The following is a 57,671-nucleotide window of genomic DNA, read 5'->3' as shown; positions in this document are numbered from 1 at the left end:
GCCGCAGGCAGGTCAGCGCGTTGGCGATGTTGAGCAGCGGCGCCTCCCCACCGACCGGGACGGTGTCCCCGGCCGGCTGCGAGGAGCTCATCCGCTCGCCGACGCGGCCAGCGCGCCGGTTCCGGCGGGCCGCACGAGCTCCACCGCCTCCACCAGCAGGTCGACGCCCTCGGTGTCGAGCACCCGGCACCGCACGAGATCGCCCGGTCGCAGCGACTCCGGGTCCGGGCCGTCCTCGGCGGCGGCGACCACGTAGGACTCGCCGTCGGCGTCCGGGCCCTGGTGGGCGGCACGGCCGGCGCAGTCCTCGTCGTCGGCGCTGCGTTCGACCAGCACGACGACGTCGGTGCCGATCCGGTCCTCGGCCCGCTGCTCCATCAGCTCGTCGGCCAGCGCGGAGATCCGGGCGACCCGGGCACCGACCTCGGCCTGGTCGAGCTTGCCGTCGTAGCCCTCGGCCTCGGTGCCGTCCTCGTCGGAGTAACCGAACACGCCGACCGCGTCGAGCCGGGCACCGGTCAGGAACGCCTCCAGCTCGGCCAGGTCCTCCTCGGTCTCGCCGGGGAACCCGACGATGACGTTGGACCGGATCCCGGCCTCCGGCGCGAGCGCGCGGATCCGCGCGCACAGGTCCAGGAAGTCGGTGCGCGAACCGAACCGGCGCATCCGGCGCAGCACGGTCGCGCTGGCGTGCTGGAAGGACAGGTCGAAGTACGGGGCGACGCCGGGCGTCGTCGCGATCGCGGTCAGCAGGTCCGGCCGCATCTCGGCGGGCTGCAGGTAGGACACCCGGATCCGCTCGACGCCCTCGATCGACGCCATCCGGGGCAGCAGGTCGACCAGCGCCCGGGTGCCCCCGGGCAGGTCCTTGCCGTAGGAGGTGGAGTTCTCGCTGACCAGCACCAGCTCGCGCACCCCGTCACCGGCCAGCCAGGCCGCCTCGCCCAGGACGTCGGCCGGCGGGCGGGACACGAAGCTGCCCCGGAAGCTCGGGATGGCGCAGAACGCGCACCGCCGGTCGCAGCCCGAGGCCAGCTTCAGCGAGGCGACCGGGCCGCCGCTGAGCCGGGTCCGTGCGACCCCGGCGAGGTCGGGGACCCAGTCGTGGCCGGGCACCGACACGTCGGCGGTGGCGGCGGGCCGCTCCACCGGCGAGATCGGCAGCAGCAGCCGGCGGTCGGCCGGGGTGTGCGGGGCCGGTGCGTGCCCGCCGAGGACGTCGCCGAGCCGCTCGGCCAGTTCGGGGTAGGCGTCGAAGCCGAGCACGGCGTCGGCCTCGGGCAGGTCGTTCGCGAGCTCCGCGCCGTAGCGCTCGGCCAGGCACCCGACGGCGACGACCTTCGCCCCGGCCGGGCGCGCCACGTCCGCGGCGGCCAGCACGGTGTCGATCGAGTCCTTCTTCGCCTGCTCGACGAAACCGCAGGTGTTGACGACGATGACGTCGGGCGCGCCGTCCTCGGCGTCCACCAGCTCCCAGCCGGACCCGGCCAGACGGCCCGCCAGCTCCTCGGAGTCGACCTCGTTGCGCGCGCAGCCCAGGGTCAGCAGGGCGGCGCGCCGGGGCGCGTTCACGGAAGGAGCCACGGGTTCCAGGGTAGACGGCGGGTCATCGGGTCCCGGGGCCGGACGGCCACCCCGGCGGCTACGCTGCCCCGTCGTGGCCGATCCCACCTCCCCCGACGCGGTGCCCGTCCGGCGTGCCCGCACCCCCGACGTCCGTGCCATCCGCGAACTGGTCGACGAGTACGCGGGCCGGGTGCTGCTCGCGAAGGAGACGGTCACCCTCTACGAGGCCGTCCCCGAGTTCCTGGTCGCCGAGCTGGACGGCCGCGTCGTCGGCTGCGGAGCCCTGCACGTGCTGTGGGAGGACCTCGGCGAGATCCGCACGGTCGCGGTGTCGCCGTCGGTGCTGGGCCGCGGCGTCGGGCACCGGATCGTCGACGCGCTCGTCGACGGGGCCCGTGAGCTGGGGCTGAGCCGGCTGTTCGTGCTCACCTTCGAGAAACAGTTCTTCGCCCGGCACGGTTTCGCCGAGATCGACGGGACGCCGGTGTCGGCCGAGGTGTTCGCCGCGATGCTGCGCTCCTACGACGCCGGTGTGGCCGAGTTCCTCGACCTGGCGCACGTCAAGCCGAACACGCTCGGCAACGTCCGGATGCTGCTGACACTCTAGGAACCGTGGCGGATCCGGTCGGTGCGTGGCGGTGGCGGACCTCGGCCGCCCTGCGCCCGCTGGTCGCCGAGATCTGGGCGTGGCGGTCCGGGGCCGGCCCGCCGGGGACCCATCAGGGCGTGTCGAGCGGGCACCTCACGGTGATCCTCTGCATCGACGGCGCCGTGGAGCTGCTGCGCAAACCCGACCCCCGGTTCGGGTCCGGCCGCTTCACCGCGTCGGTGGCCGGGCTGCACGCGGTACCCGCGGTCATCGCGACCGGGGAGGCGCAGGCCGGGTTCCAGCTGGCCCTGACCTGGCGGGGCGCCCGGGTGCTGCTCGGACTCCCCGCCGCGGAGCTGGCCGCCGACGTCGTCGATCTACCGGCCCTGCTGCCCGGGGTCGGGCCGCTGCTCGACCGGCTGCACGCCGCCCGGACCTGGCCGCAGCGCTGTGCCCTGCTCGACGCCGAGCTGTGCCGGATGGCGGCGGCGCGCCGGGGTGGTCCCGCACCGGCGCCGGAGATCGGCCGGGCCTGGGACCTGCTGGTCGCCTCCGGGGGCATGCTGCGGGTCGCCGACCTGGCCGCGGACGTCGGCTGGTCCGCGCGCCACCTCGGGGAACGACTGCGCAGGGAGACCGGCCTCGGCACCAAGACCGCGGCCCGGGTGATCCGCTTCGAGCGGGCCTGCGCCCTGCTCCGGACGCCCGTCGCTCCCCCGCTCGGGCAGGTGGCAGCGACCTGTGGCTACGCCGACCAGCAGCACCTGGCCCGGGACTTCCGCGACCTCGCCGGGACCACCGCGCTCGCCTGGCGGGCCGAACACCCCTGACCCGGCGGCTCCCACGGCGCAGCTCTCGATCCGCTCACGCGGTGCGCCACTGCTCGCCCGATCCCGCGCGCATCCTGACAAGCGGTGAGCGTCCGGCAGCACGGCGGGGCGGCAGGGGCGGCGGGGCGGCGGGGCGATACTTGCGGCGTGGTCCGACTCGCGCTGCACATGCCGGAGATCCCGCCCAACACCGGGAACGCCATCCGGCTGGCGGCGAACACCGGTGCGGAGCTGCACCTGATCCGGCCGCTGGGCTTCTCCCTCGACGAGCGCGCGGTCCGCCGGGCCGGGCTCGACTACCGGGACCTCGCCGACGTCGTCGTCCACGACGACACCGCCGCGTTCGCCGCCTGGACCGGAGCGGCCCGGGCCCGGGTGTTCGCGTTCGTCCCGGACGCCCCGACCCGCCACACCGACGTGGGCTACCGCGACTCCGACGTGCTGCTGTTCGGCAGCGAGTCGCTCGGCCTGCCCGCGGAGGTGGCCGGGGCACCGTGGGTGACCGGGCTCGTCGGGCTGCCGATGCGGCCGTCGAACCGCTCGCTCAACCTGGCCAACGCGGCCGCGGTCGCCGTCTACGAGGCTTGGCGCCAGCTGGGCTTCACCGGTGCGGCGCCCGCTCAGTCCTCGTCGTCGCCGCCGCCGACCTCGCCGCCGTCGGCCGTGCCGCCGCCGCGGATCAGGTAGAGCGCGTTCTCCAGCTCGTCCGGCTTCACCAGCACGTCGCGGGCCTTGGAGCCCTCCGACGGCCCGACGATGCGCCGGGTCTCGAGCAGGTCCATCAGGCGTCCGGCCTTGGCGAACCCGACGCGCAGCTTGCGCTGCAGCATCGACGTCGACCCGAACTGCGAGGTGACGATCAGCTCCGCGGCCTGCAGCAGGACGTCGAGGTCGTCGCCGATGTCGGCGTCGATCTCCTTGGCCTCGCCGGCCTTCTGCGCCGTGACACCCTCGGTGTAGCTGGGCTCGGCCTGCTCCTTGGTGAACGAGACGATCTTGGCGATCTCGTCGTCGTCGATGAAGGCGCCCTGCATGCGGACCGGCTTGCCGGCACCCATCGGCAGGTAGAGCGCGTCGCCCATGCCGATCAGCTTCTCCGCGCCGGGCTGGTCGAGGATGACCCGCGAGTCGGTGAGCGACGACGTCGCGAACGCCAGCCGGGACGGGACGTTCGTCTTGATCAGGCCGGTGACGACGTCGACCGAGGGCCGCTGGGTCGCCAGGATCAGGTGGATCCCGGCCGCACGGGCCTTCTGGGTGATCCGGACGATCGCGTCCTCGACGTCGCGCGGCGCCGTCATCATGAGGTCGGCGAGCTCGTCGACGATGCACATGATGTACGGGTAGGGCCGGTAGACGCGCTCGGACCCGGGCGGCGCGGTGATCTCGCCGGAGCGGACCTTGCGGTTGAAGTCGTCGATGTGGCGGACCCGGTTGGCCTGCATGTCCTGGTAGCGCTGCTCCATCTCCTCCACCAGCCAGGCCAGCGCCGCGGCGGCCTTCTTCGGCTGGGTGATGATGGGCGTGATCAGGTGCGGGATGCCCTCGTACGGGGTCAGCTCGACCATCTTCGGGTCGATGAGGATCATCCGGACCTCGTCCGGGGTGGCCCGGGTCAGCAGCGAGACGAGCATCGAGTTGACGAAGCTCGACTTACCGGAACCGGTGGAGCCCGCGACCAGCAGGTGCGGCATCTTCGCCAGGTTCGCGACGAGGTAGTGGCCCTCGATGTCCTTGCCCAGCCCGATCCCCATCGGGTGCTGCTCGTTCCGCGCCGACCCGGAACGCAGGACGTCGCCGAGGCGGACCATCTCGCGGTCGGTGTTCGGGACCTCGATGCCGACGGCGGACTTGCCGGGGATCGGCGCCAGCAGCCGGACGTTGTCGTTCGCGACCGCGTAGGCCAGGTTGCGCTGCAGCTGGGTGATCTTCTCGACCTTCACCGCCGGGCCCAGCTCGATCTCGTAGCGGGTGACCGTCGGGCCGCGGGTGAAGCCGGTGACCTGGGCGTCGATGTTGAACTGGTCGAGCACGCCGGTGATCGCCTCGATCATGGCGTCGTTCGCGGAGCTGCGGGTCTTCGGCGGCGGGCCGGACTCCAGCGCGTCCGCCGGGGGCAGCACGTACTCGGTCTCGCCGACCGGTTCGCGGATCGCCATCGACAGCTGCTCGCCCTCGGTGGGCGGGGTGTCCTCGGCGGGCGGGGTCTCGACGACCGGCTTGCGCGGCGCCTTCTTCGCGGCCGCGGCCGCCGGGACCTCCTGCGGTGCGCCGGGCACCTCCGGGTCGACCGGTGCCGGGGCGTGCTCGCCCTCGTCGGCCCGGAAGGCGTCCGCCTCCGAGGCCTGCTGGCGGCGGCGCGCCGGGCGGCGGCGCTTCGGGGTCTCCCCCTCGCCGGCCGCCTCCTTCTCGGCGACGGCGTCGGCGACCGTGCGCGGGGCGGCGGTGCCGTCGGCGGACTCGTCCTCGGGCGGGAGCTGCCCGGTGAGCCGGCGGAACCGGTCCGGCAGCTCGCGGACCGGGATCCCGGTGACCAGCAACAACGAGTACAGCATGAGCAGGACGAGCACCGGGACCGCCGTCCAGACCGTGAGCCCGGCCTGCAGCGGGGTGCCCGCGACGTAGCCGATCGCACCGCCGGCGCGGCGCCAGTCGTCCGGCTCGGAGGGGCCGCCCCGGGCCAGGTGCACGAGCCCGAGCACGGCGAGCGCGAGCAGCAGCGACCCGGCGACGATCCGCGGCCGGGCCTCGGTGTGGGCCGGGGTGGTCACCAGCACGACGCCGATGCCCAGCAGGACGAGCGGGAGCAGCACGCCGGCCACACCCGTCACGGCCTGCACGACGAAGGTGAACCAGTACCCGACGGAGCCGCCGGCCTGCCACCACAACCCCGCCGCGGCGATCACCGCGAGCACGAGCATGCCGAATCCGAGCCCGTCCCGGCGGTGCGCGGGATCGATGTCCCGGGTACGCCCGACCGCCCGGCCGGACGCGCGGAAGGTGCGCGCGACACCGCGGCCGACCGCGTCGATCCCGCGGTCGATCAGGTCGGGCCCCTGGCGCTTCGGCGGGGTGCGCCGCGCCGCCGGGCGCTTGCGGGAGGCCGCCGCACGCGAACCGGACCGCCCCGAGCCACGACCCGCGGCCGCTCTCGTGGTCGTCCGGCCCGTACCCGTGCGTCCTGCCATGTCACACACGGTAGCCCGTGACCATGATCGAACCCGGGACCGACGCTCCCCCGGCCCTACCCGTCCCGTCCGCGCCTGCCTGGGATCGCGCCCGTCCCTGTCGCACTCATGGAGCTTCGGCCCGGCACTACCGGTCCGATGCTCCATGAGTGGAGCCGGGCGGGCGTCTGGTCACCGCCATGGACGGAATCGGCGGCGGCGGTCACCGCACGGGGTGCGGCAGCGGGCGTGCACGTCGGTCTCGTGCTGCGCGCACCGCCCGCACCTCGTCCTGGGAGCGGTCGACAGAGCCGCGGGCAGAACGACACCACCGCACAACGTCCGGATGCCCTGTCCCGCCGAGATCCGGACGTCGTCCCCGAGGTCGTTCTCCAGGACGAGATGGTCGAGGACCTCGTTGCTGCAGGTGAGCCACAGAACCCTGGCTACCGGAGAGAGGGGGACCGAGCCGCGGGACGTCATGCGTGGCCACCACCCGCTCCGTCGAACCAGACCCGGTTGCGGCCATCGTCGGCGCCGGTCGGGTCCCCGGCGTGCTCCGAGCCGTGCACGAGATCGACGGGCCCACACGCGATCGTCTCCGGTGTACGAGCGTGGAGTCCGTCGGACACAGCACGAATGGTGATCATCAACCCGGGTCTCCTCTGTACCTGGCGGGTGGCCGGCGCGACCCGCGGTGGGAACGATCGGACCGGAGCCCGGAGACGGACGTGAGGTGGCAACAGGCCACACGCGGTGTTGCCACCCGGGTACACCGATGCGCGTGCCGGATCGATCGGCGACCACGTGATTCCGTGGCAACAGAAAGATGCCGACTAGTGTCCTGAGTTGTTAAATCGCTGTCGGTTGTTAGGCTGCGGCATGGCGACTCGGGGACCGAAGCCGGCGCGGATCATCCTGACCGACGACGAGCGGTCCCAGCTTGAGTCGTGGGCGCGGCGACGAACCAGCGCGGCCGGGTTGGCCACCCGGAGCAAGATCGTGCTAGCTGCCGCCGAGGGTAGGTCGAACACCGAGGTCGCGGCCTGGTTGGGGGTGTCGCGACCGACGGTGACGACGTGGCGGTCCCGTTTTGCCGAGCACCGCCTCGACGGGTTGGTCGACGAGCCGCGGCCGGGGCGTCCGCGCACGGTCACCGACGAGCAGGTCGAGCGCCTGGTCGTGCTGACCTTGGAGACGACACCGGCGGATGCGACTCACTGGTCGACCCGCTCGATGGCAGCCCACCTAGGCATGTCGCAGACGACGGTGTCGCGGGTGTGGCGGGCGTTCGGACTGGCGCCGCACAAGACCGACTCCTGGAAGCTGTCGAAAGATCCGTTGTTCGTGGACAAGGTCCGCGACGTCGTCGGTCTCTACCTCGACCCGCCCGAACGCGCGCTGGTGCTGTGTGTGGACGAGAAGACCCAGATCCAGGCTCTCGATCGCACCCAGCCCGTCTTTCCGATGCTGCCCGGCAGCCCGGCGCGGGCCAGCCACGACTACGTCCGCAACGGCACCTCGAGCCTCTACGCCGCCCTCGACATCACCACCGGCAAGGTCATCGGCTCCCTGCACGCCCGCCATCGGGCGGTCGAGTTCGGCAAGTTCCTGCGCACCCTCGACCGCGAAGTCCCCGCCGAGCTCGACGTGCACCTGGTGCTGGACAACGCCTCCACCCACAAGACCCCGGCGATCCGCCGCTGGCTGGCCGCTCACCCGCGGTTCGTCCTGCACTTCACCCCGACCAGTTCGTCATGGCTCAATCTCGTCGAGCGCTGGTTCGCCGAGCTGACCACGAAGAAGCTGCGGCGTTCCACCCACCGCTCGGTCCGCGCGCTCAACGCCGACGTCCGAGCCTGGATCAAGACCTGGAACGACGATCCCAAGCCCTACGTCTGGACCAAAACCGCCGACGAGATCCTCGACAGCGTCGCTCACTACTGCAAACGAATCACTGAGCCTTTCCCAGTAGGTGCTGGTTGATCATGTGGTTCGGTCGTGCTCGACGTGGAGGAGAACGAGCGCGGCGGCGGTGATCGCGCCGATCCGCCAGGGGCAGAAGCTGACCCGACGCAGCGCCTTGAAGGTGGTCTTGAGCAGGGAGTTCCCGCGTTCGGCCACAGCCCTGACGGCGGAGTGCAGCGTGTTGACGGTGCGCTTGTCCACCGACAGCCCACCGCCGGTGGGGGTCTTGAACGGGCAGGTCAGGCGGGTGTTCTCACCGTCGTAGCCGAGGTCGGCGAGCACGACGTGGGTGTCGTCGGTCCAGTCCTCGATCGCGTCGAGCAGGCCGGGGTGGCCGCGGGCGCAGGTGGTGTCGTGCTCGCGGCCCGGGCGCACCGGGGATGTCCACAACGGCCACCCGTCAGGCGCGGTGAGGACCTGAACGTTCCCGCCGTGGACGTGGTGCTTGCCCGACCACCACAGATCCACTCCCGGGGTCGGTCCGGGAGTGCGGGAGCGGTCAGTGTGGATCACGGTGCCGTCGAGGTGAACGTGGGTGTGCCCGGCGGTGCGGGCCGCGAGCAGCGCGCCGGGCAGTCCAGGCGCGGCGGCGGCCAGAACGTCGATGCCTTCGTGCAGGTAGCGGTAGGTACTCGACAGGCTCAGCTGGTTGTCGGCGGCGAGCTGGGCGACCCGGGTCGCGTCGAGGAACCAGCGCAGCACCAGCACCGCGTGGCGGTCACAGTCCAGCGCCCGACGCCCGCGGCGGGTCCCGCGCCGGAGGCGTTCCTCGGCCAACAGCCGCGACAACATGGACGCGGTGGGCTCCCCGATCGGGAGCACGGCGGTGTAGGTGACAGGATCGGGCACGCGGGACCTCGGTGGTGAGTCGATCTTTGAGCGGACCGACCTCTTCTACCGGGGTCCCGCACCCTCGTTGAGCACCTCCACGCCCCCGGCGTGTCGCCGCCAGCCGCTCCCCACTACTGGGAAAGGCTCACTGACTCAGGACACTGAGCCCTTTTCAACCTGCCGTTCCGGCAGCTCAGGGGCCTGGTTGTGTGGGTGCAGACGCCGAGCTGGCGAGCCGGTGACCTGTGCAGCTGTGGTCAGAGCAGTTGCGCTGCAACCTTCGCGATCTCCTGACGCAGAAGCTCGCTGGTCAGGTTGAAAAAGGCTCACTAGCTACCATGCGCTATTCACGGGCAACGACGATCGTGGAGACCTGAATGCGTGAGCACCCGGAAGGAGGACTCGCGCATGCCATTCGCGCCTATCGCCGCGAGGCCGGGATCTCCCAGGCCGAGCTGGCCAATCGCGCCGGCTTCTCCCGCGAGTACGTCTCACGGGCGGAGCGTCCCTCCGCTGGACTGGCGTCGCACGAGCTCGTGTCCGCCATCGACGCCGGTTTGGGCGCTGGTGGCAGGCTCACGGCGCTCCGCGCTCGATTGTTCGCCGGGCGGGTCGAACGCCGCCGTGAGGCCGGTGCCACACCGGCAGCGACACCGCAGGCCCCGGCCACGAGCGACCACACGCACCCCGTGGCGGACACCGACGGTGCCGTACTCGATCCCGCCGAACCCGCAGCAGAGCTGGCCCGGATCCAGCAGACGGGCGATCAGGCCGGGCCTTCGCGGATCCTGTCCTCGACCGTCGCCCTGATGATCCGGATCGAGGAGGCGCTGGACTCGTCCCGGGGTGCGGATCGATCGCTCCTGCTCCGGTCCGGGGCGCAGGTCGCGGAATTCGCCGGCTTCGTGTGCCGCGATGCCGGACAGGACGTCGAGTGCGCGTCCTGGCACGCCCGCGCCCTCGAGTACGCATTGCGTGCGGATGACTCCGCCATCCAGGCGTACGTCCTGCTGCGCAAGGCACAAGCCGTCTACGACCGGCGCGCGACCCACCTGATGTCCGATCTGGTGGCGGCGGCCGAGCGTGCCGGCACCGGTGCCGGACCGGGCCTGCGAGCCGAGATCCTCCAGCAGCGCGCCCGATGCGAAGCGATGCTGGGAGCCCGGTCCGGCGACGTCCGTCGCATGCTGGATCGAGCGGCCGCCGTCGCCGCCGAGCAGCCGGACCGCAACGATCCCGCGCTCCAGCACGACGAGGCGCTGTTCGGGATCCAGATCGCCATCTGTCTGTGCGAGGCCGGCCGCCCACGGGACGCGTTCCACCAGTACCGGAGCGTCGACACCCGATCACTGTCCCAGCGCGACCAGGCGTACGTCTCGATCCTGACCGCGCGGGCGCTCGCCCTGTCAGGAGAACCGGACGAGGCGGCGGTCATGGCCCAGCAGTCGGTCCCGATCGCCGCCGCGGCCGGTTCCCGCCGGAGTCTCGGCGAGGCGCGACGCCTCGCTCGCACACTCGAACCGTGGCGGTCGCGGCACGCGGTCCAGGATCTCGGGCACGTTCTGCGCTCCGCGTCGGAGCTACTCCACCGCTGACCAGCCGACGACCCGCCGGATCACCAGCTCCTGCCACTCGCGGGTCCTCGGGTCCGCGTACCGGGGGTCGTCGGGCACGGCGATCCCGTGCTGTGCCCCGTCGAGCTCCACGAGTTCGTGCCGGCACGACAGCACCGCGACGGCGCGCCGGGACGACTCGATCGGGATGAACGTGTCGGCCGTCCCGTGCACGATCAGCGTCGGGACCGACACCGAAGCCAGGTCTGCCCGGGAGTCCCACCAGAACACCTCGTTCAACAGCGCCGGTCCGAGCCGGAACGTCGGCGAGTGTGCGAGGTAGCCCTGTTCGACCAGGGTCTGTGCCGCATCGGGGAGGAGCCGGTCGGCGGCCCATTCGGCCTTCTGGTCGACGAACCTGTTCTTGTAGTCGAGCAGCGGGTTGAGCAGGACGAGCTGCGTCACGCGATCCGGGCGGCGAGCGGTGACCGAGGCGCAGACACCACCGGAGAAGCTGGCTCCCAGCACTCCCACCCGAGCCACATCGAGCCGGTCGGCCAGAGCGTCGACCGCGGCCAGAACGTCGTTGCCGACTCCAGCGAGCGTGACGTCCTGTGGGGCGCCGCTGCTCTCCCCGTGCCCGCGGAGATCGATCCGCAGGGAGGCGATGCCCCCGTCGGCGAGGCCGGCGGCGAGCCGATCGAAGAAGCCCCCCTCGTGGCGATCGACCCCACCGCCGTGGACGAGCACGAGCCCACGCCCGGCGCCCGCCGGGACCAGGAGATCTGCCGCGAGGACGGTCCCGTCCGCAGAGCTGATCGTGGTGTACATCGGCTCCCGCCCTCCCGTACCTGTTCCTGCCCCGCCCCGCCCCGCGACTCCACTCATGGAGCATCGGCACCGCCGGAACGGGCCGAAGCTCCATGAGTGGAACCGGGGGACGGGTGCGCGAGATCAGACCGCGATGACCGTGGGGACGATCATGGGGCGGCGACGGTAGGTGTCGGCGACCCACCGGCCGACGACCCGGCGCACCCCCTGCGCGATCCGGTGCGGATCGGTGACGCCCTCGTTCTCCAGCCGGGACAGCTCGTCCTCGACCAGCGACTGGGCGGCGTCGAGCGCCTTCGGGTCGTCGGAGAACCCGCGGCCGGACAGGGTCGGGCGGGACAGGGCACGCCCGGACTTCTGGTCGACCGGGACGGTGATCTGGATGAACCCGCCCTCGCCGAGCGCGATCCGGTCGCCGAGGGTGGTCTCCCCGACGTCGCCGACGGCCAGGCCGTCGACGTAGACCTGCCCGACCTCGACCCGTCCGGTGATCGCGGCCAGGCCGTCGACGAGATCGACCACGACCCCGTTCTCGGCGATGACCACGTTGTTCTCCGGCACCCCGGTACGACGGGCGAGCGCGGCGTTCGCCCGCAGGTGCCGCCATTCGCCGTGCACCGGCATGACGTTCGACGGCCGCACCGCGTTGTAGAGGAACAGCAGTTCACCGGCCGGTGCGTGCCCGGAGACGTGCACCTTCGCGTTCCCCTGGTGCACCACGGTCGCGCCGAGCCGGGTCAGGCCGTTGATCACCGCGAAGACCGCGGTCTCGTTGCCCGGGATCAGCGAGCTGGCCAGGATGATCGTGTCGTCCGGGCGGATGGTGATGCTGCGGTGGTCGCCGCGGGCCATCCGGGACAGCGCCGCGAGCGGCTCGCCCTGGGACCCGGTGGAGACGAGCACCAGCTTCTCGTCGGGCAGCCGCATCGCCTCGTCGATGTCGACGAGCAGGCCGTCCGGGATGTTCAGCAACGAGTGGTCGTCGGCCAGGCCCATGTTGCGGACCATCGACCGGCCGGTCAGGCAGACCTTGCGGCCGTGCGCGTGCGCGGCGTCGAGCACCTGCTGGACGCGGTGCACGTGGCTGGCGAAGCAGGCCAGGATGATCCGGGACGGCGCCCGGCGCACCAGGTCGGAGATGACCGGGCCGATGTCGGCCTCCGGCGTCACGAAGCCGGGGACCTCGGCGTTCGTGGAGTCGACGAGGAACAGGTCCACGCCCTCCTCCCCCAGCCGGGAGAACCCGCCGAGGTCGGTGAGCCGGCCGTCCAGCGGCAGCTGGTCGAGCTTGATGTCACCGGTGTGCAGGAGCAGGCCGGCCGGGGTGCGGATCGCGACCGCGACCGCGTCCGGGATGGAGTGGTTGACCGCGAAGTACTCGCAGTCCCAGCCGCCGTGGGAGACCCGGTCCCCCTCCTTCACCTCCTGCAGGTGCGGGGTGAGGCGGTGCTCCTTGCACTTGGCCGCGACCAGGGCGAGCGTGAACCGCGACCCGACGACGGGGATGTCCGGCCGCATCCGCAGCAGCCACGGCACGGCACCGATGTGGTCCTCGTGGCCGTGGGTCAGGACGAGCGCGTCGATGTCGTCGAGCCGGCTCTCGATCGCCCGGAAGTCGGGCAGGATCAGGTCCACGCCCGGCGAGTCGTCGGAGGGGAACAGCACGCCGCAGTCGACGACGAGCAGCCGGCCCTCGTACTCGAACACGGTCATGTTCCGGCCGACCTCGCCGATGCCGCCGAGGGCGAACACCCGCAGGCCGCCGCGGGCGAGCGCCGGGGGCGCCGCGTCGGGGAGCTCGGGACGGTCGATCTGCTCGGGCGGGGCGCTCAGGGACCGTCCGGGGCGGTTCCGGCGGTCGTTGCGCTGGGGACTCACAGGGGTTCGTGCCTCACAAGGTTCGTGTGTCAGATGGTTCTGCTGTCGAGGTGCGTGCGGCGCCGGGGCCGGGGCGCGCTACGTACGGTTGTAGGCGATCTCGGCGCCGAAGTCGGTGGCGGTGCGGCCGCCGAGCGCGCCGTGGCCGGCCTCGTAGGCGCCGGTCCCGGGGCGGGACTGCGGGTCCAGGGCCACCCCGGCGACGGCGAGGTCCCCGGCGATCGCGGCGATCTGCTCCTCGGTGGCCGGGGGCAGCGGCAGCCGGGTGTCGCCGACGTCGATGCCGCGCAGCCGCAACGCCGTCTTCGCGAACACGGCCCCGCCGACCCGGCCCATCGCCCGGATCACCGGCAGCATCGCGTAGTGCAGCGCACGGGCACGCTGGTGCTCGCCGGCGTGGTAGGCATCGATCATCGCGCGCAGCCGGTCGGCCACCACGTGCCCGATCACGGAGACGAAGCCGACCCCGCCGACCGAGAGCCACGGCAGGTTCACCGGGTCGTCGCCGGAGTAGTAGGCGAGCGTCGTCGTCGCCAGGACCTCGGTGCCGACGCGCAGGTCGTTGCGGGCGTCCTTCACCGCGACGATCCGCGGGTGCTGGGCCAGCCGCTGGAACGTCTCGACGTCGATGCCGATCACGCTGCGCGGCGGGATGTCGTAGAGCATCACCGGCAGGTCCGTGGCGTCGGCCACCGCCGTGAAGTGCGCGATCAGGCCCTCCTGGGGCGGGCGCGAGTAGTACGGCGTCACCGTCAGCAGGCCGTGCGCGCCGGCCTGCTCCGCGCTGCGGGCCAGCTCGATCGAGTGCGCCGTGTCGTAGGTCCCGGCCCCGGCGACGACCGTCGCCCGGTCGCCGACCGCACCGACCACCGCCCGGATCAGCTCGCGCTTCTCGACGTCGGAGGTCGTCGGCCCCTCACCGGTGGTCCCGTTGACGACGAGGCCGTCGTTGCCCAGGTCCACCAGATGGTTCGCGAGCACCTCGGCCTTCGCCAGGTCCAGCTCCCCGTCGGGGTCGAACGGGGTCACCATCGCGGTGAGGACCTCGCCGAACGGGCGACGGGGCGGGTGCTGTCCCGCCGGAGTGCTCTGGGAACCGGAGTCCATGGGTGTCGACGGTACCGCCTGCACCCTGCGGACGACCGGTGTGTCGCCCCGGTGTCGCGACCTCCTCGGGGCGGCCGGCGGCAGAGCGACGGTGCCGCGAGGGTCCGGTGCCGGTCCGCCGGCCGGGCTCAGTGACCCGACGGTGCGGCGCGGTAGGCCTCGACGTCGACCGGCAAGCCGGTGACCTCGACCCGGGCCGCGTCCCGCCCGAAGGCGTGCAGCACCAGCTCCGACGGCTCGCCGATCACCGTGACCATCCCGAACCCGGTGGCCACGACCTGCTGGGCACCTTCCGGCCGCTGCAGCACCACGCCGACCGGGCTCTTGCGGAACAGCAGCTTCGACTGCGCCGAGAGTAGGTGCCACAGCTGCCCGTCGCGCTCCGGCTCGTTCGGACGCGGCTCCCATCCGGGCTCACCGCGGCGCAGGTCCTCGTGGTGCACGAAGTACTCGGCGCCGTTGGCGATCTCGTCGACCTTGCCGAGCTTGAACGGGGACCACCCGGGCGGGCCGTTGCGCAGGTCGTCGATCATGTTCGGCCACGCCTCGGTGGCGTAGGACTCCATCGCCTTGTCCGTCACCCCGGACAGCGCCGGGACGAGCAGGCCGGCCGCGTTCCAGGGCTGCCGCTCCCGCACCAGCAGGTGGGTGAGGAGATCCCGCGCGTTCCACCCCTCGCACAGCGTCGGGCGGTCCGGGCCGGAGCGCTCGAACTCGGCACAGATGGCGGCACGTTCGACGGTCGCGAGGGTCACCGTGCCCAACGTAGTGACATCCGCCGCCGCGCGCTCGCCGCCCCGCCGTGCGCCGCGGTCAGCCCTCGGTGACCAGCGGGCTGGAGGCGATCTCGGTCCCGTCGTCCAGCTTCTGGATCTCGAAGTCGGCGAACACGTTGGGGACCTCGCGCTGCAGCTGGCGCAGGCACTCGACGGCCAGCTCCCGGATCTCGACGTCGGCGTGCTCGGACGCGCGCATCGCGACGAAGTGCCGCCAGGCGCGGTAGTTGCCGGTGACGACGATCCGGGTCTCGGTCGCGTTCGGCAGCACCGAGCGCGCGGCCTGCCGGGCCTGCTTGCGTGCCAGGGTGGCGCTCCCGCCGGCCCCCTCGGCGGCGAACCGCTTCTCCAGCCCCTCCAGCAGCTTCGAGTAGGACGCGAGCGCGTCCGCCGAGGCCTGCAGGAACAGCTCGTGCAGCTCCGGGTCCTCGGCGATGACGTCCGGCTCCACCATCGCCGCGTCCCGCTCGGGGACGTAGCGCTGGGACAGCTGGGAGTAGGAGAAGTGCCGGTGCCGGATGAGCTCGTGGGTGAGCGAGCGCGAGATGCCCGTCAGGTAGAAGCTGACGCTGCCGTGCTCGAGCACCGAGAGGTGGCCGACCTCGAGGATGTGCCGGACGTAGCCCGCGTTGGTCGCCGTCTTCGGGTTCGGCTTGCTCCAGGACTGGTAGCAGGCCCGCCCGGCGAACTCGGCGAGCGCCTGGCCGCCGTCCGCGTCGGTCGACCACGGGACCCCGGCCGGCGGGGTGAACTCGGTCTTCGCCACGAGCTGCACGGTCAGCGGGACGGTCTGCGGCGTGGTCTCCGACATGCCCACGAGGGTAGGACGAGCGCTACGCGACAGCATCGGTGACACCACATCCTTGAAATGACGTCAGAGGTGACGGCACTATGGCGTCATGGACCTGACGCCGTATGTCGCGCAGCTGCGCGACGACCTCGCCGCCGCCGCGGCCGCGGGGGACGAGCAGACCCGCCGCACCGCGGCGTTGCTCGGCTCCGCCATCGAGCCCGCCGCCCGCCTGGCGATCATGAACGCCCTGTCCGACCTCGCCTCCGAGGCGACCGCGGCGCTGGGCGACCGGTCGGTGGAGGTGCGCCTGCACGGCCGCGAGGTGCGGGTGTCGGTCTCCGGCTCCACCGGGGAACCGGTGGACGGGGCCGCGCCGTCGGCGCCGTCCACGCCGTCCGAACCGGGCCCGGGCGCCGGATCGCCGTTCGGCGGGTTCGGCACCGGCGGGTCCGCGGGATCGGGCGGGTCACCCTTCGGGGCGGACGCCGGTGACATCAGCCGGGTCACCCTGCGGATCGTGGAGCAGATCAAGGCGCAGGCCGAGCGGGCCGCGCAGTCCCAGGGGATCTCGCTGAACACCTGGGTGTCCCAGGCGGTGCAGGGCGCCCTGGCCGGCGCCGAGCAGCACGGCCGGGGCCCACGCGGCGGCCGCGACGACGACGGCCGGAACCTCCGGGGATGGGTGCAGGGATGAACGACGAGCGCGACGCGGCGACCGGCCCGATCGACGAGGGATCCGGCCCGCACGACACGGGCACCGGCGCCCCGGGAGCCGGGCAGGGAACCCCCTCCCCCGGCTCGCCGGAGTCCGGCGACGCCGCCCCTGGTCCCGATGCAGCCCCGAGCGGTACCGCACCCACCGGATCCGGGGACGGCCCACCCGGGGGCACCGGTCCGACCGCGTCCGGTGCCGGCCCGGGCGACACCCCCGACCGGAGCGGCGCCGGGGAACCCGGCGCCACCCGCGGGGAACGCTGGGACGCCGCCGGCCCGGTCGAGCTGGAGATCACCATCGGTGGTGGCCGGGTACACGTCGATCTCGTCGAGGACGCGACGGCCGTCCGGGTCGAGGTCGGCGCCGACCGGGGCTCGTCCCCGTGGTCGGGCGGGCTCGGCGGCCTGCTGGACTGGATCGGGACGTCGATGGGCGGCAGCCCGGCGCCCGGCGCGGGCTGGTCCGGCCGCGGTTTCGACCCCATCGTCGGAGCGCCCTGGGAGCGGGCCGGTGACCCGTCCGCCGACGCCGTCGACGCGGTGCGGATCGAGTGGTCGGAGTCCACCCGGCGGCTGAGCGTCCGCGGGCCGGAGGACCCGGCGCTCGGCGCGGTCGCCCTGCTGGTGACCGTCTCGGTGCCGGCCGGCTCGCGGCCCGCGATCCGCACCGGGGCGGCCGGCGTGCGGGTGAGCGGGCGCGCGGCCTGGGCCGCCGTCCGGACCGGGTCCGGCGCGGCGCGGCTGGCCGAGGTCACCGGCGACACCGACGTGACCACCGGTTCCGGCAGCGTCGAGATCGGTTCGTGCGGCGGGCGGGCCCAGCTGCGCACCGGCTCGGGCGGGGTCGAGGTGGGTGCGCTCGGCGGCCCGTCGCGGATCCGCACCGGCAGCGGTGACGTCCGGATCGGCGAGCTGACCGGCGACCTGGAGGTCCGCAGCGGGTCCGGGGACATCGTGCTGGCCGACGCCGTGCGCGGTGACGTCCGGGTGAGCACCGGGTCCGGCGCCGTCCGGGTGGGCGTGCACTCCGGGGTCGCGGCGGAGCTGGACCTGTCGACCGGCTCCGGGCGTGCCCGCAGCGAGCTGGACCTGCGGCACGACGCCGTCCCCGCGGGACCGGCCGTGCGCCTGTCCGGCCGGACGAACAGCGGTGACGTACTGGTGACCCGCGCGGCCACGGCCGGGGTCTGAGCGTCCGTCCGGGATGGCCGGTTCCGGCCGTCCCGGCGGACCACGGGTTCCCCCGCGCCGGTGGGCGACGCGCCGCTCCCGCGGCGTGTCCGGTCCCGCCGGTTCGACCGTTCTGCGCCGGGCGGGCTAGCCTCCCGGGCCGATCGGTCGAACCGGGAGGGTCCGATGAACAGTGCCGAACCGAGTACCGCCGCCCGATCGAGCCGGATGACCCGGCTGCTGGGTGCCGTCGAACGGATCGGCAACCGGCTGCCGGATCCGGTGATCCTGTTCGTGGTGCTGGCGATCCTGCTGGCCGGGCTGTCCGCGGTGCTCGCCGCCGCGGGACTGAGCGCCCAGGTCCCGGGGCAGGACGCGCCGACGCCGGTCCGCAGCCTGCTCACCGGCGAGGGCCTGCGGTTCGCGCTCACCGAGGCGGTCACGAACTTCGTCGAGTTCCCGCCGCTCGGGACGATCATCGCCGTCCTGCTGGGCATCGCCGTCGCGGACCGGTCCGGGCTGCTGCCCACGCTGCTGCGGGTCACGGTGCTGCGGGCACCGCGCCGGCTGGTCACCCCGGCCCTGATGTTCACCGGGGTCTGCGGCTCGATCGCCTCCGACGCGGCCTTCATCGTGCTGATCCCGCTGGGCGCGATGGTGTTCCGGACGCTGGGCCGCAGCCCGGCCGTCGGTGCGGTCGCCGCGTTCGTCTCGGTCGGTGCCGGGTACGACGCCAGCATCTTCGTCACCGCCACCGACGTGCTGCTGGCCGGGATCACGAACTCGGCCGCGGCGATCGTGGACCCGTCGATCGAGCTCACCGCCCTGTCGAACTACTGGTTCAACGTCGTGAGCGCGGTGCTCATCGCGCTCGCCGCGGCGGTCGTCGTCGACCGGGTGGTCGAGCCCGCCGCCCTGCGGGCCGAACCGGCCCCGGACACCGGCGCCGACCCCGGCGACACCACCGGGGACGGCGCCGGGGTGACCGACCAGGAGGCCGCCGAGGCGGCCGAGGCCGAGATCACCCGGGACCAGGTGCGCGGCCTGCGCGACGCGGGCCTCACGTTGCTCGCCCTGCTCGCGCTCTACGCGGCGGTGTGGCTCCCGCCCGGCTCCCCGCTGCGCGACCCGGAGACCGGGGATCTCGTGCCCTCGCCGTTCCTCGACGGGATCGCCATGGTGCTGCTGCTGACGTTCCTCGCCGTCGGCACGGTGTACGGCCTGCGCGTCGGCACGGTCCGGCGGCCCGCGGACGTGCCGCGCCTGATGCGGGAGGGGATCGTCGAGATCGTCCCCATCCTGGTGCTGTTCTTCGTCATCGCCCAGTTCCTGGCCTGGTTCACCTGGAGCGGCATCGGGCAGTGGATCGCGGTGTCCGGGGCCGCGGTGCTGCAGTCGCTCGGCGCACCGGCGCCGGTGCTGCTGTTCCTGACCGTGCTGATGGTGTTCGTGCTCGGTCTGGTCATCACCTCCGGGTCCGCGCAGTGGTCGTTGCTCGCCCCGGTGCTGGTGCCGATGCTGCTACTGGTCGGGATCGACGCCGACCAGACGATGGCCGCCTTCCGGATCGGCGACTCCGTGGCGAACTCGCTGACCCCGATGAGCCCCTACTTCGCGGTCGCCCTCGGCTTCCTGCAGCGCTACCGGCGCGACGCCGGCATCGGCACCCTGATCTCGATGACGCTGCCGATCTGCGCGGTGATGTTCGTGGTGTGGACGGCGCTGTTCCTCGCCTGGATCTCGCTCGGGATCCCGCTGGGGGTGTGAACCCCGGGCGTCAGCGCAGCTGTGCGCGCAGCGGGGTGGCCAGGTCGCCGCGCTCCCCCACCTCGACGCCGTCGAGTCCCAGCCAGGACGCCATCGTCGCCAGCTCCCCGGCCAGCTCACCGGCGACCCGGGACGCCGGCTCCGGGCTGCCGGGCTCGGCGAAGGCCCCGGGGACCCGGAGCACGCCGGCGCCCCGGTCGGCCTTGAGATCGACCCGGCCGGCCAGCCGGCCGTCGAGCAGGAACGGGAACACGTAGTAGCCGTACTCGCGCTTCGGCTCCGGGACGTAGATCTCGATGCGGTAGCGGAACCCGAAGATCCGCTCGGTGCGGTCGCGCTCCCAGACCAGCGGGTCGAACGGGCACAGCAAGGCCCGCCCGGGCACCGCCCGCGGGGTCCGGGCGGCCGGGTCGCGGTAGGCGGTGCGGTCCCAGCCGCGGACCGCCACCTCCTCCAGCCGCCCCGCGTCGACCAGCTCGGCGATCGCGGTCCGGGTGCGCTCCGGGCCGAGCCGGTAGTAGTCCCGCAGGTCGGACGCGGTCGCGATGCCCAGCGCGGACGCCGAACGGCCGACGAGCTCCCGGGCGGCGTCGGCCGGGTCCGGTGCCGGGGCGCCGAGGATCTCCGGCGGGATCACCCGCTCGGGCAGGTCGTAACGGCGCTCGAAGTGCCGGCGGGTCCCGACGGCCAGCTCCCCCACCGCGAACAGGAACTCGCAGACCCGCTTCACCTCCGAGCGCTCCCACCAGGTCGCGCCCGGCGGGCGGGGGCGGACGGTCCCGGCCCGGCCGCCGGGCGCGAGGGCCCGTTCGATCGCACCGGCGCCGACCGGGCCGGACTCCGCGACCACGTCCCGGATGTCGCCCGCCAGCGACGGGTGCTTCTCCAGCAGCGGGCCGTAGTGCTTCCACCAGCGGCGCGGCAGCGTCTCGTGGCCGAGCAGCCGCCAGTCCTGCACGGGGACCAGGCTGGCCTCGTGCGCCCAGGTCTCGGCGAGCAGCCGCGGGCGGCGCCCGTCGGGCTCCCAGGCCGCCGAGTCGAGCAGGTCGAACGGATAGGCACCGAGCCGGCTGAAGATCGGCATGTAGTGCGCCCGGACCGCGACGTTCACCGAGTCGAGCTGCAGCAGCTTGACCCGGTCCAGCACCCGGCCGAGGTGCCGGCGGGTCACCGCACCGGCCGGGCGCGGGTCCGCGAAGCCCTGTGCCGCCAGGAAGGTCCGTCGGGCCACGTCCGCCGAGATCGTCCGCACGGACCGGGATGCTGCCACGGACCCCCGACAGTCCCGCGGGCGCTGTGCGGCCCCGTGGCCCCGCCCGCCCGGGGCGGGCCGGGGCGGGCGCGCCGCGGCGGACACGGTAGGCATGGGCGCATGGCCACCGCGACCGTCCGCCCCGCCACCGACGACGACGTCGACTCCATCGTCGCGATCCAGGACCGCACCTGGCGCACCGCCTACGCCGGGCTGCTCCCGGAGGCCGCCTTCGACGGCCTGACCTCCGAGGCCGCGCGCTCGCACTGGCGGGACGCGGTGCACGCCGGCGACGACTTCCACCTGCTGGTCGCCGTGGAGGGCGCCGAGACCGTCGGCTTCTGCGCCGCGGCCCGCTACTCCGGTGGCGACGGGCGGTCGATCGCCGAGATCTCGGCGCTGCTGGTGGAGCCGCGCTGGGGCCGGCGCGGGCACGGCGGGCGGTTGCTCGCCGCCGCCGCGACGGCCCTGCGGGAGTCCGGCTCGCAGACGGGGCGGGCGTGGCTGCCGGAGACCGACACCGCCTCCCGCGGGTTCTACGCCCGGGCCGGGTGGGCGCCGGACGGCGCCGCGCGCACGCTGGACACCGGATCCGGCGGCACGCTGCGCGAGGTCCGGGTCGGCGGGACCCTGGACCTGCGCCTGGTCGGCTGACCCGCGGTCACCACCCGGCCGTGCGGCCGCCGACGCCCCAGTAGAACGGTCCCGCCGTCGGGTGCACGCGGACGTCCCAGCCCAGCGCGGCGAGCTCCCGTTCCAGACCCTCCGGTGTGTGCGGGACCTTGACGATCCGGTGCGGCGTGCCGTCGCGCAGCCGGCGCCGGATCGTGGTGGAGGACTACCCTCCACCATGGTGTTCAGGCCAGCCCGAGCAGCGGTTCCAGCCCGATCGTCAGCCCGGGCCGGTCGCGCACCGCGCGGATCGCCAGCAGCACCCCCGGCATGAACGACGCCCGGTTCATCGAGTCGTGCCGCATCGTGAACACCTCGCCGTCGGTCCCCAGGATGACCTCCTGGTGGGCCACGAGCCCCGGCATCCGCACGGCGTGCACGTGCACCCCGTCCACGACGGCGCCGCGGGCCCCGTCGGGGTCGGTGGTGGTGGCGTCCGGGACGGCGCCGAGCCCGGCCGCGGCCCGCGCCTCGGCCACCACCGAGGCGGTACGGGCCGCGGTGCCCGACGGTGCGTCGACCTTCCCGGCGTGGTGCAGCTCGACGATCTCGACGGAGTCGAAGAAGCGCGCCGCCTGCCCGGCGAAGTGCATCATCAGCACCGCACCGACCCCGAAGTTCGGCGCCACGAGCACGCTGCCGGATCCCTGCCCGTCGAGGACCTCGCGGACCTCGTCGAACTTCGCCGCGTCGAACCCGCTGGTCCCGACGACGGCAGCCACCCCCCGGCCGACGCAGGCCCGCACGTTGTCCAGGGCCGCGCCCGGGTGGGTGAAGTCGACGGCGACGTCGGCACCGTCGAGTGCGGACAGGTCGTCCCCGGCGTCGAGCGCCGCCACCAGCTCGGTGTCCGGCGCGGCCTGCACCGCCCGGCAGACCTCGCCGCCCATGCGCCCCTGCGCACCGAGCACCGCAACCCGGATCGTCCCGCTCACCGGCACACCTCTCGTTCGTCCTGGCCGACCGCCGCAGGAGTCTAGTGCCCCGCGGGCCGGCTCCGGTGCCGATCTCTGCCGCGGTGGCGACGCGCCCGGGGACCGGCACTGCAGCGCGGCGAGCCGGGCGCGCGGGTCCCGGTGCTGCGCCGCACGGGCTTCCGGTCCGGCGGCGCGCACCCTACGGTGGCCGCGTGCCCCAGAATTCCGGACCTTCCGGGCAGATCGGACCATCCTCGGGTGCGGTGACGACCGAGCCGCGGACCGCGGCGAGCACGCCCGCGAGCCGGGCCCCGCTGCTGGCCGGTGCCGCCGTCACGGCACTGCTCGTCGCGACGGCGGAGGGGTACGGGCCGCACCGCGACGAGCTGTACTTCCTGCGGTCCGGTGCCGAACCGGCCGTCGGCTACGTCGACAACGGGCCCCTCACCCCGCTGCTCGCCGCGGCCCTGAACCAGCTCGGCGACGGTTCGCTGACGGTGCTGCGGCTGTGGCCGGCGCTGGTCGCCGGGATCGTCGTCGTCCTCGCCGGCCGGATCGCCGCCGAGTTCGGGGCCACCCGCGGCGCGCAGCTGCTCGCCGCGGCGGCCACGGCCACCGGGTCGGCGCTGCTGATACTCGGCCACACCCTGTCCACCGCCGTGACCGACCTGCTGGTCTGGACCCTGCTGACCTGGCTGGTCGTCCGCGGGCTGCGCGACGGCGGCCCGGTCTGGCTCGCCGTCGGCGCGGTCGCCGGGGTGGGACTGCAGAACAAGCTGCTGCCCGCGCTCCTGCTCGCGGCACTGCTCGCGGGGGTCCTGCTCGCCGGGCCGCGCGGGATCCTGCGTTCGCGCTGGCCCTGGCTGGGCGGGCTGGTCGCGGTCCTGCTCGTGCTGCCGCAGCTCGTCTGGCAGGCCGGTGCGGGGTTCCCGCTGCTCGCGCTGTCGTCGTCGATCGCCGCCGGGGGCTCGGTGTCGAGCCAGCCGTGGTGGGTGGTCGTGCCGTTCCAGCTGGTGCTCGTCGGTCCGTTGCTGGTGCCGGTGTGGGTGGCGGGGCTGTGGCGGCTGGCCCGGGACCCGCGGCTGCGGACGTGGCGGGCGTTCGCGGTCGCCTACGGGCTGCTGCTGGTGCTGTTCACCGTGACCGGCGGGAAGCCCTACTACCTCGCCGGGCTCTACCCGCTGCTGCTCGCCGCCGGCGCGGCACCGGCGCTGGCGTGGGCGCGCCAGTCGGTCCCGCGGGCCGCGGCGCTGGGCACGGCGCTGGTCGTCACGCTGGCCGGATCGGCCACGACGGCCCTGCCCGTCGTGCCGGTGGACGAGCTGGCCGTCTCACCGGTCGTCGCCATGAATCCGGACGCCGCCGAGACCGTCGGCTGGCCGGAGTTCGCCGCGACCGTCGGCGCCGCCGTGGCGTCGGCACCCGGTGAGCGGGTCACCGTGCTCGCCGCCAACTACGGCCAGGCCGGGGCGGTCGACCACTACCTGCCCGCGGCGGGCCCGGCCTACAGCGGCCACAACGCCTACGCCGGCTGGGGACCGCCGCCCGGGGACGAGACGGCGGTGGTGGTCGTCGGGTACCCGGTCGAGCAGGTCCGGACCTGGTTCGGCCGGGTCGACACCGTCGCGCGGATCGACAACGGGGTGGGACTGGACAACCTCGAGCAGGGCGGGCCGGTGCTGCTCGCCCGGGACCGGTCGCGGCCGTGGAGTGAGATCTGGGCCGAGGTCGTCTGGCTGGGCTGATCCGGCACCGGATCACCCGACGACGAGACCGCCGATCCAGACGGCCGTCGCCAGCATCCCGGCCGCCAGCTCGATGAGGATGCTCCAGCCGACCGCGGCCAGCGCCTCGCGGGCCGAGCGCCAGGCCGTCGCCGAGTCCGGGAGCCGGACCAGCTCGGCCAGCCAGACCCCCAGCACGAACCCGAGGAACAGCCCGACCACCGGGACGACGAAGAACCCCACGACACCGAGCACCAGCCCGGCGAGCAACGTCCGCGTCGGCACCCCGGACGCCTTGAGCCGCCGGCCCGGGAGCAGGTACTTCGCGACCTGCCCGAGCACGGTCACCGCGACGGCGATGCCGAGCACCCACCAGCCGACCGAGTCCCCGCGGGGGATCGCCCACACCGCGACCCCGCCGACGATCAGCAGCGGTCCGGGCAGGACCGGGAGCACGATCCCGGCCAGACCCAGGACGATCATGAGGCCGGCGAGCACGGCGAGACCCGTCATGACTCCAGCCTCCCAGCAGCTCCCGCGCCCCGAATGGGGGGACCACCCGATTCGCGACGGTTTCACGTCACAAACAAATAAACAGTTCTGATGAGATCTGGGGATTCTGGTACCGGCGTGCAAGCCTACGACCACCCGAACCAGTGACACCCGCTCACCACGCGGCCGTTCCACCGCAGCCGGCCCCCGGTACCGACCACCGGACCCGGCCGCGGGAGAAAGCGAGCACCGTTGCTCCGTTACGTCCTGCGCAGGGGCGTCGGCTGGCTCGCGATGATCGTCGTCGCGACCAACCTGACCTACTTCCTCGCGAACGCGTTCCTCGATCCACGGGTCAACTACCTGCAGTTGCGCCCGCCCCGCACCGACGAGGAGATCGCCCGCTCGCTGGGGCAGTACAACCTGGACTCCAACGTCGCGCTGAGCGAACGCTGGTGGACCTGGCTGGCCGGGATCGTGACCCGCTGGGACTGGGGCGCCAGCCCGATCGGCGACAGCGTCAACACCCAGGTCGCGTTCCGGGTGGGGGTCTCCGGCCAGCTGATCCTGGCCTCGCTGGTGCTCTCGATCCTCCTCGGCGTCGCGCTCGGGGTCTACTCGGCGTCGCGGCAGTACCGGGTCGGTGACCGGGTCGCCCAGATGACGTCGGTGTTCACCCTCAACACCCCGCCCGCGGTCGCCGCACTCGCCGTCGTCTTCGTGGCGATCGCGATCAACCAGGGCGTCGGCGGGACGCTCTTCTACGTCGCGGGCGCCGAGACCCCGGGGATCGAGGGGTTCTGGCCGACCCTGCTCGACCGGGCCCAGCACCTGATCCTGCCGACGATCTCGCTGCTGATCATCACCTACGCCGGGTACCACATGCTGCAGCGGGCGATGCTGCTCGACGTCGTCAACTCCGACTACGTGCGCACCGCCCGGGCCAAGGGGCTCACCCGCCGCCAGGCCATCCGCCGGCACGGGCTGCGCGGCTCGCTGATCCCGGTCGCCACCCAGGTCGCCTTCGCGATCCCGGCGCTGTTCACCGGCGCCGTCATCACCGAGAAGGTGTTCGCCTGGCAGGGCATGGGCGACTACCTCATCCGCACGATCTCGACCAACGACATCCACGGCGCGGTGGCCGCGGCGGCGTTCGCCGGGGCGGCCACCGCGGTCGGGGCGATCCTCGCCGACATCGCCGTCGTGGCCCTCGACCCGAGAGTGCGGGTGAACTGACGTGAGCCTGAACCTGCCCGAGCTGTCCCCCACGGTCGGCGACGGGGCCGAGGCGGGTGCCCCGCCGCCCGCCGGGCGGTCCCCCCGCCGCCGTTCGGCGCTAGTGTGGCGGCGCTACCGGCGCAGCCGCTCGGCCGTCGCAGGGCTGGTCGTGTTCGGCCTGCTGGTGTTGTTCTCGCTGGTCGGCGGCGTGTTCTCGCCGTACGACCACACCTCGGTCGACTTCACCGGGCTGACCGAGGCCCCGTCGGCGGACCATCCGCTGGGCACCACCGCCGGCGGCAACGACGTCTACGCCCAGGCCGTGCACGGCCTGCAGCGGTCACTGCTGATCGCCGTCACCGTCTCCCTGGTCACGACGGCGATCGCGGCGCTGGTCGGCGCGGGCGCCGCCTACCTCGGCGGCGGGCGCACCTGGGGCCGGCGCGGCGAGCGGGCACTGCTCGGGCTCGTGCACTTCCTCATGGTGGTGCCGTCGTTCCTGATCCTGTCGCTGGCCTCGCAGTGGGCGACCGGGGACTACCGGGTGCTGATCGTGGCGCTGAGCGTGCTGGGCTGGATGACGACGGCGCGCGTGGTGTGGACGGTCGCGACGACCCTGCGCGAGCGCGAGTACGTCGCCGCGGCCCGCTTCATGGGCGTGCCCGGCCGGTCGATCGTGCTGCGCCACCTCATCCCGAACATCGGCTCGCTGCTGATCGTCACGTTCACGCTGAACGTGGTGAACACCGTGCAGAGCGAGACGGCGCTGTCGTTCGTCGGGTTCGGCGTCCAGGTCCCGGACGTGTCGCTCGGCACGATGCTCGCCGACGGCGCCAACTCCATGGCCACGGCGCCGTGGCTGCTGGCGGTTCCCGCGGTGCTGCTGCTGATGCTGATGCTGACGATCTCGCTGGCCTACGTCGGCGACGGGCTGCGCGACGCGCTCGACCCGACCTCGCAGGCAGGGGGCAGGGCATGACCGAACCGGTGCTGTCGGTCCGCGACCTGCACGTCGCGTTCCCGTCCGAGGCGGGGCGGGTCGAGGCCGTCCGCGGGGTCGACTTCGACCTGGTGCCCGGCCGGACGCTCGGCATCGTCGGCGAGTCCGGGTCCGGGAAGTCGGTGACCTCGCTGGCGGTGATGGGGCTGCTGCCGGACAGCGCCTCGGTGTCCGGGTCGATCCGGATGGGCGGGCGTGAGCTCGTCGGGCTGACCGACGAGGAGATGTCCGGGATCCGCGGGCGCGAGATCGGCATGATCTTCCAGGACCCGCTGTCGTCGCTCACCCCGATCTTCACCGTCGGCGACCAGCTGGTCGAGGCGATGCAGATCCACACCGACATCTCCCGGTCAGCGGCCCGCACCCGTGCCGCCGAGCTGCTCGACCTCGTCGGGATCCCGGACCCCGCCCGCCGGATCCGGTCGTTCCCGCACGAGTTCTCCGGCGGGATGCGGCAGCGGGTGATGATCGCCATGGCGATCGCCAACGACCCCGCGGTGATCATCGCCGACGAGCCGACGACGGCGCTGGACGTCACGGTGCAGGCCCAGATCCTCGACGTCCTGAAGGTCGCCAGGAACGAGACCGGCGCCGCGGTCGTGATGATCACCCACGACCTGGGCGTGGTCGCCGGGACCGCGGACGACGTCCTGGTCATGTACGCCGGGCGCCCGGTGGAGACGGCGACGGCCGACGAGCTGTTCGCCGCACCCCGGATGCCGTACACGATCGGTCTGCTCGGGGCGGTGCCGCGGGTGGACAGCGTCGAGCGGCGCCCGCTGGTGCCGGTCCCCGGCAACCCGCCGACCCCGGTCGACCTGCCGCCGGGCTGCCCGTTCGTGCCGCGGTGCCCGGTCGCCGTGGCGAGCTGCCGGGACGTCGAGCCGCCGCTGGTCGCCGCCGGCGACCGGCCCGGGCACGCCGTCGCCTGCGTCCGGTCCGGTGAGATCGTCGACGGCCGGATCGGCAGCGCGCCGGTGTTCGACCCGCCCGACCTGCTCACCGGTGTCGGGGACGACCCGGGCACGGACCGCGCCGAGCGTCCCGTCGTGCTGTCGGTCGAGGGCCTGCGCAAGACGTTCCCGCTGCTCAAGGGCTCGCTGATGCGACGGCGGATCGGCTCCGTGCACGCGGTCGCCGACGTCGATCTCGACATCCGGGAGGGCGAGACGCTCGGGCTGGTCGGCGAGTCGGGCTGCGGGAAGACGACGACCCTGCTCGAGATCATGAACCTGCAGCCGCCGGAGAGCGGACGGATCACGGTCGCCGGGACCGACGTCGCCACGCTCTCCTCGCGCTCCGCGGTCGCCGCCCTGCGCCGGGAGATCCAGATCGTGTTCCAGGACCCGATGGGTGCCCTGGACCCGCGGATGACGGCCGGGGACATCCTCGCCGAGCCGCTGCGCGCCGCGGGCTGGTCGGACCGGGCGCGGATCGCCGCCCGGGTCGACGAGCTGATGGCCCTGGTCGGGCTGGATCCCGAGCACACCGACCGGTTCCCGGCAGCGTTCTCCGGCGGGCAGCGCCAGCGGATCGGCATCGCCCGCGCGCTGGCGACCAGCCCGTCGCTGCTGGTGCTCGACGAGCCGGTCTCCGCGCTCGACGTCTCGGTCCAGGCCGGGGTGCTCAACCTGCTCGCCGGGCTCAAGCGGTAGCTGGGCCTGAGCTACCTGTTCGTGGCCCACGACCTGTCGGTGGTGCGGCACGTCGCCGACCGCGTCGCGGTCATGTACCTGGGCCGGATCGTCGAGTCCGGCGCCGTCTCCGACGTCTTCGGCAACCCCCAGCACCCCTACACCCAGGCGTTGCTCTCGGCCATCCCGGTGCCCGACCCGCAGGTCGAACGGACCCGCCGGCGCACCGTGCTCACCGGGGACCTGCCGAGCCCCACCGGGGAGACGCCCGGCTGCGCGTTCCACGGCCGGTGCCCGCTCGCGCGGACCCTGTCCGAGGCCGAGCAGGTCCGGTGCCGGACCGAGACCCCACCGCTGGTCGTCAAGGACGGGGCCTCCGAGCAGGAGTCCGACCACCGCAACGCCTGCCACTTCCGTTGAGGAGAGAGATGCACAGATCGATCCGTCGTGGGGCGCTGACCTCCACCGTCGTGGCCGTGGCCCTGCTGCTCGGCGCCTGTGGTGGGGGTGGCTCCGAGGAGCCGACCCAGACCGGGGAGGCGTTGTCGACGACACCGTCGTTCAACGAGCAGCCCTACGAGAACCTGCGCGACGGCGGCGAGGTCACGCTGCCGTTCCGCTCCGGTCTGACTCCCCAGCTGAACCGGTTCCAGGGCGACGGCACCACAGACACGTGGCTGTCCTGGAACTGGTACAACCCGGCGCTGATCACGTTCACCCCGAACGGTGACCCGATCATGAATCCGGACTACATCACCGAGGCGACGGCGGCGGACTCCGGTGGCGACACCACGGTCACGTACACCCTCAACCCGAAGGCGGTCTACAACGACGGCACGCCGATCGACTGGCGCGCGTTCGAGGCCACCTGGAAGTCGAACAACGGTTCCGACCCGGCGTTCATCCCGAACTCCACCGACGGCTACGACCGGATCACCTCGGTGACCCGCGGTGTGGACGACAGGCAGGTGATCGTCACCTTCGACGGCGTCAACGTCTGGTGGCAGAGCCTGTTCAACTACCTGGTGCACCCGAAGGTGGCGGCGGACCCGCAGATCTTCAACCAGGGGTACCTGAACAAGCCGCACACCGAGTGGGGCGCTGGGCCCTACACCGTGTCCGACTACGACCAGCAGAACGGGACCCTGTCCTTCGAGCGGAACCCCAAGTGGTGGGGCAAGCCGGGCAAGCTCGACCGGGTCACTCTCGTCACGCTGGAGCAGACCGCGAAGGTCAACGCGTTCCGGAACGGCCAGATCGACGCCGCCGAGGCCGAGACGGCCGACCTGCTCGCCCAGGCGAAGTCCGTGCCGGATGCCGACATCCGGATCTCCGGCACCCCCGCCGACTACCTGCTGACCCTGAACAGCACCTCACCGGTGCTGAAGGAGACCGAGGTCCGCAAGGCGATCTTCCAGGGGATGGACCGCGTGCAGCTCTCGGAGATCCAGTTCCAGGGCATGGGCTACAGCGAGGCCCCGTCCGGTTCCCTCGTGCTCAAGCCCTTCCAGAAGGGTTACCAGGACAACTCGGCCGTGCAGTTCGATCCCGAGGCGGCCAAGCAGGGACTCGACGCCGCCGGATGGGCTCCCGGGCCGGACGGCGTCCGGGCCAAGGGTGGTCAACCGCTCCGCTTCACCTACGTGCAGGTCGGCGACACGGCGACCAAGCGGGCCGTCTCCGGAGCCCTGGTGGCGATGATGAAGAACATCGGGGCCGATCTCCAGGTGCGGCAGCTGCCGTCGAGCGACTTCGCCAAGGTCATGGCGAACGCGGAGTTCGACATGGCCTACAGCGGATTCCGTTCCTCGGACCCCTACGGCGTCGCGTACATCTGCCAGCAGTACTGCTCGAACTCGACGCTCAACAAGTCCGGCACCGGGACCCCGGATCTCGACGCCGAGCTGGCGAAGGTGAACACACTGCCCACGGCGGACGAGCAGTACGCCGCGGCCAACGCGGTGGAGAAGAAGGCGCTCGCGACCTACGGCATCCTGCCGGTCTACTCCGGCCCCACCGTCTGGGCGACCAAGCCCGGCCTGGCCAACTGGGGGGCGTCGCTGTTCGCCACCCCACCGCTGCCCGAGCTGGTCGGCTGGCAGAACGGCGCCTGACGCCTCCGGCGAGCACGAGGCCCCCGGTCCCGGTCATCCGGGACCGGGGGCCTCGGTCGTCGGGAGCCGCTCAGCCCAGCTCGCGCAGCGCCGCGGGCAGCTCCGTCTCGTCCTCGTACGGCCCGACGACGGCCGCGGTCAGCGGCTGGTCCAGCAGCTCCGCCGCGAGCGCCGCGACCTCCCCCGGCGTGACCGCCTCGATCCGGGCCAGGCTCTCGGACAGCGACCGCTGGCGGCCGTGGTCCAGCTCGCCACGGCCGAGCCGGTGCATCCGCGACGCGGTGTCCTCGCAGGCCAGCACCAGGCCACCGCGCAGCGCGCCACGGGCCCGGGTCACCTCGGCGTCGGTGAGGCCGCCGGTGGCTACCTCACCCAGCACGTCCCGGACCACCGCGACGACCTCGCCGAGCCGCTCCGGCGCGCACCCGGCGTAGACCGAGAGCGAGCCGGCGTCGGCGTAGCGCGACGTCGACGAGTACACCTGGTAGGCCAATCCGCGCTGCTCACGGACCTGCTGGAACAGCCGCGAGGACAGCCCGCCGCCCAGCGCGCTGTTGAGGACGGCGAGCACCGGCGATCCCGGTACGTGCCGGCCGGGGGTGGGCACCCCGAGCAGCACGTGGGCCTGCTCGGACTCGTCGGACTGCAGGCCGAGCGCGGCGGACCGGACCGGACGGGTCCCGCTCGCGGCGCGCGGCGGGACCGCGGCGGCCCCGGCGTGACCGTTCGCGGCCCGGCCGAGCGCGGTGGCGACGAGCTCGGCGACCGCGTCGTGGTCCAGGTTCCCCGCGGCGGCGACGACCATCCGCGGCGTCGTGTACAGGCTCCGCCAGAACCCGTGCAGGGTGTCCCGGGTGATCCCGCGGATCGACTCCTCGGAGCCGATCACCGGCAGGCCGAGCGGGTGCTCCCCGAACAGCGTCTGGTCGAACAGGTCGCCGAGCAGGTCCTCCGGGTCGTCGTCGCGCATCGCGATCTCCTCGAGCACGACGCCGCGTTCCACCTCCACGTCGGCGGGCGCCAGCTGCGCGTCGGTGACCACGTCGGTCAGGAGATCGACGGCGAGCGCGACGTCGGTGTCGAGCACGTGCGCGTAGTAGCAGGTGTGCTCCTTGGCGGTGAACGCGTTCAGCTCACCCCCGACGGCGTCCATCTCCTCGGCGATCCCGACCGCGGTCCGCCGCCGGGTGCCCTTGAACAGCAGGTGTTCGAGGAAGTGCGCGGCCCCGGCCTGCTGACCGGTCTCGTCCACCGAGCCGATGCCGATCCAGATGCCGATCGCGACGGACCGGACCCCGGGCACCGACTCGGTGACCAGCCGGACACCACCCGGTAGTTCGCTGCGCCGGACCGCCCCGTGCACCCCGGTGGACGGGACGGGCGCGGCGGTGGTGTCGGCGGAACGGGCGGCGTCCAAGCGGTTCTCCTCCACACACAGCGGCGGCGGCCCGGAACCGTGGTCCCGGACCGCCGCTGCGGAATCGTCGTCAGCCGACGGATCAGCTGGGGTTGGCGGCCTCGACCGGAGCGTCGGCCGTGACCTCGGCGTCCGCCGGTGCCTCGGCGTCGTCCCCGCCCTCCTGGACCGGGACGAGGCTGATCTTGCCCCGGTTGTCGATGTCGGTGACCTCGACGCGGATCTTGTCGCCGACCTTGCAGACGTCCTCGACCTTGCCGATCCGCTTCCCGTTGCCGAGCTTCGAGATGTGGATCAGGCCGTCCTTGCCGGGGACCAGCGAGACGAAGGCACCGAACGCGGCGGCCTTGACCACCGTGCCCAGGAACCGCTCGCCGACCTTCGGCAGCTGCGGGTTGGCGATCGCGTTGATCATGCCGATCGCCTCCTCCGCGGAGGGGCCGTCGTTCGCACCGACGTAGATGGTGCCGTCGTCCTCGATCGAGATGTCGGCGCCGGTCTTCTCGGTGATCGAGTTGATCATCTTGCCCTTCGGGCCGATGACCTCGCCGATCTTGTCGACCGGGACCTTCACCGCGGTCACCCGCGGCGCGTACTTGCTCATCTCGTCCGGGCCGTCGATGGCCTCGCCGATCACCTCGAGGATGGTCAGGCGGGCGTCACGGGCCTGGCTCAGCGCCGCGGCCAGCACCTCGGACGGGATGCCGTCCAGCTTGGTGTCGAGCTGCAGCGCGGTGACGAACTCCTTGGTGCCGGCGACCTTGAAGTCCATGTCGCCGAACGCGTCCTCGGCGCCGAGGATGTCGGTCAGCGCGACGTAGCGGGTCTGGCCGTCGACCTGGTCGGACACCAGGCCCATGGCGATGCCCGCGACCGGCGCCTTGAGCGGCACACCGGAGTTGAGCAGCGACATCGTCGAGGCGCAGACCGAGCCCATCGAGGTGGAGCCGTTGGACCCCAGCGCCTCGGAGACCTGCCGGATCGCGTAGGGGAACTCCTCGCGGTTCGGCAGGACCGGCAGCAGCGCCCGCTCGGCGAGCGCGCCGTGGCCGATCTCGCGCCGCTTCGGCGAGCCGACGCGGCCGGTCTCACCGGTGGAGAACGGCGGGAAGTTGTAGTGGTGCAGGTAGCGCTTGGAGGTCTCCGGACCGAGCGAGTCGATCGTCTGCTCCATGCGCAGCATGTTCAGCGTGGTGACACCCAGGATCTGGGTCTCGCCGCGCTCGAACAGCGCCGAGCCGTGCGCCCGCGGGATGACCTCGACCTCGGCCGACAGCGGCCGGATGTCGGTCAGGCCGCGGCCGTCGATCCGGACCTGGTCGGTCAGGATCCGGCGGCGGATGAGCTTCTTGTTCAGCGCGCGGAACGCGTTGCCCAGCTCGGACTCCCGGCCGGCGAAGCGCTCGCCCAGCTTGTCCAGCACCGACGCCTTGATCTCGTCGGTCCGGGACTCGCGCTCCTGCTTGCCGGCGATGGTCAGCGCCTGCGCCAGCTCGGACTCGACGGCCTCGGAGACGGCGTCGAACGCGTCCGGCTGGTAGGCCGGGAACAGCGGGTAGTCCGCGGTCGGCTTCGCCGCGACGTCGGCCAGCTGCTGCTGGGCGACGCACAGGCTACGGATGAACGGCTTCGCCGCCTCCAGACCGTCGGCCACGACGTCCTCGGTCGGGGCGTTGGCGCCGCCCGCGACGAGGTCGATCGTCTGCTCGGTGGCCTCGGCCTCGACCATCATGATCGCCACGTCGGCCGTGTCACCGTCGCCGACGACACGGCCCGCGACGACCATGTCGAACGCGGCGCGCTCGAGCTGGTCGTGGGTCGGGAACGCCACCCACTGGGTGTCGGTGCCGGCCTCGTTGGCGATCAGCGCGACGCGCACGCCGCCGACCGGGCCGGAGAACGGCAGGCCCGCGAGCTGGGTGGACGCCGACGCGGCGTTGATCGCCACGACGTCGTAGGGGTCCTTCGGGTCGAGCGACATGACCGTCACGACGACCTGGATCTCGTTGCGCAGACCGTCCACGAAGGACGGGCGCAGCGGCCGGTCGATGAGCCGGCAGGTCAGGATCGCGTCGGTGCCGGGACGGCCCTCGCGGCGGAAGAACGAGCCGGGGATGCGGCCCGCGGCGTACATCCGCTCCTCGACGTCCACCGTCAGCGGGAAGAAGTCGAACTGGTCCTTCGGCCGCTTCGAGGCGGTCGTCGCGGACAGCAGCATGGTCTCGTCGTCGAGGTAGGCGACGACGGATCCGGCGGCCTGGCGGGCGAGCCGCCCGGTCTCGAACCGGATGGTGCGGGTGCCGTAGGCACCGTTGTCGATGACGGCCGTGCTCTCGTGCACGCCGTCCTCGGAGATGACGTCAGTCATACGGGGATTTCTCTCCTCGTCGTTGGGAGTGTGTCTGATGCGCCCGCCCCCGACGACGTCCGGCTCGATCCCCTGCTGGGCCGGCCTTCGATCGAAGCTGCCGGCAACGTGTGTTCCCGGGAGCCACTACCGAGGACCGGCGGATGTCCGGATGTCTCGTGGCGGGGCTGTGGAGTTGTGGTGCGGTGGATCCGTGGTGCTGTTGGTGCCGTTGGTGCTGTGCGGTCGTCGCACGGCACCGGCGCCGGGTCACGGCGCCGATGCGACTCGACCCGGCACCGGGATCCGGTGCCGGGTCGGGCGGTGGGTCAGCGGCGCAGACCCAGCTTCTCGATCAGGGCCCGGTAACGGGCCACGTCGACAGCGCGCAGGTACTTGAGCAGCCGGCGCCGACGACCGACCAGCAGCAGCAGGCCGCGCCGGCTGTGGTGGTCGTGCTTGTGCTGCTTCAGGTGCTCGGTCAGACCGGTGATCCGCTGGGTCAGCAGCGCCACCTGGGCCTCGGGGGACCCGGTGTCGGTGGCGTGGTTACCGTACTTCTCGAGCGTGGTCTTCTTCTCGGCAGTGGACAGGGCCACGGCTCACTCCTTCGTTCTGAGTCGGTCCGCGGGTCCGTGCCGGTCACGCATCCCACCCGGATCGGGTGGTGGAACGGCAGGTGGACGGTCGCGGCCGCCGCGGACTGCAGCCGGACCCGACCGGAACGGTACCAGCGACGAGATCACCGGCCGTCGTCGACCCACGGCTGGTGGGACCACGTCACCCCAACGGGACCCGGTGCACCGGTGTGTAGCGGCCGCCCGGCTCCGACCCGACCAGCAGGACCTCCGTGGGGGTCCAGTATCGCCCCTCGACCGGAGCGGACCGCCGGTCGGCGGGACGGCCCGGCGCGAGCTCCGGACGGTCGCGGTCACGGCGGCTCCGGCGGGCCAGGGTGAGGTGCGCCCGGAACGCCGACGGGTCCGCCCCGGCCCGGACCGCGAGATCCGCCAGCGCCCCCGGCGGGGCGACCCCGGCCCAGACGACACCCGGGAACGTCCCGGTCCCGGCGAGCCGCAGCCGGGGGGCCGTCGCTCCGGCGAACGCGCGGTCCAGCTCCCGGGCCCTGGTCGCGGCGTCGTCCTCGCCGTGGAAGCACAGGGTGAGGTGCCACGAACCCGGATCGACCGGGCGCCAGGCCCCGTCGGGGTGCCAGGGCGGGTGGGCGTCGACCGCCGCCGCCAGGGCCTCGACGACCTCTCGCGGCGGCCACAGTGCGGTGAACAACCGCATCCGATCCCCTCCCCCGCACCCCGGCGCCCTCCGGACCAGGGTGTCACCCCGGCGTGCGGGGCGGGAGCGCCTGCCGGACCCACCCGCGGCCCGCCGCGCCGAGACGCGGCGCACCGGGCGGGCGCGGCCTCAGCGACGGGCGGCGGCCCGGCGCAGCACCTCGGCGATCTCCGGGAACGACGGCGCCAGCGTGGCGGCCGCGGCCACCAGCCGGGCCGGGGCGGTGACCCCGCGCAACGCGTCGTCGGCGGACGGCGGGGCGGGGCGGGGACGGCGGGCACGGGCTCCGGCCGGGAGGTCGTCCCCGGCCCCCGCACCACAGCGCCCGCACGCCGGCGGGCCCCAGCGCGTCGGCTCCGACCGGATGGCGGCCAGCAGGTTCTCGACCTCGGGCGCCGGGACCGGGCCCGCGGCGAGGCGCCGGTCCAGGGTCGCCATCCGGCCCAGCACCGCCGGGTCGCCGATCTTGACCCGGCGGGCGCCGGAGAGCTGGGACAGCATCGCCGGGCTCAGCCCCAGGGTCGCCGCGAGCCGGGCCTGGGTGATCCCGAGACCGGTGGTCAGCCGGCGGACGCGCTCGCCGAGCGGCTCGCCGTAGATCTCCCGCTGCCGTGCACGGTTCGCCGCCACCTGGTCACCGGCAGGATCGTCCATGTGACGATCCTGCGCCGTCCGGCACGGTCACCGTGGGCGAATGGCGTGGATAGGGGAATTCCACTCATCCCGCGACGTCCGGCGGCGCGCCGCCCGGGACGTCGTCCGGGCCGGTCGCGTCGCCGGTCGCGGTGAGGATCTCCCGGCAGCGCTGCACGTCACGGCCCATCTGCGCGATCAGCGGCTCGATGCCGTCGAAGTGCTCCTGCCCGCGCAGCCGGGCCACGAACTCGACCGCGACCCGGTGGCCGTAGAAGTCCTCGTCGACGTCGAGCGCGTACGCCTCGACCGTGCGGACCCGGCCGGAGAAGGTCGGGTTCGTCCCGACCGAGATCGCGGCCATCAGCCTGCGGTCCCCGATCCGGAACCAGCCCGCGTAGACGCCGTCCGCCGGGATCGCGGTGTACGGGGCGCTGGACACGTTCGCCGTCGGGTAGCCCAGGTCCCGGCCCCGCTTGTGGCCGTGCACGATCACGCCGTCCACCCGGTGCCAGCGGCCGAGCGCGTGCGCGGCGTCGCGCACCGCCCCGGCGTCGATGCACGACCGGATGTAGGTGGAGGAGAACGTGACCTCGACCGGGTCGCTGTCGGCGATCAGGTCGAGCGCCTCGCAGGTGAACCCGAACCGGCGGCCCAGCTCGCCCAGCGCCGCGACGTCGCCGGTGGCCCGGTGGCCGAAGGTGAAGTTGCTCCCGACGACGACGGCCGCCGCGTGCAGCCGGTCCACCAGCACCTCGTGCGCGAACCCGGCGGGTTCCATCCGGGAGAGCTGCTCGGTGAACGGCAGGACGCAGAACACGTCGGCGCCGGTCCGGGCGACCAGGTCCGCCCGCCGGTCGAGGGTCGAGAGCCGGGCGGGGTGGGTGCCGGGCCGGACGACCTCGGCCGGGTGCGGGTCGAACGTCACCACGACGACCGGCAGGCCCCGTTCGCGGCCCAGTTCGACGGCCCGGGAGATGAGCTGCAGGTGCCCGCGGTGCACGCCGTCGAACACCCCGACGGTGACGACACAGCGTCCCCAGCCGGGCGGGACCGACTCCAGACCACGCCAGCGCAGCACGGCGGCGAGCCTACGGCAGCCGGGACGGGACGGGGTGCCCCCGCCCCGGACGGGTGCCGCGCCGGTCAGCCCGCCGGGTCGAGCACGACGACCGGGCGCGCGGACGGGCCACGGTCGGCCATCAGGGCGAGCACGGCCCCGTCCGGGCCGAACACGCCGTAGGTGCCCCCGACCCCGGCCGCGGGCAGCGACCGCCCGGTCCGGACGTCGGTGACGGCGTCGGCGTCGACCTCGACCCGGGGGAACGCGGTGTCGACCGCGGCGGCCAGGTCCAGGGACAGCCCGGGGTCCCCGGCGAGCTGCTCGACGGTCCGCGCGTGCTCCAGGGTGAACGGCCCGACCCGGGTGCGGCGCAGTGCCGTGAGGTGCCCGCCGACGCCCAGCGCCGCGCCGAGGTCGCGGGCCAGCGCCCGGACGTAGGTCCCCGAGGAGCACTCGACGGCGACGTCGAGATCGAGGAACCCGCCGTCGGTCCGCACCTCGCGCAGCTCGAACGCGGACACGGTGACCGGCCGGGCCGGGATCTCGACCGTCTCCCCGTCGCGGACCCGCTGGTAGGCACGCTTCCCGTCGATCTTCACCGCCGACACCGCGCTCGGGACCTGCATGATGTCGCCGGTGAGCACGGCCATCGCCGCCCGGACGCCGGCCTCGTCCGCGGTCACCGGCACCGGCTCGGCGAGCGGTTCGCCCTCGGCGTCGTCGGTGTCGGTGGCCTGCCCGAGCCGGACGGTGGCGGTGTAGGCCTTGGTGTCCAGCGACAGGTGCCCCAGCAGCTTCGTCGCCCGCTCGATCCCCACGACCAGCACGCCGGTCGCCATCGGGTCGAGCGTCCCGGCGTGCCCGACCTTGCGGGTGCCCATGATCCGGCGCAGCTTCCCGACGACGTCGTGGCTGGTCGGTCCACGGTCCTTGTCGACGATCACGAGTCCGGGCGGCGGGGGCGGGGTTCGGGGTGCCACGGCCGCAGACGCTAACGCGCGAGCCGGTACCCGATCCCACGCACCGTCACGACGACGTCGTGCGGCGCCAGCTTGGACCGCAGCGACGCGACGTGTGCCTCCAGCGTGCGGGCCGCGGAGGCGTCCGCGATCCCCCAGACCTGCTCCAGCAGCTCGGTCCGCGGCAGCACCGCGCCCTCCCGCCGGGCCAGCGCCGCGAGCAGGTCGAACTCCTTGCGGGTCACCGCGATCTCGGTGCCGTCCGCGGTGACCGCCCGCCGGTCGAGATCGACGACGACGGCGCCCACCGCCACCGTCGAGGCGACCGCCGCGCCGGTCGAGCGGCGCAGCACCGCGTCGATCCGGGCCAGCAGCTCGTCGGTGGAGACCGGTTTGACGAGGTAGTCGTCGGCCCCGGCGCGCAGGCCCTGCACCCGCGCGGCGACGTCGCCGCGGCCGGTGATGGCGAGGATCGGCACCCGGGACACCGACCGGATCTCCCGGCAGACGCCGATGCCGTCCCGGTCGGGCAGACCCATGTCCAGCAGGACGACGTCCGGCTCGCGCTCGGCGACGGCGCCGAGCGCCGCGGTCCCGCTGCCGACCAGGTCGGTGGGGTACCCGTGCTTGACGAGGGTGCGGCGCAACGCGTCGCCGAGGACGGCGTCGTCCTCGACCAGGAGCACACGCACGGGCGTCACAGTAGTCCGTTTCCTCAAACCTTCCTCAAGAGGAGTACCGCTCCGGTTGGCGCCGGGGGCCGACCTCCGACATCGTTTCGGCACCGAACACGTCGAGGAGGACGGACAATGGCCCAGGCCGCCACCGCTGACGGCTCCGGTGCGGGGACCACCCCCACCCGGCCGCGCAAGCGCTTCTACACCCAGCTCTGGTTCTGGGTCATCATCGGCATCCTCGCCGGTGTCGTCGTCGGGCTGGTCGCGCCCGGCTTCGCCGAGAACCTCAAGTGGCTCGCCGACGCGTTCATCCAGATGATCAAGGTCATCGTCGGGCCGGTCATCTTCTGCACGGTCGTGGTGGGTATCGCCTCGATCGGCAACCTGGCCCGGGCCGGCGGTCTCGCCGTGCGGGCGCTGTTCTACTTCCTGATCGCGACGGCGGTGGCGCTGACCATCGGCCTGATCGCGGCCAACGTCTTCGCCCCCGGTGTGGGCTTCACCGGCGTCCCGTCGCCCGAGGAGCTCGCCAAGGCGAACGAGGACCTCGCCGAGGGCTCCGCCTCCGGCAACGAGGGTGTCGTCGGCTTCCTGCTCGACGACGTGCTGCCGACCAGCTTCCTCGGCCCGTTCGTCGACAACGAGGTGCTGCGCGTCCTGGTGCTGGCGATCCTCACCGCCTGCGCCATCTCCGGCCTCGCCCCGGCGATGCGGGAGCGGATCGTCGGCGGGATCGACTCGATCGCCAAGGTCGTCTTCGGCATCATCAAGCTGATCATGTGGGCGGCGCCGGTCGCGGCCTTCGGCGGCATGGCCTACACGGTCTCCGCGTTCGGCGCGGAGTCGCTGACCAACCTGCTCAAGCTGATGGCCGTCTTCTGGGGCACCTGCCTGTTCTTCATCGTGGTGGTCCTGGGCGGGGTGTCGGCGTTCGCCGGTTTCAACGTCTTCAAGGTCATCCGGCTGATCAAGGACGAGCTGCTCATCATCCTGGGCACCTCGTCCTCGGAGTCGGTGCTGCCGCGGCTGCTCACCAAGCTGGAGGCGGCGGGTGCCTCCCGGCAGACCGTCGGCATGGTCATCCCGACCGGGTACTCGTTCAACCTCGACGGCACCTGCATCTACCTGACCCTGGGTGCGCTGTTCATCGCCCAGGCCGGTGGCGAGACCCTGCCGATCGGGCTGCAGATCGGCCTCGCCCTGCTGATGGTGCTGACGTCGAAGGGTGCCGCCGGCATCACCGGCGCCGGCCTGGTCACGCTGTCCGCGTCGCTGCAGGCCTTCGGCGGGGAGTTCTTCACCGCCGAGGCCATCGCGATCGGCATCGCGGTCATCATCGGCATCGACCGGGTGATGTCCGAGGGCCGGGCGCTGACCAACTGCATCGGCAACGTCGTCGCCACGTTCGTCATCGCCCGCTGGAACGGCGAGCTGGACCGCGAGCGGCTCGCCGCGGTGCTCGACGACCCGTCGCTGGTCGAGGACGCCATGGACGCCGCGCACGGCTCCGGTGCCACCGCCCAGATCGAGGCCGGCACCGACACCGACCCCGGCACCGACAAGGAGAAGGCACCGGTCGCGGCCGGTTCCTGACGGCAGCGCGGCTCCTCCTCGGGCGAAACGGCCGGCGCGCGGTCCCCACTCCCACCCCTGCGGTGGGAAGGTGGGCCCGTGCGCCGGCCGTTCCGTTCCGAGTTCCGCCGGTCCCGCCTGGTCCGGCGGCTGCTCGTGCTGCAGGTCGTGACCGTGCTGCTGACCGTCGGCGGGCTCGCCGCCCTCGGTGTCTACGGCGCGCAGGAGCTGGAGACCGACGCCGCGGCCCGGCTCACCCGGGCCACCGCCCTGAGCGTCGCCTCGGACCCGGAGGTGCTCGGCCCGCTGCGGGCCGGTGGCGACGTCGGCACCCTGTCCGCGGACCTGCAGCCGGTCGCCGAGCGGATCCGCCTGGCGACGAACACCAGCTTCATCGTGGTGATGTCCCCGGACGGCATCCGCTACAGCCACTACAACCCGGACGAGATCGGCTACCCCTACCAGGGCAACATCGCCCCGGCCCTGAACGGGGAGACCTCCACCGAGATCTACACCGGCACCCTCGGCCCGTCGGTGCGCACCGTGACCCCGGTCGCCCTCGACGGGCGGCTGGTCGCCGTCGTCTCGGTCGGTGTGCTGCAGACCCGGGTCAGCGACCTGGCGCTGCGCTGGCTGCCGGGGATCGTCGCCGCGGCGGGCGGGGCGTTGCTGCTGGGCGTCGTGCTCGCCGTCTGGCTGGCCCGCGGGCTGCGCCGGCAGACCCTCGGCCTCGAGCCGGAGGAGATCGCCGGTGCCTACACCCACCACGAGGCGGTCCTGCACGCCGTCGGTGAGGGACTGCTCGTCGTCGACGGCGGCGGCCGCCTGGTCGTGGTCAACGGCGAGGCCCGGCGACTGCTCGACCCGCCCGATCCGCGGACCGGGGTCCCGGACACCGCGGAACCCGGCCGGCCGCTGACCGGGCTGCGCATCGACCCGGCGGTGCTCGCGGTGCTGCTCCGCGGCCTGCGCGAGGACCTGCGGGACGAGGCCGCGCTGGCCGGTGAACGGGTACTGCTGGTCAACAGCCGTCCGGCCGGTCCCGCCGCCGGGGCCGGCACCCGCGTGTTCACCCTGCGCGACCGCACCGAGCTGGCCGGGGCGCTGCGCGAGCGCGACGACGCCCGCGGCAAGGTCGACGCGCTCTCCGGCCAGGCCCACGAGTTCGCGAACCGGTTGCAGACCGTCCTCACGCTGGTCGAGCTGGGCGACACCGCCGACGCCGCCGCGGCCGGGAGCGCGGCGCTGGACCGGACCCGCGGGCCGGGTGCCGCGGTCGTCGCGGAGGTGCTCGACCCGGTGCTGGCCGCGCTGCTCGCGGACAAGGCGTGGCAGGCCGCGGAGCGCGACGTCACGTTCACCGTGCACGACGGCTGCGATCCCGACGTGCTGCCCGGGCTCCGGTTACCGTTCGCCGCGGACGACCTGGTGTCCCTGGCCGGGAACCTGGTCGACAACGCCATTGAGGTCGTGGCGGACCGGCCGGACGACACCGAGCGGGCGGTCGGCGTCGCCGTGCGGACCGAGGACGGCTCGGCCGTCCTGGAGGTCTCCGACAGCGGGCCGGGGGTCCCGGAGGAGGCGGCGCGCGAGCTGTTCACGTTCGGCTTCAGCACCCGCGCGACACCCGGTGGCCGCCCACGCGGGATCGGCCTGGCCCTGGTCGACCGGATCTCCCGCCGGCTCGGCGGGACGGTGGCGGTCGGCCGGCGCCCCGACGGCAGCGGCGCGGTGTTCACCGTGCGGCTGCCGCTCGCGGACCCCACCTCCGCCGCGGACCCCGGCCCCGGCTCACCAGCGGTGCACCAGGGCTCCGGAACGACCTCGACACCGCACTGAGGTACCTGTCGTGCGCCCGGGGGTACTGCGAAGCCCGAGGCCGGGCCCGGCGGGACGGGCAGCGCTCACCCGGCGGCCGGGTCAGGGCCGTACGGCCCCGGTCACCGCCCAGCGTCCCGAGCGCGCCCGCCACCCCACCGCGACCAGCCGGACCAGCATGAACGTGGTCAGCCCCGTCCAGATCCCGGCCAGCCCCCAGTCGAACAGCAGCGACAGCCAGATCAGCGGCAGGAACCCGCCGAGGGCGGCGAGCAGCGTCGTCGTCCGGAGGAAGGCGGCGTCACCGGCGCCGAGGAGCACCCCGTCGACGGCGAACACCACACCGGCCACCGGCTGCAGCGCGGTGAAGAACCACCAGGCGGCGGGGATCGTCGCGAGCACCGCGGCGTCGGTGGTGAACACTCCGGGCAGCACCGGGTACAGCGCGGCGAACACCAGCCCGAAGAGGCAGCCCAGCACCAGCCCGTAGCGGGTGACCCTCGCCGCGACGGCCCGGGCGTGGGCGGCGCCGTCGCCGTCCGGGCCGCCGCCCCCGGCCGCGCCGAGGGCCGACCCGACGAGCGCCTGGGCGGCGATCGCGACGGCGTCGAGCACCAGGGACTGGAAGACCCACAGCTGCAGCACCACCTGGTGCGCGGCGACCGACTCGGCGCCGAAGCGGGCCGCCACCGCCGTCGCGGACAGGAAGCAGGCCTGGAACCCGAGCGACCGGATCACCAGGTCCCGGCCCATCGTCAGCTGGGCACGCAGCACCGCGCCGTCCGGGGCGAACCGGACCGGGGCACCGGCCGGGGCGCGGCGCCGCTCGGCGGCGAGCGCAGCCAGGAACAGCGCCGCCGACACCATCTGCGCGACCACGTTGGCGACCGCCGAGCCCTCCAGGCCCCAGCCCTGCCACCCGCCGGCGCCGTGCACCAGTACCGGGCACAGCGCCGCGGAGAGCCCGTTCCCGGCGAGGACGTAGTACATCGGCCGGCGGGTGTCCTGCACCCCGCGCATCCAGCCGTTCCCGGCCAGGGTGACCAGCACGAACGGCGCGCCGAACAGCGCGATCCGCAACCACGACACCGCGCCCTCGGCGATCTCCCCGCCACCGGCGAGCACCCCGGCGACCGGCGCGGCGACGAGCTGGCCCAGCACGACCACGACGACGCCGACGGCGAGCGCCAGCCAGGTCGCCTGCACGCCCTCGGTGACCGCGGCCGACCGGCGCCCGGCGCCGAAGAACCGCGCCGCCCGCGCCGTCGTCCCGTAGGACAGGAAGGTGAGCTGGGTGGTGACCTGTGCGAACAGCACCGCCGCGACGGCCAGCGAGGCCAGCGCCACCCCGCCCAGCCGCCCGACGACGGCCGTGTCCACCAGCAGGTAGAGCGGTTCGGCGGCCAGCACCGGCAGGGCCGGCACGGCCAGCCGCAGGATGTCCCGCGCCCCACCCGGGGTGCGTTCCGCGGTGGTCACCGCTCAGTGCGCCGGATCGGTCCGCCGGTCGTCCTGCGCGGGGCGTGGGCGGCGGCAGAGGAAGCAGAACGCCGGCGGGACGTTGCGCCACACCGTGCGGGTCATCACGACCTCGTCGAAGGTCTCCTGCAGGGTCGCCTTGAACCGGCGGGCCGAGGGCATCGGCAGCGTGTGCGAGTAGGCGAACGTGGAGAACGAGCCGGTCTCGCCGATCACGTCGACGACCTGGCCGAGGATCTCGCGCTGGGTCTGGCGGTCGAACAGCGACCACGGCAGCCCGGAGATGACCGCGTCGACTCCCTCGATGCCGCGCTCGGCGAGCAGCGTGCCCAGCTTGCGGGCGTCCCCGTTGACGACCTCGACGCCCGGGTGCCGCCCGGTGAGGTACCGGGCCATGCCCGGGTCGAGCTCGACCGCGAGGTGCCGCCCGTCCGGCGCCAGCCTGCGGGCGACCTCGGTCGTCACCGCGCCGGTACCCGGCCCCAGTTCGACCACCACCGGGGCACCGTGACCGGGTGCGACGCGGGCCAGCTTCGCCGACAGCTGCCGTGAGCTCGGCCAGACGGCACCGACCCGGGCGGGGTTGCGGACCCAGGCGCCGAGGAACTCACGCCATCCGCTGGCACCGTCGTGTCCCGGAGCGGGCTCGGAACTCACGCGCAACCTCCTGAGGGGATCGCGGACCACGCTACGTCCCGGAGCCACGTCACACCGGACCGGGTGACGTCGGCCGCCGCCGTCACGGCTCCCGCTCGGCGAGCGCGCCGCGCAGCAGCCCGAGCAGCTCGTCGCGGCTGCCGTCCCGCTCGAACCCGGCGGCACCCGGGTGACCGCCCCCGCCGAGCGCGGTCGCGACCCGGGACAGGTCCGGGTCGCCGCTGCCGCGCAACGACACCGACCAGCTGCCGGGCTCGACCTCGGTGAGCAGGGCCGCGACCCCGTCGCCCGCGGTGGCCAGCAGCTGGCCGACGACGGTGATGACCTGGTCGCGGTACTGCGCCGCCGTCGCCGGGTCGATCGTCGCCCACACCAGCGGCCGGTCCCCGGCCCCGGCGGGCTCCCGGCGGGCCCCCGCCAGTACCCCGGCCTGCGCGGCCAGCCAGCCGAACGGCCGGGTCCCGGACAGCTCCCGCATCAGGCTGCGCGGTTCCGCACCGGCGTCGACGAGCTCGGCGCCGAGCCGCAACGCCGTCGCACCGCCCCAGCGGAAACCGCCGGTGTCGGTGTAGAGCCCGGCGAACAGGGCCCTGGCCAGCACCCGGTCCAGGTCGATCCCGAGCTCGGCGATCACCTCGCGGACCAGCAGCACGGTCGCCGCGGCCGCCGGGTCGACGAGATGGTGCCCGGCGAACGGGACGAACGACGCGTGGTGGTCGATCGCCAGTGACACCCGGGCGGTGTCCAGCCGCCCGGCCAGGTCACCGATCCGGGGGGCGGAGGAGATGTCGCAACACACGAGCACGTCCGGGGCCGCGGGCGCGTCGGCCGCCGCGACCACGAGACCGTCGGGGTCCAGCGCCCGCAACGGCTCCGGGACCGGGTCGGGCCCGCCGAAGGAGACGACGGCCGCGACACCGGACCGGCGCAGGGCGGTGGCCAGCGCGATCGCACTGCCCGCCGCGTCCGCGTCCGGCCGCACGTGCCCGACGACCAGGACCTCGCCCCGGGCGGTGCGCAGCAACGCCGCGGCGCCGGCCGGGTCGACCGCACCGGGCCCGGGGCCCGTGGACTCCGCGTGCTCGGTCGGCGCGCTCACTCCGCCTCGGTCTCCCGCGGAGCCTTGTAGGGGTCGGCCTCCCCCGCCGGCGACGCCGACGCGGCCAGTCGCGCCACCTCGGCGTCGGACTCCCGGGTGCGGGCCAGCAGCTCCTCCATCCGGCGGGCGGAGTCCGGGACCTCGTCGGGGACGAAGGCCAGGCTCGGCGTGTGCCGGACGCCGGTCAGCTGACCGACCCTGGTGCGCAGCACCCCCGCCGCGCTCTGCAGCGCGGCCGCGGCACCGGCGGTGTCGGGCGCGACCTCCAGCGACTCCCCCATCACGGTGTAGAAGACCGTCGCCTCACGCAGGTCCCCGGTGACCCGGGTGTCCGTGATCGTCACCATCGACAGGCGCGGGTCCTTGACCTCGTGCTCGAGTGCCTCCGCGACGATCTGCGAGATGCGCTTGGCGAGCTTGCGTGCGCGGGCCTGGTCGACCATGTCGTGCTCCTTCCACCGTCGTGCTGCGGACGAGTCTAGGCACGGCCCGGACCCGCCGGGGGGTCAGTCCTCCGGCCCGTAGAGCCGCGTCCCGGCGGACAGCAGTTCCAGTTCCGGACGGGCGGCGATCAGCCGCTCGCACCGGTCGAGGAGCTCCGTGACGTGCCCGGCGTCGGCGGCCACGCAGCTCACCCCGATCAACGCCCTGCGGTGCAGGTCCAGGTGCCCGGCCTCGGCCACCGCGACCTCGAACCGGCGCAGTTCGGCCAGCAGCGGGCGCACCACCGACCGCTTCTGTTTCAGCGAGTGGACGTCACCCAGCAGGACGTCGCACTCCAGTGCTCCGACGTACACGACACCTCCTCGGGCGGGCCGCGAACGCCGACGGGGCGGCCGGTGGATCACCGGCCGCCCCGTGGCGTCGAACCATCAGCTCCGCGGCTTCTCCCGCATCTCGAACGTCTCGATGACGTCGCCGACCTTGATGTCGGAGTAGTTGCCGAGCGTCATACCGCACTCGAAGCCCTCACGGACCTCGACCGCGTCGTCCTTGAACCGGCGCAGCGACGAGACCGGCAGGTTCTCCTGGACCACCGTCGAGTCGCGCAGCAGGCGCGCCCTGGCGTTCCGGCGGATCTCCCCGGCCATCACGAGGCAACCGGCGATCGTGCCGAACTTGGAGGACTTGAAGACCTCGCGGACCTCGGCGCGGCCCAGCTCGACCTCCTCGTACTCCGGCTTCAGCATGCCCTTGAGGGCCGCCTCGATCTCCTCGATCGCCTGGTAGATCACCGAGTAGTAGCGGATCTCCACGCCCTCGCGGTTGGCCAGCTCGGTGGCCTTGCCCTCGGCACGGACGTTGAAGCCCATGACGATGACGTTGTCCGCGATGGCGAGGTTGATGTCGCCCTCGGTGATCCCACCGACGCCGCGGTGGATGACCCGCAGGTCGACGTCGTCACCCACGTCCAGCTTCACCAGGGCTTCCTCGAGCGCCTCCACGGTGCCCGAGTTGTCACCCTTGATGATCAGGTTGAGGGTGTTCGTCTCCTTGAGCGCGGCGTCCAGGTCCTCCAGGCTGACGCGCTTGCGACGGCTCGCCAGCTCGGCGTTCCGCTCGCGGGCACGCCGCCGGTCGGCGATCTGACGGGCCACCCGGTCCTCGTCGACGACGAGGAACGTGTCGCCCGCACCCGGCACCGACGTCAGGCCGATGACCTGGACCGGACGCGACGGGAGCGCCTCGGTGACGTCCTTGCCGTGCTCGTCGACCATCCGCCGGACGCGCCCGGAGGCGTCGCCGGCGACGACCGAGTCGCCCACCCGCAGGGTGCCGCGCTGGACCAGCACGGTGGCCACCGGGCCGCGGCCGCGGTCCAGGTGCCCCTCGATGGTGACGCCCTGGGCGTCCATGTCGGGGTTGGCCCGCAGGTCGAGCGCCGCGTCCGCGGTCAGCAGGATCGCCTCGAGCAGCGACTCGATGTTGGTGCCCTGCTTGGCGGAGATGTCGACGAACATGGTGTCGCCGCCGTACTCCTCGGCCACCAGGTTGTACTCGGTGAGCTGCTGACGGATCTTCTGCGGGTTCGCACCCTCGACGTCGATCTTGTTGACCGCGACCACGATCGGCAGGTCCGCCGCCTGGGCGTGGTTGATCGACTCGACGGTCTGCGGCATCACACCGTCGTCCGCCGCCACCACGATGACCGCGATGTCGGTGGACTTCGCACCGCGGGCACGCATGGCGGTGAACGCCTCGTGACCCGGGGTGTCGATGAAGGTGATCTGCCGCTCGACGCCCTCGAGCTCGGCGTCGACCTGGTAGGCACCGATGTGCTGGGTGATGCCGCCGGCCTCGCCCTCACGGACGTTCGCCTTGCGGACCGTGTCCAGCAACCGGGTCTTACCGTGGTCGACGTGACCCATGATGGTCACGACCGGCGGGCGGGCCGCCAGCGCGTCCTCGTCGCCGAGGTCGCCGAACTCGATGTCGAAGGACTCGAGCAGCGCACGGTCCTCCTCCTCCGGCGAGACGACCTGGACCCGGTAGTTCATCTCCTGGCCGAGCAGCTCCAGGACCTCGTCGGAGACCGACGCGGTCGCCGTGACCATCTCGCCGAGGTGGAACAGCACCTGCACCAGCGACGCCGGGTTGGCGTTGATCTTCTCGGCGAAGTCGGTCAGCGACGCGCCACGCGGCAGCCGGATCGTCTCGCCACTGCCCTTGGGCAGGCGGACGCCGCCCACCGAGGGCGCGGCCATGGCGTCGTACTCCTGGCGCTTCTGCCGCTTCGACTTGCGGCCACGACGGGCCGGGCCGCCGGGACGGCCGAACGCGCCCGCGGCACCGCCGCGACCACGACCGCCGCCACCACCACCGGGACGACCACGGAAACCACCACCGGCCGGGGGCGGACCACCGGGACCGCCGCCACCGGGACGGAAACCGCCGCCGCCACCACCGGGACGACCGCCACCGGGACCGCCACGACCGCCGCCGGGGCCACCACGGCCACCGCCGGGGCCACCACGACCGCCGCCACCGGCACCGGGCCGGCCGGCCGCCGGACGCGCGGGCATCATGCCCGGGTTCGGCCGCGGGGGCATGTTGCCCGGGTTCGGGCGCGGACCACCGGCGCCACCGCCCGGACGGGGCGGACGCGGCGGGGCCTCACCGGAGCGGGCCGCAGGCTGCTGCGGCGCTCCGCCACCCTGCTGACCACCCTGCTGCGGCGGGGCGGCCGGGCGCGGGCCGGGCTTCGGCGAACCCTGCCCGACACCGAACGGGTTGTTGCCGACCCGCGGGGCACGCGGACCGGGGCGGGGACCGCGCGGGGCGTCACCGCCGGGCCGCGGGGCTCCGCCACCCTGACCGGCCTGGCCACCGCCCTGACCGCCCTGCTCCGGCTTGGGGCCGGGCTTCGGGGCGGCCGGGCCCGGCTTGGGGCCGGGCCGGGGTGCGGCCGAACCGGGACGCGGCTCGGCGGAGGCCGGCGTGCCGGCTTCCGCCGCCGGGGCCTGCTCGGCGGGCTTGGGCGCCGCCGGGCCGGGCTTCGGGGCGTCCGGACGGGCCGCCGGCTGGGCCGGGGCGGCCGGTGCGGGCGGACCCGGGCGCGGGCCGGGCTTCGGGGCGGGGCCCGCTCCCGGGGTCGGGCCGGGCTTGGGGGCTCCCGGACGCGACGGCGACGGTGCGCCGGAACCGCGGGGGACGCCACCACCGGCACGCGGGCGACCGCCGCCGGGCGCACCGGAACCGCGACGCTGGCCGCTGCCACCGTCGGCGAGGGAGTCGCGCAGCTTGCGCACGACGGGGGCCTCGATAGTCGAGGAGGGAGACTTCACGTACTCCCCGAGGTCCTGCAGCTTGCTGAGGACCTGCTTACTGCTGAGTCCGAGCTCTTTCGCGAGCTCGTGCACGCGGGCCTTGCCTGCCACTGCTCTCCTTGTCCTGACCGGAGGCCGGGCGGCAGCATCCCGCTCGACCTCGAACCTAGTGTCGAAGCACGTTCATGGTGCGATCTTCACTGCTGGCTCATGACTGGTCGACCTTGCTTTCTTCCGATGACGGGACCGGGAGGCTCCCTGTCCCCTGCTGTTCCTGGACCCAGTGCCGGACGGCACCGGTCTCCGGTGCGACCCGGAGGCGCAGCGCCCTGACGAAGGCCGAGCGACGCTCGGCCCGGTCCAGACACCCCGTCCGTGGGTGCAACCAGGCACCCCGGCCGGGGAGGCGACGGCGCGGATCCGGGACTGCTCGACCGTTCTCCGCGACCACTCGCAACAGTGCGTCGGCCCGTTCCCGCGTCCGGCACCCCACACAGGTCCGGATCGGAACCGACCGGGTGTGAACGGGCGACGGACCGCGACCGCGGGCCGTCTGTGAGTGTAGCGCAGCGTCGCGGCCGGGCATTCCCTCGGCCGGTCGCCCCGGGGTCCCTCCGGCTACGACGACGCCCCCACCGGGTCGGGACCGGGACCGACCGGGTCACCCGGGTCGGCGTCGCTCCGGATGTCGATCTTCCAGCCGGTCAGGCGGGCGGCGAGGCGGGCGTTCTGGCCCTCCTTGCCGATGGCCAGGGACAGCTGGAAGTCGGGGACGACGACCCGGGCGACCCGGGCACGCTCGTCCAGGACGGTGACCGAGACCACCTTCGACGGTGACAGCGCGTTGCCGACGAACTCCGCAGGGTCCTCGGACCAGTCGATGATGTCGATCTTCTCGCCGGCCAGCTCGCCCATCACGCCACGGACCCGCGCCCCCATCGGGCCGATGCAGGCGCCCTTGGCGTTGAGCCCGGACCGCGAGGAGCGGACCGCGATCTTGGAGCGGAAGCCCGCCTCCCGCGCCACCGAGACGATCTCGACCGAGCCGTCGACGATCTCCGGGACCTCCAGGGCGAACAGCTTGCGCACCAGGTTGGGGTGCGTGCGCGACAGCGTGATCGACGTGCCCCGCGGGCCGCGGGTCACCCCGACCACGTAGCAGCGGATCCGGTCGCCGTGGCTGTAGACCTCGCCGGGTACCTGCTCGGCGGCGGGCAGCACGGCCTCGGTCCCGCCGGAACCGCCCAGCGCCACCACGACGACGCCGCGGGCGTTGGCCCGGGCGTCGCGCTGCACGACGCCGGCGACGACCTCGCCCTCCTTGGTGGCGAACTCGCCGTAGGTCCGCTCGTGCTCGGCGTCGCGCAGCCGCTGCACGATCACCTGGCGGGCCGTGGTGGCGGCGATCCGGCCGAAGCCCTCCGGGGTGTCGTCGAACTCCGGCCCCGGCGTGCCGTCCTCGGCCGCGTCGGAGGGGTCCCGGGCCAGCACCCGGACGACGCCGGTCCGCCGGTCGACCTCGACCCGGGCCTGGGAGTGGCTGCCGTCGGTGTGCCGGTAGGCGGTGAGCAGCGCGGTCTCGATGGCGTCCAGCACCGTCTCGAACGGGATCTCCTTGTCCCGCTCGATGGCCCGCAGCGCGGGGATGTCGACGTTCACCGGTTCTCCTCGGATCCGCTCGGGTCTGTGCTGCTGGTGCTGCTCGTGGTGGTGCCGTCCGCGGCGGCGCGCTCCGGGTCGAGCAACGCGACCTCGGCGGCCGGCGCCGGCTTGAACTCGACCTGCACCTGGGCGTGGCTGATCTCGGCGTAGGCGAGCTCGCGCGGCTCGGGCTGCTTCTTGCCCGGGATCGCGACCTGCACCCGCTCGGCGCCGGCCCGGCCGATCCGGGCGTGCAGCTCGGCGCCGTCGGTCAGCGAGATCCGGGCCAGCCGCAGGAAGTTCCGACGCCAGTGCCGCGGGGTGGTGAGCGGGCGGTCGGTCCCCGGGGAGGTGACCTCGAGCGTGTAGGAGCCCTCGATGAGGTGCTCGTGCGGGTCGAGCTCGGTGGCCGCGCTGCGGCTCAGCCGGGCGATGTCGTCGAGGTCGATCCCGGTGGCGTCCGAGCTCTCCGGGAGGTCGACGACGAGCTTGACCGCGTGCCGCCGCCCGGCGGTGCGGACCTCCACGGCGTCGATCTCCAGCCCGGCGGCGGTGACCACCGGCTCGAGCACGCCGCGCAGCTGGTCGGCCAGCTGGTCGGGGTCCGGACTGCGCATCGGGTGGCTCTCCTCGTGGTCACGCGGGTGGGGTCGCTCGGGTGTGGTCACCCGGGTGGGTCACCCGGGTCGGGCCCGGGTGGCCGCCGGGGGGCGTCCCGCCGGGCGGCGCGGCTCGGTCCGGGTGCGTGCGACGGCCCGGGCGGGGCCCGCGGACGACGCACCGGAGGAACGGACAGGGGCGGCCGGTGAGCCTAGCGCGTCGGGGGCCGTGCGCGTCGGGGGCGTCCGTCCGGGTCGCCCGGTCGGTGGCGGGGTCCCGCGGCCGGGCTGGCAGCATGACCGATCGTGATGCAGCGGAGACGAACGGTGCCGGACGGCGGGCCGCGGCCCGTCCCGGCACCGGCGGGTGTGACCCGGCGCCGGGTGCTCCGCACCGCCGGTGCCGGTGCCGTGCTCCTGCCGGTCGTCCTGGCCGGGTGCTCGAGCGCGTCGGAGCAGCCCGCGGACGACGTGTCCGACGCCCTGCTCGCGATGGCCGACGCGGCCCGGATGGACGCGGCCGTGGTCGCGACCGCGGTCACCGCCGACCCGGGCCTGGCCGGGCGGCTCGAGCCGCTGCGGGCGGCCCGGATGGAGCACGCCGCCGCGCTGGACCAGGCCGGCGGGCGTCCGCCGGGGGCCGCCCCGGTCCCGGCCGCACCGCCCGTGGCGGACGTGGTCGCCGTCCGCGACTCGGTCGACGCGGCCGTCCGGACGGCCCGTGAGGTCGTCCCGCGGGCGTCGGCGCAGCAGGTGGGGCTGGTCGCCGAGGTGGCGGCCTGCTGTGCCGCGTACGTGGCGGAGCTGCGATGAACCGGGCACGCCCGTGCCGGCGTCCGCAGCACGGCCCGCCCTGCAGCCGACGATCCGAGGTATCGCGATGACCCCCGCCCGGAACCCGGCGCAGGACGACGAGCGGCCGCCGTCGGCACTGGTCGCGATCGAGGCGTTGCAGCGGGCGCTGGCCTGCGAGCACGCCGCGGTGTGGGCGTACTCCTCGGCCGCGGCGTTCCTCCCGCCGGATCTCGCCGCGCGGGCGTCCGCCGATCTCGCGGCGCACCGCAAGCTCCGCCAGGACGCCGGGGACGCGCTCACCGAGCTGAACGAGCGGCCGACCTCGGCGCAGCCCGCCTACCGCCCGCCGCAGCCGGTCGTCGACCCGCTGTCCGCCGGGGTCCTGCTGGTGACCGCCGAGGACGACGCCGTCGCCGCCTGGCGGTCGCTGGTCGAGCGCGCCCCGAACGCGGACATGCGCGAGGCCGGGCTGACCCGGATGACCGAGTGCACGGTCCGCTGCGCCTTCTGGCGGCGGACGACCGAGCAGAGCCCGGCGATCCCGGTCTTCCCCGGCCGCACCCAGCGCTGACCCCGTACGGACCAGCCCGTACGGCCCACCGGGTTGACACCGTGCGGCGGCGTGGGTGAGGGTCCCCCGGACCATCGCCCGGACCGGTCCTCCGGTGGCCGGCCCGCGGCACGCCGACCCACTGGGAGAAGCATGTCACTGGCACGACCGAGCACCACCCGCCCCGCCCCGTCGCGCTCCGTCGCCCGCGCCGTCGCGGCCGGTGCCGCGTCGCTCGCCCTGGGCGCGGGGCTGTTCCTCACCCCCGCCGTCGCGTTCGCCGCGGACCCGCCGCCGAACATCGACCAGGACGGACCGGGCCTGATCGCCGATCCCAACCCGGGTGCCCCGCAGCCGGGTACCGACTCCGGCGAGACCGAGGACATCGACCTGGCGCGGGAGGGCATCTCGGCCTGCGGCACGGTCAACCCCGGGTGCGCTGCGGCCGACGGTGGGCTGACGGCGCTGGAGGGCACCATCCAGAACACCGGCTGACCGGTCGTCCCGGGCCCCGTGCGCCCGCCCGTTCAGGACAGCAGGGCGGGCGCGGCGAGTTCGGCGTCGTCGACGGTGTTGCTCAGGTGGAACGCCAGCCGGGCCGCACCGCCCCGGACCGCAGCGGTGATCCCGGCCGCGGCCAGCCGGTCCGCGGCACCGTCGGCCCGCACCGACACGACGGCCGAACCGGTGGGTCCCGTCCCGAGCCGCTCGCGCAGCGCGTCGGCCGGGCCGGCGCAGTGCGCCCGCAACGCCTCCGGATCCAGCGACGCCAGCCACGGCACGGTGAGCGCCGCCCCCGCGTGGGCGAACCACACCGGTGAGTCCTCACCGCCGGCCGGGCCGGGCCGGGCGGCGGCGTCCGGCGTGTAGAGGCCACCGCCCCACCGTTCGACCGTGCCGTACCAGCCGGCGCCGTGCCGGACGACGTCCGGCCACCGCTGCCCCGCCGGCGGGCCGAGCACCCACGACGGCCGCTGCGCCAGCCAGGCCGCCCCGCGCGGCGCGAGCAGCCACTTGTACCCCGCCCCGACGACGGCGTCCGCCCGGTCCAGCCGCAGCGGCAGCCAGCCGGCGGCCTGGGTGACGTCGAACAGCAGCCGGACGCCGTGCCGCTCGCGCACCGCCGTCAGGGCGTCGACGTCGGCGATCCGGCCGTCGGCGGACTGCACCACCGAGACGGCGACGAGATCGTGCTCCGGGGCGTGCGCCGCGAGCTGGTCCAGCGGCACCTCGGTCACCCGCACCCCGCGGTGCGCCTGCTGGGCGAACGGCCGCGTCACCGAGGCGAAGTCGCCGGCCGCCACGAGGACCCGCGCCCCGTCGGGCACCGCGGCGGCCAGCGGCCCGATCAGGCCCGCCGCCGTCGCGCCCTGGGCCACGTCGGCCACCGGGACGCCGACGATCGCCGCGAACCCGGCGCGCGCCGTCTCGACCGCGTCGTCGAACTCCGGCGGCGCCGTCTCCCCGGCCGACCAGCGCCGCACCGTGTCGACGAGCACCGCGGCCGCGTCCACCGGCGGGATGCCGATGCTCGCCGTGTTCAGGTAGCCGGGCCGGCGGGGGAACTCCCGGCCGAACACGGTGATCGTCTCTCCCATGCTGCCCGACCCTAGTGTTGCGCCTAGAGTCCGCAGACGTGCGCAGCGAGCTGATCGAGATCCGCACCGGCTCCGAGGAGACCGTGGTCGACCTGACCGACCGGATCGAGCGTTTCCTGTCCGACGCCGGTGCCGGTGACGGGCTGCTCAACGTCTTCGTCCCGCACGCGACGGCCGGCATCGCGATCATCGAGACGGGTGCGGGCAGCGACTCCGACCTGCTCGCCCGGCTCCGCGAGCTGCTCCCGGCCGACGACCGGTGGCGGCACCGGCACGGGAGCGCCGGGCACGGCCGGGACCACGTGCTGCCCGCGTTCCTCCCGCCCGTGACGACGGTCCCGGTGCTCGACGGCCGTCCCGGCCTCGGGACGTGGCAGTCGGTGTGCCTGGTCGACACCAATGTGGACAACCCGACCCGCTCGGTGCGGTTCACCTTCCTGCCGGGCTGAGCCCGCTCCGCCCGCCGGGCCGGGCGGGCGTCCGGTGGACCGCCGGGCGCCGTGGTGCGGCCGCCCGCCGTCCGGGACCGCCGGGGCGGCGGGAGGCCACCGTAGGCTCCCCCGGTGACCTCCGGCCGGACGTTGTTCCCCCGCCGTCCGGGTGCGCCGCCCGAGGCCCACCCGGGCGAACCCGTTCCTGCGAGCGGGGGGAACCGGCTGCGTCCGGTGCTCGTCGCCGCGGTCGCCGCGCTGCTGGTGGCGGGCGTCGTCGCCGCGCTGCACGGTCCGGCCGGCACCGACGCGCCGCCCGCCGCCGCACCCGCCGCACCGGCGGCGTCGGACGCGTTCGCCGTCACCCCGCCCTCGGGCTGGGTCGCCGCGACCGCGGACGCCCCGCCGCTGGACGTGTTCGGCGTCCCGTTCACCCGGCTCGCCGAGATGCCGCCGTTCGCCGCCGGGCAGTGCCCCGCGGGGGCGGCACCGCGCGGGGTCGCCGCGGCCGGGCTCGTCGCCGTCCCGGCCGGGACCTCCGTCGAGCAGGCCGCGCAGGCCTTCGCCCGCGGGACCGGGGAGTCCGCCTACGCGGGAGCCGCACCGCAGGTGGCGGTCGGGCCGCCGGCCCCGCGGCCGGGCGCCGCCGGCGCGGAGGCCGGGACCTGGGTCGAGGCGACCGTCCGCACCGACGGCACCGCCGCCGGGCAGCCGGGGTGCCGGGCCACGGACGGGTCGATCGGTGTCCTGGCAGTGCCGCGGACCCGGGCCCAGGACGGCTCGACCGGCGTCGCGATGCTGGTGACCGCGGGCGACACCGCCGGGGGCCCGGGGGACGTGCTCTCCGCCGACGATCTCACCGACCTGGCGTCCTCCGCGGTCCCGCCGCGCTGACCCCCGGGGCCCACCCCGTCACCCCGGCTCCGGGTCGCCCCGATTCCGCCGCATACCTGCTCGCCGGACCGGCCGGCGCTCACGTGATCGTGTGAGCGCCGACCGGTCCGGTGAGCGGGGATGGGTGCGGCTCAGGCCCCCCGGACGATGCCGGCGACGTGGGCGGCGGCGCCCTCGCGCGGGATGTCCGAGCGCTCGCCGGTCGCCCGGTCCTTCAGCTCGATCGTGCCGTCGGCCAGCCCGCGCCCGACGACCACGATCGTCGGCACCCCGACCAGCTCGGCGTCGGCGAACTTCACGCCGGGGCTGGCCTTGCGGTCGTCGAGCAGTACCGACAGGCCCTGCGCCTGCAGCTCCGCGGCCAGCACCTCGCCCCCGTCGAGCAGCTCGGCGGACTTGCCCGCCACGACGACGTGCACGTCGTACGGCGCCACCGAGCGCGGCCACACCAGGCCGCGCTCGTCGTGCGCCTGCTCGGCGATCGCCGCGACCAGGCGCGAGACGCCGATGCCGTAGGAGCCCATGGTGATCCGGATCGGCTTGGAGTCCGGGCCCAGCGCGTCGAGCGAGAGCGCGTCGGTGTACTTGCGGCCGAGCTGGAAGATGTGGCCGATCTCGATGCCGCGGGCGGCCTCGATCACCCCGCCGCCCTCCGGCGCGGGATCGCCGGCCCGGACCTCCGCGGCCTCGATCGTGCCGTCCGGGGTGAAGTCACGGCCCGCGACGAGATCGACGACGTGGTGGTCGGCCTTGTCCGCGCCGGTCACCCAGGCCGTCCCGGTGACGATCCGCGGGTCGACCAGGTAGCGGATCCCGTTCGCGGCCAGCGCCCCCGGGCCGATGTAGCCCTTGACCAGGAACGCGTTGCGAGCGAAGTCGGACTCCTCCAGCAGCTCGACCTGCGCCGGTTCGAGCGAGGCCTCCAGCCGCTTCATGTCGACCTCGCGGTCGCCGGGCACGCCGACACCGAGCAGCTCCCAGTCCGTTGCCCCCGGCTGCCGGGTCTTGACCAGCACGTTCTTCAGGGTGTCCGCCGCGGCGAACGTGCGCTCGGTGTGCGCGTTCAGGTAGTCGACGAGCGTCTCGATGGTGGGGGTGTCCGGGGTGTGGTGCACCTGCGCGGCGGGCAGCCCGTCGAGCGGGATCTCCGGCGGCGCGGGCGTGACGACGGCCTCGACGTTCGCGGCGTACCCGCCGGGCCCGCGCACGAAGGTGTCCTCACCGGTGCCGGACTCGGCGAGGAACTCCTCGGACGCGGAGCCGCCCATCGCGCCGGACGTCGCGGCCACGATCACGTACCGCAGGCCGAGCCGGTCGAAGATCCTGATGTAGGTCTCGCGGTGGCGCCGGTAGGACTCGGCGAGCCCGTCGTCGGCGAGGTCGAACGAGTAGGAGTCCTTCATCAGGAACTCGCGGCCGCGCAGGATGCCGGCCCGGGGCCGCTCCTCGTCGCGGTACTTGGTCTGGACCTGGTAGAGCACGACGGGATAGTCCTTGTAGGACGCGTACTCGCCCTTCACGGTGAGCGCGAACAGCTCTTCGTGCGTGGGCCCCAGCAGGTAGTCCGCACCCTTGCGGTCCTTGAGCCGGAACAGCGCCGGGCCGTACTCGGTCCAGCGGTTCGTCGCCTCGTACGGCTCGCGCGGCAGCAGCGCCGGGAACAGGATCTCCTGGCCGCCCATGGCGTTCATCTCCTCGCGCACCACGTTCTCGATGCGGCGGAGCACCGTGAGACCGAGCGGCAGCCAGGAATAGACGCCCGGGGCGACGCGACGGACATAGCCGGCGCGGACCAGCAGCTTGTGGCTGGGCACCTCCG

The 57,671-nt window shown here is 73.9% G+C and carries 52 protein-coding genes and 1 pseudogene (2 of these 53 only partly in view); 22 read left to right on the top strand and 31 right to left on the bottom strand.

The annotated features are described in order from the left end of the window. Positions 1-91: the 5' portion of a CDP-diacylglycerol--glycerol-3-phosphate 3-phosphatidyltransferase gene (pgsA, locus tag AFB00_RS21310; protein WP_068798666.1), read on the bottom strand. 521 nt of this gene lie to the left of the window's left edge; 91 of the gene's 612 nt are visible here — the first part of the coding sequence; the start codon lies at positions 89-91; the stop codon falls past the left edge of the window. Continuing rightward, on the bottom strand, positions 88-1,584 hold the full coding sequence (gene rimO, locus AFB00_RS21305; RefSeq protein WP_083275725.1) for a 30S ribosomal protein S12 methylthiotransferase RimO: 1,497 nt from the start codon (positions 1,582-1,584) through the stop codon (positions 88-90). The genes pgsA and rimO overlap by 4 nt, the downstream gene beginning before the upstream one ends. 73 nt (positions 1,585-1,657) lie before the next feature. On the opposite strand from rimO, the gene AFB00_RS21300 reads away from it, so the two are divergent. From AFB00_RS21300 to AFB00_RS21290, 3 genes are all read left to right on the top strand, one after another. Then, a complete protein-coding gene (locus AFB00_RS21300; protein ID WP_068798665.1) occupies positions 1,658-2,173 on the top strand; it encodes an amino-acid N-acetyltransferase in 516 nt (171 codons plus the stop codon). Between the two features lie 5 nt (positions 2,174-2,178). Further along, the gene (locus AFB00_RS21295) at positions 2,179-2,985 is read left to right on the top strand and encodes a helix-turn-helix domain-containing protein (protein WP_068798664.1); all 807 of its coding nucleotides are present in this window, start codon (positions 2,179-2,181) and stop codon (positions 2,983-2,985) included. Between the two features lie 147 nt (positions 2,986-3,132). Continuing rightward, the gene (locus AFB00_RS21290; RefSeq protein WP_068798663.1) at positions 3,133-3,672 is read left to right on the top strand and encodes a tRNA (cytidine(34)-2'-O)-methyltransferase; all 540 of its coding nucleotides are present in this window, start codon (positions 3,133-3,135) and stop codon (positions 3,670-3,672) included. On the opposite strand, the gene AFB00_RS21285 is transcribed toward AFB00_RS21290, so the two are convergent. Next, complete coding sequence (locus AFB00_RS21285) at positions 3,606-6,173, bottom strand: DNA translocase FtsK (RefSeq protein ID WP_068798662.1); 2,568 nt, start codon at positions 6,171-6,173, stop codon at positions 3,606-3,608. The two genes, AFB00_RS21290 and AFB00_RS21285, sit on opposite strands and share 67 nt — an antisense overlap. An 861-nt stretch (positions 6,174-7,034) precedes the next feature. Between AFB00_RS21285 and AFB00_RS21275 the strand changes: the two genes are divergently transcribed. Next, a complete protein-coding gene (locus AFB00_RS21275) occupies positions 7,035-8,138 on the top strand; it encodes an IS630 family transposase (RefSeq protein ID WP_068798660.1) in 1,104 nt (367 codons plus the stop codon). On the opposite strand, the gene AFB00_RS21270 is transcribed toward AFB00_RS21275, so the two are convergent. Continuing rightward, complete coding sequence (locus AFB00_RS21270) at positions 8,139-8,912, bottom strand: HARBI1 family protein (RefSeq protein WP_060714430.1); 774 nt, start codon at positions 8,910-8,912, stop codon at positions 8,139-8,141. A 416-nt stretch (positions 8,913-9,328) separates the two neighbouring features. On the opposite strand from AFB00_RS21270, the gene AFB00_RS21265 reads away from it, so the two are divergent. Then, on the top strand, positions 9,329-10,546 hold the full coding sequence (locus AFB00_RS21265; protein ID WP_083275724.1) for a helix-turn-helix transcriptional regulator: 1,218 nt from the start codon (positions 9,329-9,331) through the stop codon (positions 10,544-10,546). Here AFB00_RS21265 and AFB00_RS21260 read toward each other — a convergent pair. From AFB00_RS21260 to thyX, 5 genes and pseudogenes are all read right to left on the bottom strand, one after another. Further along, positions 10,532-11,335: an alpha/beta hydrolase family protein gene (locus AFB00_RS21260; RefSeq protein ID WP_068798658.1), complete on the bottom strand. Its 804-nt coding sequence runs from the start codon at positions 11,333-11,335 to the stop codon at positions 10,532-10,534. The genes AFB00_RS21265 and AFB00_RS21260 overlap by 15 nt on opposite strands. A 123-nt stretch (positions 11,336-11,458) precedes the next feature. Continuing rightward, on the bottom strand, positions 11,459-13,168 hold the full coding sequence (locus AFB00_RS21255; RefSeq protein ID WP_442965876.1) for a ribonuclease J: 1,710 nt from the start codon (positions 13,166-13,168) through the stop codon (positions 11,459-11,461). A 74-nt stretch (positions 13,169-13,242) separates the two neighbouring features. Next, positions 13,243-14,320: pseudogene (gene dapA / locus AFB00_RS21250) on the bottom strand (4-hydroxy-tetrahydrodipicolinate synthase). Positions 14,321-14,448: 128 nt separating this feature from the next. Beyond that, complete coding sequence (locus AFB00_RS21245) at positions 14,449-15,075, bottom strand: TIGR03085 family metal-binding protein (protein ID WP_068798657.1); 627 nt, start codon at positions 15,073-15,075, stop codon at positions 14,449-14,451. Between the two features lie 58 nt (positions 15,076-15,133). Then, positions 15,134-15,907 carry an FAD-dependent thymidylate synthase gene (thyX, locus tag AFB00_RS21240; RefSeq protein WP_068798656.1) on the bottom strand — a complete coding sequence of 258 codons (774 nt, stop codon included), beginning with the start codon at positions 15,905-15,907 and terminating at the stop codon, positions 15,134-15,136. 88 nt (positions 15,908-15,995) lie between these two features. On the opposite strand from thyX, the gene AFB00_RS21235 reads away from it, so the two are divergent. From AFB00_RS21235 to AFB00_RS21225, 3 genes are all read left to right on the top strand, one after another. After that, complete coding sequence (locus tag AFB00_RS21235) at positions 15,996-16,583, top strand: toxin-antitoxin system HicB family antitoxin (RefSeq protein ID WP_068798655.1); 588 nt, start codon at positions 15,996-15,998, stop codon at positions 16,581-16,583. Further along, positions 16,568-17,794: a DUF4097 family beta strand repeat-containing protein gene (locus tag AFB00_RS21230; protein WP_156819666.1), complete on the top strand. Its 1,227-nt coding sequence runs from the start codon at positions 16,568-16,570 to the stop codon at positions 17,792-17,794. Before AFB00_RS21235 ends, AFB00_RS21230 begins: the two co-directional genes overlap by 16 nt. 165 nt (positions 17,795-17,959) lie before the next feature. Continuing rightward, positions 17,960-19,540, top strand: coding sequence for an AbgT family transporter (locus tag AFB00_RS21225; protein ID WP_068798653.1), 1,581 nt, complete (start codon positions 17,960-17,962; stop codon positions 19,538-19,540). Between the two features lie 10 nt (positions 19,541-19,550). Here the strand turns inward: AFB00_RS21225 and AFB00_RS21220 are convergent, their stop codons facing one another. Further along, positions 19,551-20,792: a winged helix-turn-helix domain-containing protein gene (locus AFB00_RS21220; RefSeq protein ID WP_068798652.1), complete on the bottom strand. Its 1,242-nt coding sequence runs from the start codon at positions 20,790-20,792 to the stop codon at positions 19,551-19,553. A 120-nt stretch (positions 20,793-20,912) separates the two neighbouring features. Here AFB00_RS21220 and AFB00_RS21215 point away from each other — a divergent pair, with 120 nt between their 5' ends. Next, positions 20,913-21,446, top strand: a complete 534-nt coding sequence (locus AFB00_RS21215; RefSeq protein WP_068798651.1) for a GNAT family N-acetyltransferase — start codon at positions 20,913-20,915, stop codon at positions 21,444-21,446. Between the two features lie 203 nt (positions 21,447-21,649). Here the strand turns inward: AFB00_RS21215 and dapB are convergent, their stop codons facing one another. Next, positions 21,650-22,354, bottom strand: coding sequence for a 4-hydroxy-tetrahydrodipicolinate reductase (gene dapB, locus AFB00_RS21210; protein WP_068798650.1), 705 nt, complete (start codon positions 22,352-22,354; stop codon positions 21,650-21,652). Positions 22,355-22,644: 290 nt separating this feature from the next. On the opposite strand from dapB, the gene AFB00_RS21205 reads away from it, so the two are divergent. Then, positions 22,645-24,126, top strand: coding sequence for a glycosyltransferase family 39 protein (locus AFB00_RS21205; RefSeq protein ID WP_083275721.1), 1,482 nt, complete (start codon positions 22,645-22,647; stop codon positions 24,124-24,126). Positions 24,127-24,138: 12 nt separating this feature from the next. Here the strand turns inward: AFB00_RS21205 and AFB00_RS21200 are convergent, their stop codons facing one another. Then, positions 24,139-24,618 (bottom strand): DUF456 domain-containing protein, encoded by a 480-nt coding sequence (locus AFB00_RS21200; protein WP_083275720.1) that lies wholly within the window; start codon positions 24,616-24,618, stop codon positions 24,139-24,141. Between the two features lie 231 nt (positions 24,619-24,849). Here AFB00_RS21200 and AFB00_RS21195 point away from each other — a divergent pair, with 231 nt between their 5' ends. Genes AFB00_RS21195 through AFB00_RS21180 form a run of 5 tightly spaced genes read left to right on the top strand, consistent with a single transcriptional unit; the run spans position 24,850 to position 30,563 of the window. After that, entirely contained in the window at positions 24,850-25,833 is a 984-nt protein-coding gene (locus tag AFB00_RS21195; protein ID WP_068798649.1) for an ABC transporter permease, read from the top strand. A 1-nt stretch (position 25,834) separates the two neighbouring features. Continuing rightward, positions 25,835-26,794 (top strand): ABC transporter permease, encoded by a 960-nt coding sequence (locus tag AFB00_RS21190; RefSeq protein WP_068798648.1) that lies wholly within the window; start codon positions 25,835-25,837, stop codon positions 26,792-26,794. Then, entirely contained in the window at positions 26,791-28,470 is a 1,680-nt protein-coding gene (locus AFB00_RS21185) for a dipeptide ABC transporter ATP-binding protein (RefSeq protein WP_197519613.1), read from the top strand. Before AFB00_RS21190 ends, AFB00_RS21185 begins: the two co-directional genes overlap by 4 nt. Before the next feature lie 21 nt (positions 28,471-28,491). Beyond that, positions 28,492-28,869, top strand: a complete 378-nt coding sequence (locus AFB00_RS34200; protein ID WP_197519612.1) for an oligopeptide/dipeptide ABC transporter ATP-binding protein — start codon at positions 28,492-28,494, stop codon at positions 28,867-28,869. Between the two features lie 8 nt (positions 28,870-28,877). Beyond that, a complete protein-coding gene (locus AFB00_RS21180) occupies positions 28,878-30,563 on the top strand; it encodes an ABC transporter family substrate-binding protein (RefSeq protein WP_083275719.1) in 1,686 nt (561 codons plus the stop codon). A 70-nt stretch (positions 30,564-30,633) separates the two neighbouring features. On the opposite strand, the gene AFB00_RS21175 is transcribed toward AFB00_RS21180, so the two are convergent. The 8 genes from AFB00_RS21175 to AFB00_RS21140 form a co-directional block, all read right to left on the bottom strand. Then, positions 30,634-31,980 carry a M16 family metallopeptidase gene (locus tag AFB00_RS21175; protein WP_197519611.1) on the bottom strand — a complete coding sequence of 449 codons (1,347 nt, stop codon included), beginning with the start codon at positions 31,978-31,980 and terminating at the stop codon, positions 30,634-30,636. 82 nt (positions 31,981-32,062) lie between these two features. After that, entirely contained in the window at positions 32,063-34,348 is a 2,286-nt protein-coding gene (locus tag AFB00_RS21170) for a polyribonucleotide nucleotidyltransferase (protein ID WP_068798647.1), read from the bottom strand. Between the two features lie 308 nt (positions 34,349-34,656). Then, the gene (rpsO, locus tag AFB00_RS21165) at positions 34,657-34,926 is read right to left on the bottom strand and encodes a 30S ribosomal protein S15 (protein ID WP_068798646.1); all 270 of its coding nucleotides are present in this window, start codon (positions 34,924-34,926) and stop codon (positions 34,657-34,659) included. 181 nt (positions 34,927-35,107) lie between these two features. Next, on the bottom strand, positions 35,108-35,620 hold the full coding sequence (locus AFB00_RS21160; RefSeq protein WP_068798645.1) for a 2'-5' RNA ligase family protein: 513 nt from the start codon (positions 35,618-35,620) through the stop codon (positions 35,108-35,110). Positions 35,621-35,749: 129 nt separating this feature from the next. Then, positions 35,750-36,274, bottom strand: a complete 525-nt coding sequence (locus tag AFB00_RS21155; protein WP_068798644.1) for a helix-turn-helix domain-containing protein — start codon at positions 36,272-36,274, stop codon at positions 35,750-35,752. Positions 36,275-36,338: 64 nt separating this feature from the next. Then, positions 36,339-37,334, bottom strand: coding sequence for a bifunctional riboflavin kinase/FAD synthetase (locus tag AFB00_RS21150; RefSeq protein WP_083275717.1), 996 nt, complete (start codon positions 37,332-37,334; stop codon positions 36,339-36,341). 65 nt (positions 37,335-37,399) lie between these two features. Further along, the gene (truB, locus tag AFB00_RS21145) at positions 37,400-38,296 is read right to left on the bottom strand and encodes a tRNA pseudouridine(55) synthase TruB (protein ID WP_068798643.1); all 897 of its coding nucleotides are present in this window, start codon (positions 38,294-38,296) and stop codon (positions 37,400-37,402) included. An 11-nt stretch (positions 38,297-38,307) separates the two neighbouring features. Further along, a complete protein-coding gene (locus tag AFB00_RS21140; protein WP_068798642.1) occupies positions 38,308-38,967 on the bottom strand; it encodes a response regulator transcription factor in 660 nt (219 codons plus the stop codon). A gap of 117 nt (positions 38,968-39,084) precedes the next feature. Between AFB00_RS21140 and AFB00_RS21135 the strand changes: the two genes are divergently transcribed. Beyond that, positions 39,085-40,545: a cation:dicarboxylate symporter family transporter gene (locus tag AFB00_RS21135; RefSeq protein ID WP_068798641.1), complete on the top strand. Its 1,461-nt coding sequence runs from the start codon at positions 39,085-39,087 to the stop codon at positions 40,543-40,545. Between the two features lie 78 nt (positions 40,546-40,623). Beyond that, on the top strand, positions 40,624-42,363 hold the full coding sequence (locus AFB00_RS21130; RefSeq protein WP_068798640.1) for a sensor histidine kinase: 1,740 nt from the start codon (positions 40,624-40,626) through the stop codon (positions 42,361-42,363). An 81-nt stretch (positions 42,364-42,444) separates the two neighbouring features. On the opposite strand, the gene AFB00_RS21125 is transcribed toward AFB00_RS21130, so the two are convergent. From AFB00_RS21125 to rimP, 9 genes are all read right to left on the bottom strand, one after another. Continuing rightward, positions 42,445-43,821 (bottom strand): MATE family efflux transporter, encoded by a 1,377-nt coding sequence (locus AFB00_RS21125; RefSeq protein WP_068798639.1) that lies wholly within the window; start codon positions 43,819-43,821, stop codon positions 42,445-42,447. A gap of 3 nt (positions 43,822-43,824) precedes the next feature. Further along, a complete protein-coding gene (locus AFB00_RS21120; protein WP_083275716.1) occupies positions 43,825-44,478 on the bottom strand; it encodes a class I SAM-dependent methyltransferase in 654 nt (217 codons plus the stop codon). An 82-nt stretch (positions 44,479-44,560) separates the two neighbouring features. Next, entirely contained in the window at positions 44,561-45,577 is a 1,017-nt protein-coding gene (locus AFB00_RS21115; RefSeq protein ID WP_083275715.1) for a DHH family phosphoesterase, read from the bottom strand. Continuing rightward, positions 45,574-46,020 (bottom strand): 30S ribosome-binding factor RbfA, encoded by a 447-nt coding sequence (gene rbfA / locus AFB00_RS21110; protein WP_068798638.1) that lies wholly within the window; start codon positions 46,018-46,020, stop codon positions 45,574-45,576. The genes AFB00_RS21115 and rbfA overlap by 4 nt, the downstream gene beginning before the upstream one ends. A gap of 63 nt (positions 46,021-46,083) precedes the next feature. After that, positions 46,084-46,374: a DUF503 domain-containing protein gene (locus AFB00_RS21105; protein ID WP_068798637.1), complete on the bottom strand. Its 291-nt coding sequence runs from the start codon at positions 46,372-46,374 to the stop codon at positions 46,084-46,086. 75 nt (positions 46,375-46,449) lie between these two features. Continuing rightward, positions 46,450-49,455, bottom strand: coding sequence for a translation initiation factor IF-2 (gene infB, locus AFB00_RS21100; RefSeq protein WP_068798636.1), 3,006 nt, complete (start codon positions 49,453-49,455; stop codon positions 46,450-46,452). A gap of 97 nt (positions 49,456-49,552) precedes the next feature. Further along, positions 49,553-49,930 (bottom strand): YlxR family protein, encoded by a 378-nt coding sequence (locus AFB00_RS32220; RefSeq protein WP_083275714.1) that lies wholly within the window; start codon positions 49,928-49,930, stop codon positions 49,553-49,555. 32 nt (positions 49,931-49,962) lie between these two features. Then, on the bottom strand, positions 49,963-51,003 hold the full coding sequence (gene nusA / locus AFB00_RS21095) for a transcription termination factor NusA (protein ID WP_068798635.1): 1,041 nt from the start codon (positions 51,001-51,003) through the stop codon (positions 49,963-49,965). Continuing rightward, positions 51,000-51,602: a ribosome maturation factor RimP gene (gene rimP, locus AFB00_RS21090; RefSeq protein WP_068800518.1), complete on the bottom strand. Its 603-nt coding sequence runs from the start codon at positions 51,600-51,602 to the stop codon at positions 51,000-51,002. The genes nusA and rimP overlap by 4 nt, the downstream gene beginning before the upstream one ends. Before the next feature lie 291 nt (positions 51,603-51,893). On the opposite strand from rimP, the gene AFB00_RS21085 reads away from it, so the two are divergent. From AFB00_RS21085 to AFB00_RS21075, 3 genes are all read left to right on the top strand, one after another. Further along, positions 51,894-52,397 (top strand): hypothetical protein, encoded by a 504-nt coding sequence (locus tag AFB00_RS21085; protein WP_156819665.1) that lies wholly within the window; start codon positions 51,894-51,896, stop codon positions 52,395-52,397. A gap of 67 nt (positions 52,398-52,464) precedes the next feature. Beyond that, positions 52,465-52,950, top strand: a complete 486-nt coding sequence (locus AFB00_RS21080; RefSeq protein ID WP_068798633.1) for a ferritin-like domain-containing protein — start codon at positions 52,465-52,467, stop codon at positions 52,948-52,950. Positions 52,951-53,082: 132 nt separating this feature from the next. Beyond that, positions 53,083-53,424 carry a hypothetical protein gene (locus AFB00_RS21075; protein WP_068798632.1) on the top strand — a complete coding sequence of 114 codons (342 nt, stop codon included), beginning with the start codon at positions 53,083-53,085 and terminating at the stop codon, positions 53,422-53,424. Positions 53,425-53,456: 32 nt separating this feature from the next. On the opposite strand, the gene AFB00_RS21070 is transcribed toward AFB00_RS21075, so the two are convergent. Beyond that, positions 53,457-54,527, bottom strand: a complete 1,071-nt coding sequence (locus tag AFB00_RS21070; RefSeq protein ID WP_068798631.1) for an aminotransferase class V-fold PLP-dependent enzyme — start codon at positions 54,525-54,527, stop codon at positions 53,457-53,459. Positions 54,528-54,565: 38 nt separating this feature from the next. Here AFB00_RS21070 and AFB00_RS21065 point away from each other — a divergent pair, with 38 nt between their 5' ends. Together AFB00_RS21065 and AFB00_RS21060 are read left to right on the top strand one after the other, a co-directional pair. Next, on the top strand, positions 54,566-54,976 hold the full coding sequence (locus AFB00_RS21065) for a secondary thiamine-phosphate synthase enzyme YjbQ (protein ID WP_068798630.1): 411 nt from the start codon (positions 54,566-54,568) through the stop codon (positions 54,974-54,976). 114 nt (positions 54,977-55,090) lie between these two features. Next, a complete protein-coding gene (locus tag AFB00_RS21060) occupies positions 55,091-55,852 on the top strand; it encodes a hypothetical protein (RefSeq protein WP_156819664.1) in 762 nt (253 codons plus the stop codon). A 131-nt stretch (positions 55,853-55,983) separates the two neighbouring features. Here AFB00_RS21060 and AFB00_RS21055 read toward each other — a convergent pair whose 3' ends face one another. After that, positions 55,984-57,671, bottom strand: the 3' portion of a protein-coding gene (locus AFB00_RS21055; protein ID WP_068798628.1) for a proline--tRNA ligase. The gene runs 58 nt beyond the window's last position; the window shows 1,688 of its 1,746 coding nt (coding positions 59-1,746); the start codon falls outside the window, past its right edge; its stop codon occupies positions 55,984-55,986.

The organism is Pseudonocardia sp. HH130630-07 (assembly GCF_001698125.1).
Lineage (GTDB): Bacteria > Actinomycetota > Actinomycetes > Mycobacteriales > Pseudonocardiaceae > Pseudonocardia.
The sequence above is the reverse complement of the archived record's forward strand: the minus strand, read 5'-3'. Positions and strand labels throughout refer to the sequence as shown.

Excerpts from the sequence above, each read along its gene's own strand:
- AFB00_RS21235 (WP_068798655.1), top strand. The coding sequence starts at position 15,996 with ATGGACCTGACGCCGTATGTCGCGCAGCTGCGCGACGACCTCGCCGCC.
- AFB00_RS21180 (WP_083275719.1), top strand. The coding sequence starts at position 28,878 with ATGCACAGATCGATCCGTCGTGGGGCGCTGACCTCCACCGTCGTGGCC.
- AFB00_RS21185 (WP_197519613.1), top strand. The coding sequence starts at position 26,791 with ATGACCGAACCGGTGCTGTCGGTCCGCGACCTGCACGTCGCGTTCCCG.
- AFB00_RS21085 (WP_156819665.1), top strand. The coding sequence starts at position 51,894 with ATGCAGCGGAGACGAACGGTGCCGGACGGCGGGCCGCGGCCCGTCCCG.
- AFB00_RS21200 (WP_083275720.1), bottom strand. The coding sequence starts at position 24,618 with ATGACGGGTCTCGCCGTGCTCGCCGGCCTCATGATCGTCCTGGGTCTG.
- AFB00_RS21265 (WP_083275724.1), top strand. The coding sequence starts at position 9,329 with ATGCGTGAGCACCCGGAAGGAGGACTCGCGCATGCCATTCGCGCCTAT.
- AFB00_RS21080 (WP_068798633.1), top strand. The coding sequence starts at position 52,465 with ATGACCCCCGCCCGGAACCCGGCGCAGGACGACGAGCGGCCGCCGTCG.
- AFB00_RS21230 (WP_156819666.1), top strand. The coding sequence starts at position 16,568 with ATGGGTGCAGGGATGAACGACGAGCGCGACGCGGCGACCGGCCCGATC.
- AFB00_RS21270 (WP_060714430.1), bottom strand. The coding sequence starts at position 8,912 with ATGTTGTCGCGGCTGTTGGCCGAGGAACGCCTCCGGCGCGGGACCCGC.
- rimP (WP_068800518.1), bottom strand. The coding sequence starts at position 51,602 with ATGCGCAGTCCGGACCCCGACCAGCTGGCCGACCAGCTGCGCGGCGTG.
- AFB00_RS21070 (WP_068798631.1), bottom strand. The coding sequence starts at position 54,527 with ATGGGAGAGACGATCACCGTGTTCGGCCGGGAGTTCCCCCGCCGGCCC.
- rbfA (WP_068798638.1), bottom strand. The coding sequence starts at position 46,020 with ATGGTCGACCAGGCCCGCGCACGCAAGCTCGCCAAGCGCATCTCGCAG.
- AFB00_RS21160 (WP_068798645.1), bottom strand. The coding sequence starts at position 35,620 with ATGCGGTTGTTCACCGCACTGTGGCCGCCGCGAGAGGTCGTCGAGGCC.
- thyX (WP_068798656.1), bottom strand. The coding sequence starts at position 15,907 with ATGTCGGAGACCACGCCGCAGACCGTCCCGCTGACCGTGCAGCTCGTG.
- AFB00_RS21215 (WP_068798651.1), top strand. The coding sequence starts at position 20,913 with ATGGCCACCGCGACCGTCCGCCCCGCCACCGACGACGACGTCGACTCC.
- AFB00_RS21260 (WP_068798658.1), bottom strand. The coding sequence starts at position 11,335 with ATGTACACCACGATCAGCTCTGCGGACGGGACCGTCCTCGCGGCAGAT.
- dapB (WP_068798650.1), bottom strand. The coding sequence starts at position 22,354 with ATGGGCGGCGAGGTCTGCCGGGCGGTGCAGGCCGCGCCGGACACCGAG.
- AFB00_RS21275 (WP_068798660.1), top strand. The coding sequence starts at position 7,035 with ATGGCGACTCGGGGACCGAAGCCGGCGCGGATCATCCTGACCGACGAC.
- AFB00_RS21225 (WP_068798653.1), top strand. The coding sequence starts at position 17,960 with ATGAACAGTGCCGAACCGAGTACCGCCGCCCGATCGAGCCGGATGACC.
- AFB00_RS21135 (WP_068798641.1), top strand. The coding sequence starts at position 39,085 with ATGGCCCAGGCCGCCACCGCTGACGGCTCCGGTGCGGGGACCACCCCC.
- AFB00_RS21285 (WP_068798662.1), bottom strand. The coding sequence starts at position 6,173 with ATGGCAGGACGCACGGGTACGGGCCGGACGACCACGAGAGCGGCCGCG.
- AFB00_RS21170 (WP_068798647.1), bottom strand. The coding sequence starts at position 34,348 with ATGACTGACGTCATCTCCGAGGACGGCGTGCACGAGAGCACGGCCGTC.
- AFB00_RS21075 (WP_068798632.1), top strand. The coding sequence starts at position 53,083 with ATGTCACTGGCACGACCGAGCACCACCCGCCCCGCCCCGTCGCGCTCC.
- AFB00_RS32220 (WP_083275714.1), bottom strand. The coding sequence starts at position 49,930 with ATGCCCGGCCGCGACGCTGCGCTACACTCACAGACGGCCCGCGGTCGC.
- AFB00_RS21155 (WP_068798644.1), bottom strand. The coding sequence starts at position 36,274 with ATGGACGATCCTGCCGGTGACCAGGTGGCGGCGAACCGTGCACGGCAG.